51 protein-coding genes, 4 tRNA genes and 1 pseudogene (2 of these 56 running past the window's edge) are annotated in these 54,678 nt (G+C 65.8%); 27 read left to right on the top strand and 29 right to left on the bottom strand.

Annotated features, from left to right (window positions below; translation table 11 throughout):
• The 3 genes from ACE3OV_RS12695 to ACE3OV_RS12685 form a co-directional block, all read right to left on the bottom strand.
• Nucleotides 1–1,888, bottom strand: the 5' portion of a protein-coding gene (locus ACE3OV_RS12695; RefSeq protein ID WP_374327585.1) for an ATP-binding protein. 509 nt of this gene lie to the left of the window's left edge; 1,888 of the gene's 2,397 nt are visible here — the first part of the coding sequence; the start codon lies at nucleotides 1,886–1,888; its stop codon lies off the left edge, out of view.
• A 6-nt stretch (nucleotides 1,889–1,894) separates the two neighbouring features.
• Entirely contained in the window at nucleotides 1,895–2,632 is a 738-nt protein-coding gene (locus ACE3OV_RS12690; RefSeq protein ID WP_374327583.1) for a substrate-binding periplasmic protein, read from the bottom strand.
• A 116-nt stretch (nucleotides 2,633–2,748) separates the two neighbouring features.
• Complete coding sequence (locus ACE3OV_RS12685; protein ID WP_374327582.1) at nucleotides 2,749–3,594, bottom strand: 23S rRNA (adenine(2030)-N(6))-methyltransferase RlmJ; 846 nt, start codon at nucleotides 3,592–3,594, stop codon at nucleotides 2,749–2,751.
• 23 nt (nucleotides 3,595–3,617) lie between these two features.
• On the opposite strand from ACE3OV_RS12685, the gene ACE3OV_RS12680 reads away from it, so the two are divergent.
• From ACE3OV_RS12680 to ACE3OV_RS12630, 11 genes are all read left to right on the top strand, one after another.
• Nucleotides 3,618–3,959, top strand: a complete 342-nt coding sequence (locus tag ACE3OV_RS12680) for a DUF3301 domain-containing protein (protein WP_374327580.1) — start codon at nucleotides 3,618–3,620, stop codon at nucleotides 3,957–3,959.
• Entirely contained in the window at nucleotides 3,943–4,791 is an 849-nt protein-coding gene (locus ACE3OV_RS12675; RefSeq protein ID WP_374327579.1) for a D-hexose-6-phosphate mutarotase, read from the top strand. Before ACE3OV_RS12680 ends, ACE3OV_RS12675 begins: the two co-directional genes overlap by 17 nt.
• 90 nt (nucleotides 4,792–4,881) lie before the next feature.
• Entirely contained in the window at nucleotides 4,882–5,544 is a 663-nt protein-coding gene (locus ACE3OV_RS12670) for a Crp/Fnr family transcriptional regulator (RefSeq protein WP_374327577.1), read from the top strand.
• A 78-nt stretch (nucleotides 5,545–5,622) separates the two neighbouring features.
• The gene (gene cowN / locus ACE3OV_RS12665) at nucleotides 5,623–5,940 is read left to right on the top strand and encodes a N(2)-fixation sustaining protein CowN (protein ID WP_374327575.1); all 318 of its coding nucleotides are present in this window, start codon (nucleotides 5,623–5,625) and stop codon (nucleotides 5,938–5,940) included.
• Between the two features lie 67 nt (nucleotides 5,941–6,007).
• Nucleotides 6,008–6,397 carry a hypothetical protein gene (locus ACE3OV_RS12660; RefSeq protein WP_374327574.1) on the top strand — a complete coding sequence of 130 codons (390 nt, stop codon included), beginning with the start codon at nucleotides 6,008–6,010 and terminating at the stop codon, nucleotides 6,395–6,397.
• Between the two features lie 97 nt (nucleotides 6,398–6,494).
• Nucleotides 6,495–7,712 (top strand): TolC family protein, encoded by a 1,218-nt coding sequence (locus ACE3OV_RS12655; RefSeq protein WP_374327573.1) that lies wholly within the window; start codon nucleotides 6,495–6,497, stop codon nucleotides 7,710–7,712.
• Between the two features lie 5 nt (nucleotides 7,713–7,717).
• A complete protein-coding gene (locus tag ACE3OV_RS12650; protein ID WP_374327572.1) occupies nucleotides 7,718–8,233 on the top strand; it encodes a hypothetical protein in 516 nt (171 codons plus the stop codon).
• Complete coding sequence (locus tag ACE3OV_RS12645; RefSeq protein WP_374327571.1) at nucleotides 8,230–9,339, top strand: efflux RND transporter periplasmic adaptor subunit; 1,110 nt, start codon at nucleotides 8,230–8,232, stop codon at nucleotides 9,337–9,339. The genes ACE3OV_RS12650 and ACE3OV_RS12645 overlap by 4 nt, the downstream gene beginning before the upstream one ends.
• A gap of 13 nt (nucleotides 9,340–9,352) precedes the next feature.
• A complete protein-coding gene (locus ACE3OV_RS12640) occupies nucleotides 9,353–12,457 on the top strand; it encodes an efflux RND transporter permease subunit (RefSeq protein ID WP_374327570.1) in 3,105 nt (1,034 codons plus the stop codon).
• Nucleotides 12,458–12,480: 23 nt separating this feature from the next.
• Nucleotides 12,481–12,852 carry a hypothetical protein gene (locus tag ACE3OV_RS12635; RefSeq protein ID WP_374327568.1) on the top strand — a complete coding sequence of 124 codons (372 nt, stop codon included), beginning with the start codon at nucleotides 12,481–12,483 and terminating at the stop codon, nucleotides 12,850–12,852.
• Nucleotides 12,853–12,862: 10 nt separating this feature from the next.
• Complete coding sequence (locus ACE3OV_RS12630; RefSeq protein WP_374327567.1) at nucleotides 12,863–13,327, top strand: DUF411 domain-containing protein; 465 nt, start codon at nucleotides 12,863–12,865, stop codon at nucleotides 13,325–13,327.
• Here the strand turns inward: ACE3OV_RS12630 and ACE3OV_RS12625 are convergent.
• Nucleotides 13,318–15,654 carry an ATP-binding protein gene (locus ACE3OV_RS12625; protein ID WP_374327566.1) on the bottom strand — a complete coding sequence of 779 codons (2,337 nt, stop codon included), beginning with the start codon at nucleotides 15,652–15,654 and terminating at the stop codon, nucleotides 13,318–13,320. The genes ACE3OV_RS12630 and ACE3OV_RS12625 overlap by 10 nt on opposite strands.
• A 123-nt stretch (nucleotides 15,655–15,777) precedes the next feature.
• Between ACE3OV_RS12625 and ACE3OV_RS12620 the strand changes: the two genes are divergently transcribed.
• Together ACE3OV_RS12620 and moaE are read left to right on the top strand one after the other, a co-directional pair.
• Nucleotides 15,778–17,352, top strand: a complete 1,575-nt coding sequence (locus ACE3OV_RS12620) for a peptide chain release factor 3 (RefSeq protein ID WP_374327564.1) — start codon at nucleotides 15,778–15,780, stop codon at nucleotides 17,350–17,352.
• Between the two features lie 137 nt (nucleotides 17,353–17,489).
• Entirely contained in the window at nucleotides 17,490–17,945 is a 456-nt protein-coding gene (moaE, locus tag ACE3OV_RS12615) for a molybdopterin synthase catalytic subunit MoaE (protein WP_374327563.1), read from the top strand.
• Here moaE and ACE3OV_RS12610 read toward each other — a convergent pair.
• Entirely contained in the window at nucleotides 17,942–19,384 is a 1,443-nt protein-coding gene (locus ACE3OV_RS12610; RefSeq protein WP_374327562.1) for an MFS transporter, read from the bottom strand. The two genes, moaE and ACE3OV_RS12610, sit on opposite strands and share 4 nt — an antisense overlap.
• A gap of 84 nt (nucleotides 19,385–19,468) precedes the next feature.
• Here ACE3OV_RS12610 and ACE3OV_RS12605 point away from each other — a divergent pair, with 84 nt between their 5' ends.
• A complete protein-coding gene (locus tag ACE3OV_RS12605; protein ID WP_374327561.1) occupies nucleotides 19,469–20,422 on the top strand; it encodes a LysR family transcriptional regulator in 954 nt (317 codons plus the stop codon).
• Nucleotides 20,423–20,428: 6 nt separating this feature from the next.
• On the opposite strand, the gene ACE3OV_RS12600 is transcribed toward ACE3OV_RS12605, so the two are convergent.
• Nucleotides 20,429–22,054 carry a methyl-accepting chemotaxis protein gene (locus ACE3OV_RS12600; protein ID WP_374327560.1) on the bottom strand — a complete coding sequence of 542 codons (1,626 nt, stop codon included), beginning with the start codon at nucleotides 22,052–22,054 and terminating at the stop codon, nucleotides 20,429–20,431.
• A gap of 156 nt (nucleotides 22,055–22,210) precedes the next feature.
• On the opposite strand from ACE3OV_RS12600, the gene clpB reads away from it, so the two are divergent.
• Entirely contained in the window at nucleotides 22,211–24,793 is a 2,583-nt protein-coding gene (gene clpB / locus ACE3OV_RS12595) for an ATP-dependent chaperone ClpB (protein WP_374327558.1), read from the top strand.
• 53 nt (nucleotides 24,794–24,846) lie between these two features.
• Here the strand turns inward: clpB and ACE3OV_RS12590 are convergent, their stop codons facing one another.
• A complete protein-coding gene (locus ACE3OV_RS12590) occupies nucleotides 24,847–25,134 on the bottom strand; it encodes a DUF2502 domain-containing protein (RefSeq protein ID WP_374327556.1) in 288 nt (95 codons plus the stop codon).
• Nucleotides 25,135–25,221: 87 nt separating this feature from the next.
• On the opposite strand from ACE3OV_RS12590, the gene ACE3OV_RS12585 reads away from it, so the two are divergent.
• From ACE3OV_RS12585 to ACE3OV_RS12575, 3 genes are all read left to right on the top strand, one after another.
• Nucleotides 25,222–26,004 carry a DUF1684 domain-containing protein gene (locus ACE3OV_RS12585; RefSeq protein WP_374327554.1) on the top strand — a complete coding sequence of 261 codons (783 nt, stop codon included), beginning with the start codon at nucleotides 25,222–25,224 and terminating at the stop codon, nucleotides 26,002–26,004.
• Nucleotides 26,005–26,082: 78 nt separating this feature from the next.
• Nucleotides 26,083–26,502 carry a DUF4395 family protein gene (locus ACE3OV_RS12580; protein WP_374327552.1) on the top strand — a complete coding sequence of 140 codons (420 nt, stop codon included), beginning with the start codon at nucleotides 26,083–26,085 and terminating at the stop codon, nucleotides 26,500–26,502.
• A 174-nt stretch (nucleotides 26,503–26,676) separates the two neighbouring features.
• Nucleotides 26,677–27,798, top strand: coding sequence for a methyl-accepting chemotaxis protein (locus tag ACE3OV_RS12575; protein ID WP_374327549.1), 1,122 nt, complete (start codon nucleotides 26,677–26,679; stop codon nucleotides 27,796–27,798).
• Nucleotides 27,799–27,840: 42 nt separating this feature from the next.
• On the opposite strand, the gene ilvN is transcribed toward ACE3OV_RS12575, so the two are convergent.
• Entirely contained in the window at nucleotides 27,841–28,152 is a 312-nt protein-coding gene (gene ilvN / locus ACE3OV_RS12570) for an acetolactate synthase small subunit (RefSeq protein WP_374327547.1), read from the bottom strand.
• The gene (ilvB, locus tag ACE3OV_RS12565) at nucleotides 28,149–29,825 is read right to left on the bottom strand and encodes an acetolactate synthase large subunit (protein WP_374327545.1); all 1,677 of its coding nucleotides are present in this window, start codon (nucleotides 29,823–29,825) and stop codon (nucleotides 28,149–28,151) included. The genes ilvN and ilvB overlap by 4 nt, the downstream gene beginning before the upstream one ends.
• A gap of 403 nt (nucleotides 29,826–30,228) precedes the next feature.
• Between ilvB and ACE3OV_RS12560 the strand changes: the two genes are divergently transcribed.
• Together ACE3OV_RS12560 and ACE3OV_RS12555 are read left to right on the top strand one after the other, a co-directional pair.
• Nucleotides 30,229–30,555 (top strand): hypothetical protein, encoded by a 327-nt coding sequence (locus ACE3OV_RS12560; protein WP_374327543.1) that lies wholly within the window; start codon nucleotides 30,229–30,231, stop codon nucleotides 30,553–30,555.
• Nucleotides 30,555–31,394 (top strand): HDOD domain-containing protein, encoded by an 840-nt coding sequence (locus ACE3OV_RS12555; RefSeq protein ID WP_374327541.1) that lies wholly within the window; start codon nucleotides 30,555–30,557, stop codon nucleotides 31,392–31,394. The genes ACE3OV_RS12560 and ACE3OV_RS12555 overlap by 1 nt, the downstream gene beginning before the upstream one ends.
• On the opposite strand, the gene ACE3OV_RS12550 is transcribed toward ACE3OV_RS12555, so the two are convergent.
• Nucleotides 31,395–31,733, bottom strand: a complete 339-nt coding sequence (locus ACE3OV_RS12550) for a hypothetical protein (protein ID WP_374327539.1) — start codon at nucleotides 31,731–31,733, stop codon at nucleotides 31,395–31,397. It abuts the gene before it with no gap.
• 32 nt (nucleotides 31,734–31,765) lie between these two features.
• Here ACE3OV_RS12550 and ACE3OV_RS12545 point away from each other — a divergent pair, with 32 nt between their 5' ends.
• Together ACE3OV_RS12545 and ACE3OV_RS12540 are read left to right on the top strand one after the other, a co-directional pair.
• Entirely contained in the window at nucleotides 31,766–32,317 is a 552-nt protein-coding gene (locus ACE3OV_RS12545) for a YaeQ family protein (RefSeq protein WP_374327537.1), read from the top strand.
• Nucleotides 32,318–32,362: 45 nt separating this feature from the next.
• Complete coding sequence (locus ACE3OV_RS12540) at nucleotides 32,363–32,839, top strand: OmpA family protein (RefSeq protein ID WP_374327535.1); 477 nt, start codon at nucleotides 32,363–32,365, stop codon at nucleotides 32,837–32,839.
• A 24-nt stretch (nucleotides 32,840–32,863) separates the two neighbouring features.
• Here ACE3OV_RS12540 and ACE3OV_RS12535 read toward each other — a convergent pair whose 3' ends face one another.
• From ACE3OV_RS12535 to ACE3OV_RS12525, 3 genes and pseudogenes are all read right to left on the bottom strand, one after another.
• Nucleotides 32,864–33,577, bottom strand: a complete 714-nt coding sequence (locus ACE3OV_RS12535; RefSeq protein ID WP_374327534.1) for a zf-TFIIB domain-containing protein — start codon at nucleotides 33,575–33,577, stop codon at nucleotides 32,864–32,866.
• A complete protein-coding gene (locus ACE3OV_RS12530) occupies nucleotides 33,574–35,475 on the bottom strand; it encodes a U32 family peptidase (RefSeq protein ID WP_374327533.1) in 1,902 nt (633 codons plus the stop codon). Before ACE3OV_RS12530 ends, ACE3OV_RS12535 begins: the two co-directional genes overlap by 4 nt.
• A gap of 6 nt (nucleotides 35,476–35,481) precedes the next feature.
• A pseudogene (locus tag ACE3OV_RS12525) lies at nucleotides 35,482–36,304 on the bottom strand (SAM-dependent methyltransferase).
• 108 nt (nucleotides 36,305–36,412) lie between these two features.
• On the opposite strand from ACE3OV_RS12525, the gene ACE3OV_RS12520 reads away from it, so the two are divergent.
• Nucleotides 36,413–36,691: a hypothetical protein gene (locus tag ACE3OV_RS12520; RefSeq protein WP_374327532.1), complete on the top strand. Its 279-nt coding sequence runs from the start codon at nucleotides 36,413–36,415 to the stop codon at nucleotides 36,689–36,691.
• Between the two features lie 86 nt (nucleotides 36,692–36,777).
• On the opposite strand, the gene ettA is transcribed toward ACE3OV_RS12520, so the two are convergent.
• Together ettA and ACE3OV_RS12510 are read right to left on the bottom strand one after the other, a co-directional pair.
• Nucleotides 36,778–38,442, bottom strand: coding sequence for an energy-dependent translational throttle protein EttA (ettA, locus tag ACE3OV_RS12515; protein ID WP_374327530.1), 1,665 nt, complete (start codon nucleotides 38,440–38,442; stop codon nucleotides 36,778–36,780).
• Nucleotides 38,443–38,514: 72 nt separating this feature from the next.
• Nucleotides 38,515–39,084 (bottom strand): polymer-forming cytoskeletal protein, encoded by a 570-nt coding sequence (locus tag ACE3OV_RS12510; protein WP_374327529.1) that lies wholly within the window; start codon nucleotides 39,082–39,084, stop codon nucleotides 38,515–38,517.
• 235 nt (nucleotides 39,085–39,319) lie between these two features.
• Between ACE3OV_RS12510 and ACE3OV_RS12505 the strand changes: the two genes are divergently transcribed.
• The 3 genes from ACE3OV_RS12505 to ACE3OV_RS12495 are packed head-to-tail and all read left to right on the top strand — an operon-like array spanning nucleotide 39,320 to nucleotide 42,625.
• Nucleotides 39,320–40,723, top strand: a complete 1,404-nt coding sequence (locus ACE3OV_RS12505; protein WP_374327528.1) for a sensor histidine kinase — start codon at nucleotides 39,320–39,322, stop codon at nucleotides 40,721–40,723.
• A complete protein-coding gene (locus ACE3OV_RS12500; RefSeq protein WP_374327527.1) occupies nucleotides 40,713–41,240 on the top strand; it encodes a permease in 528 nt (175 codons plus the stop codon). The genes ACE3OV_RS12505 and ACE3OV_RS12500 overlap by 11 nt, the downstream gene beginning before the upstream one ends.
• Nucleotides 41,237–42,625, top strand: a complete 1,389-nt coding sequence (locus ACE3OV_RS12495; protein ID WP_374327526.1) for a sigma 54-interacting transcriptional regulator — start codon at nucleotides 41,237–41,239, stop codon at nucleotides 42,623–42,625. The genes ACE3OV_RS12500 and ACE3OV_RS12495 overlap by 4 nt, the downstream gene beginning before the upstream one ends.
• Before the next feature lie 41 nt (nucleotides 42,626–42,666).
• Here the strand turns inward: ACE3OV_RS12495 and ACE3OV_RS12490 are convergent.
• From ACE3OV_RS12490 to tig, 8 genes are all read right to left on the bottom strand, one after another.
• Nucleotides 42,667–42,743 (bottom strand) — tRNA-Arg (locus ACE3OV_RS12490).
• A gap of 50 nt (nucleotides 42,744–42,793) precedes the next feature.
• Nucleotides 42,794–42,870 (bottom strand) — tRNA-Arg (locus ACE3OV_RS12485).
• A gap of 144 nt (nucleotides 42,871–43,014) precedes the next feature.
• A tRNA-Val gene (locus ACE3OV_RS12480) sits at nucleotides 43,015–43,090 on the bottom strand.
• A gap of 33 nt (nucleotides 43,091–43,123) precedes the next feature.
• Entirely contained in the window at nucleotides 43,124–43,396 is a 273-nt protein-coding gene (locus ACE3OV_RS12475; RefSeq protein WP_374327525.1) for an HU family DNA-binding protein, read from the bottom strand.
• A 161-nt stretch (nucleotides 43,397–43,557) separates the two neighbouring features.
• Nucleotides 43,558–45,972 carry an endopeptidase La gene (lon, locus tag ACE3OV_RS12470; RefSeq protein WP_374327524.1) on the bottom strand — a complete coding sequence of 805 codons (2,415 nt, stop codon included), beginning with the start codon at nucleotides 45,970–45,972 and terminating at the stop codon, nucleotides 43,558–43,560.
• Between the two features lie 70 nt (nucleotides 45,973–46,042).
• Entirely contained in the window at nucleotides 46,043–47,305 is a 1,263-nt protein-coding gene (clpX, locus tag ACE3OV_RS12465; RefSeq protein WP_374327523.1) for an ATP-dependent Clp protease ATP-binding subunit ClpX, read from the bottom strand.
• A gap of 14 nt (nucleotides 47,306–47,319) precedes the next feature.
• Nucleotides 47,320–47,949 carry an ATP-dependent Clp endopeptidase proteolytic subunit ClpP gene (gene clpP / locus ACE3OV_RS12460; protein ID WP_374327521.1) on the bottom strand — a complete coding sequence of 210 codons (630 nt, stop codon included), beginning with the start codon at nucleotides 47,947–47,949 and terminating at the stop codon, nucleotides 47,320–47,322.
• Between the two features lie 56 nt (nucleotides 47,950–48,005).
• On the bottom strand, nucleotides 48,006–49,313 hold the full coding sequence (tig, locus tag ACE3OV_RS12455) for a trigger factor (protein ID WP_374327520.1): 1,308 nt from the start codon (nucleotides 49,311–49,313) through the stop codon (nucleotides 48,006–48,008).
• Between the two features lie 165 nt (nucleotides 49,314–49,478).
• Between tig and ACE3OV_RS12450 the strand changes: the two genes are divergently transcribed.
• Nucleotides 49,479–49,554, top strand: a tRNA-His gene (locus ACE3OV_RS12450).
• A gap of 69 nt (nucleotides 49,555–49,623) precedes the next feature.
• Here the strand turns inward: ACE3OV_RS12450 and ACE3OV_RS12445 are convergent.
• The 6 genes in view from ACE3OV_RS12445 to ACE3OV_RS12420 are tightly spaced (at most 50 nt apart) and all read right to left on the bottom strand, a layout consistent with a single transcriptional unit that may run on beyond the window.
• Nucleotides 49,624–50,331 carry a class I SAM-dependent methyltransferase gene (locus ACE3OV_RS12445; RefSeq protein ID WP_374327519.1) on the bottom strand — a complete coding sequence of 236 codons (708 nt, stop codon included), beginning with the start codon at nucleotides 50,329–50,331 and terminating at the stop codon, nucleotides 49,624–49,626.
• A gap of 50 nt (nucleotides 50,332–50,381) precedes the next feature.
• A complete protein-coding gene (locus tag ACE3OV_RS12440) occupies nucleotides 50,382–51,332 on the bottom strand; it encodes a phosphatidate cytidylyltransferase (RefSeq protein WP_374327517.1) in 951 nt (316 codons plus the stop codon).
• A gap of 5 nt (nucleotides 51,333–51,337) precedes the next feature.
• Nucleotides 51,338–51,958, bottom strand: coding sequence for a lysophospholipid acyltransferase family protein (locus ACE3OV_RS12435; protein ID WP_374327515.1), 621 nt, complete (start codon nucleotides 51,956–51,958; stop codon nucleotides 51,338–51,340).
• Nucleotides 51,959–51,964: 6 nt separating this feature from the next.
• The gene (locus ACE3OV_RS12430) at nucleotides 51,965–52,402 is read right to left on the bottom strand and encodes a hypothetical protein (RefSeq protein ID WP_374327514.1); all 438 of its coding nucleotides are present in this window, start codon (nucleotides 52,400–52,402) and stop codon (nucleotides 51,965–51,967) included.
• Complete coding sequence (locus ACE3OV_RS12425; RefSeq protein WP_374327513.1) at nucleotides 52,399–53,715, bottom strand: phosphatase PAP2/dual specificity phosphatase family protein; 1,317 nt, start codon at nucleotides 53,713–53,715, stop codon at nucleotides 52,399–52,401. The genes ACE3OV_RS12430 and ACE3OV_RS12425 overlap by 4 nt, the downstream gene beginning before the upstream one ends.
• Nucleotides 53,712–54,678, bottom strand: the 3' portion of a protein-coding gene (locus ACE3OV_RS12420) for a bifunctional alpha/beta hydrolase/class I SAM-dependent methyltransferase (protein WP_374327512.1). The gene runs 785 nt beyond the window's last position; 967 of the gene's 1,752 nt are visible here — the last part of the coding sequence; its start codon lies off the right edge, out of view; it ends in the stop codon at nucleotides 53,712–53,714. The genes ACE3OV_RS12425 and ACE3OV_RS12420 overlap by 4 nt, the downstream gene beginning before the upstream one ends.

The raw sequence follows: 54,678 nt of genomic DNA, 5'->3' as shown, positions 1-54,678 counted from the left end.
TGAACCAGAAGGTACTGCCCTGGCCTGGCTGGCTTTCGGCGCCGGCGTCGCCGCCCATCGCCTGGGCGATCTTGCGGGTGATCGCCAGTCCCAGCCCGGTGCCGCCGTACTTGCGCGAGGTCGAATGGTCGGCCTGTTCGAAGGCGCTGAACAGGCGGTCGATCGCTGCCGGCGCAATGCCGATGCCGGTGTCGCTGACTTCGAAACGGACCAGCACCGCCGCCGCCCGGGTGTCGACGACCCGGGCACGCAGCAGGACGCTGCCGCGCTCGGTGAATTTGAGCGCGTTGCCGGCGTAGTTGAGCAGCGCCTGTTGCAGGCGCGTGCTGTCGCCGCGCAGCCAGCGCAGGTCGGCCGGGTATTCGCGGCGCAGTTCGATGCCCTTGGCTTCGGCCTTTTCCTGCAGCATCGAGCAGATGTTCTCGAACAGGCCGGGCAGGGCGAAGGCGCTGCTTTCCAGTTGCAGCTTGCCGGCTTCGATCTTCGACAGGTCGAGCACGTCGTTGATGATTTCGAGGAGGTGGCGGCTGGCCGCCTCCAGCTTGTCGAGGCGCGCCAGTTGTTCGTCGGGCAGGCCGGCGCGGCGGATCAGGTGGGCCATCCCGGAAATGGCGTTGAGCGGGGTGCGGATTTCGTGGCTCATGTTGGCCAGGAAGGCGCTCTTGGCCAAGGTCGCGCTTTCGGCCAGGCGCTTCGCCTGGTCGAGCTCGGCGGTGCGTGCGCTGACCCGCGCTTCGAGTTCGGCGTTCAGTTCGCGGATGCGCGCCTCGGCTGCCTTCTGGGCGGAGATGTCGGTATGCGTGCCGAGCATGCGCAGCGGCGTGCCGTCGGTGTGGCGCGACTGGATGCTGGCTTGCGAGAGCAGCCATTTCCACTCGCCCTTTGCGGTGCGCATCCGGAACTCGACCCGGTACTGGGGAGTTCGCCCGGCCACGTAATCCTCGTAGGCTTGCAGCGTCGGGTTGCGGTCGTCCGGGTGGAGGAGCGCCGCCCAGCGGGTGAAATCGAGATCGGCGAAGGCGCTGGGCGCGTAGCCGAGCATTTCCGCGTATTCGGGGCTGACCCGGACCCGGCCGCTGCGCATGTCGAGGTCGTACAGGCCCTGGTTGGCCCCGGCCAGCGCCAGTCGTTGGCGCTCCTCGCTGTCGCTGAGCGCCTGCTGGGTGTCCTGGAGGGCCCGCAGCGCGGCGAAGACCTCGGCGACTTCCAGGTTACGGGCCGGCGGCAGCGGGTCTGCAGCCAGGCCGTTCGGGCGCATCGCCGCGAGCTGGCCGGAGACCGCCAGCAAGGGGTCGATCAGCTGCAGCTTGAGCAGGCGCAGCAGGGCGATCAGGACGAGCGAGAGCAGGGTGCAGAAGGCCAGCGCCTGCCACAGCATCTGCCGTGCCGACTGGGCGGCGGTGTCGGCCAGGCTGGTGCTGTAGGCGATCATGCTGCCCGAAGTGTCCTCGGCGGCGCGGGTCAACGTTGCCCGGCGACTCTCCCAGACGGTCTCGATCTCTGCTGCGTCGGCCTGGTTTTCGCGCAGGTTGAGCAGGTGTTCGGCGACCTGGAAGCTGTCGGTGACTGCCGGATTGCTGCCGACCAGCGCCTGCAGTGAGGGATGCCGACTGAGCGCCTGGAAAGCGCGGCCGGCGGCCTGCCAGCTTTCCGCCTCCGGGCTGCTGCTCAACTGGTCGCCGAGCAGGATCAGGCGCTCGATGTTGCTGACCAAGCGCACCTTTTCGCTCAATCCGATGGCGGCCTGCCGACGATGCTCCACCGCCAGGTGCTGCAGCTCCAGCATCTGGCGCGCCAGCAGGACGCCGGCGGCGCACAGGATCAGGATCAGCAGCCCCAGGACGACCGCCGAGATGCGGCGCAGGCTGGGGCGCTGGCGTTCGGGCATGCGCGTTTACAGGATGCTGTAGGGGAAATGCCGGCGCGACAGGCGCTCGTGGGTGCCGTCGCTGATCAGCGCGTCGAGCGCGTTGTCTACCTCGGCCTTGAGGCCGTCTTTGCCGGGGCGCAGCACCATATGGACGTCGCCGCCAAGACCGCTGTCGGCGAGCGGCGCGCCGATGTAGGCGAAGGCCTGGCCTTCCTTGCCCTGCAGGAAGGCGAGCGCCTGCTGGGTCGGCATCAGGGCCAGCGTGCACTGCTTGTCGCCGAGCAGCTTGAGCAGTTCCTGGTTGCCGCTGGCCGCCAGCGGCGGTGTCCGGGCGTTCTCGTCGAGCCAGGTGAGCTGGCGGCTGCCGGCGATGGCGCAGGTGCTTTCCTGCTTGAGCAGGGCAGCCAGCGGCGCCCCGCCGAGTTCGCGACGACCGAGCAGACTCGAGGTCGAGCGCCAGATGACCCGGCTGAAACGGACCAGTTTCTCGCGCTCCGGCGTGCGCAGGGTATTGGCGACGCCGAGGTCGTAACGGCCGCTGCTGACGGCGGGGATCACTTCCGGAAAGCGCAGCACTTCGATCTTGCACTGGCGCTGCAGGCGCTGGCACAGCGCGTTCACCAGATCGACGTTGAAACCTTTCAGGGCGCCCTTGTCGTCGCGGTAGGCGAAAGGCGGCGCGGTATCGGTGATCGCCACCTGCAGCACTTCCCCGGCCAGGGCGCCGGCACCGGCAGCCATCGCCAGCAGCGTCGCTGCCATCCGCACAATCCGTCCCGCCACGATTCCACCTCTGCCCGTTGATTGCTCACTTTGCCGACTTTATTACTTAAGTAATAGATGCGCAAGCAAACGATCCCTACGGTTTCGGGCGGTCGCTAGACCGACTGGCTCTCCAGCGTGTGGCGGGCGCCGTCGCCCTGAGCGAGCAGTGAGGCCAGCGTCGGCAGGGTTTCGTGCAGCGTCTTTTCCAGCGTCCACGGCGGGTTGATGATGAACATGCCGCTGCCGTACATGCCGAAGCCATCGCGCGGCGGCGCCTTGACTTCGAGCGTCGCGTTGAGCCAGCTCGGCGCGCCGAGGCGTTTCAGCCGCTCCGGCAACTGGCGCGATTCGGGTTTCAGCAGCAGCGGGTACCACAGCGCGTAGGTGCCGGTCGGGAAACGTTTCAGCGCTTCCTGCAGCGCCTTGATCACGTTGCTGTAATCGGCCTTGGTTTCGTACGACGGGTCGATCAGTACCAGCGCCCGGCGCGGTGGCGGCGGCAGCAGCGCCTTGAGGCCAGCGAAACCGTCGCCGGCGGTGATGTTGACCTGGCGGCCGGCGCCCTTGAAACAGGCCTCGAGCAGCGGTACGTCGCTGCTGTGCATCTCGTACAGGCGCAGGCGGTCGGCGTCGCGCAGCATCTGCCGGGCCAGCCAGGGCGATCCGGGATAGTGCCGCAACTGGCCGTCCGGGTTGAGCATGCGCACGAAATCGAGGTAATCGGCGGCGGCCGGCGGCAGTCCCGGCGCTTCCCAGAGGCGGCCGACGCCGTCGCGCCATTCGGCGAGCTTGCTGGCGTGCGCCGAATCGAGCGCGTAGCGGCCGGCACCGGCGTGGGTGTCGATGATCCAGAACGGCGCCGGCTTCTCGCCCATGTACTGGGCGATCTGCAGCAGGATCAGGTGTTTGAGCACGTCGGCGTGGTTGCCGGCGTGATAGGCGTGGCGGTAACTGAGCATGGCAGGCAGTATACTTCGAGCCCATGCCCATCTACGAAAGCATTTTCATCCTCGCCGCCGGCGCCCTCATCTGGTTCTGGCTCGATTCGCTGAAGGCGCGCGAGATCGGCGTGCGCGCGGCGCAGGCCGCCTGCGCCGAAGAGGGCCTGCAGTTCCTCGACGAAAGCGTCGTTGGCCATCTCGAAGGCTTTGGCCGCGACGATGCCGGCCATCTCCGGCTGCGCCGTTCCTACCTCTTCGAATACAGCGACACCGGCGACAACCGCCGGCGCGGCAGCGTCACCCTGCTTGGCCAGGAGATCGTCCTGCTGCATGTCCGCCCCCAACTCTACGTGGTCCCCAAAACGCATGAAACCTTGCATTGAAGACATCGAATTCCGCGGTATCCCAGCTCTGCGCGTGCACGGGCCGCAGGGCAGCAGCGCCGTCGTCAGCCGCCTGGGCGGTCAGGTCCTGTCGTGGATCACGCCCGACGGACGCGAACGGCTCTATCTTTCCGAGCGGGCGGTGGTCGACGGCAGCGTGGCGATCCGCGGTGGCATCCCGGTCTGCTTCCCACAGTTCGCCGAGCGCGGCGAGCTGCCCAAGCATGGCTTTGTGCGCACCCGGGAATGGGAAGTCAGTGCCCGGCGTAGTGGCGACGACTACGCGCTGGTCACGCTGGAAACCGCCGACGACGAGGCGACGCGGGCGCTCTGGCCGCACCGCTTCCGTCTCGAGCTGACGCTGATGATCGAGGCCGATCGCATCGACCTCGAACTCTGCGTCGCCAACACCGGCGAGCTGCCGTTCGAATTCACCGCCGCGCTGCATACCTACCTGCGCGTCGTGCAGGTCGAGGATGTCGCCATCGAAGGGCTCTACGGTCACGACTACCGGGATGCCGCCGCCGGCAACAAGGTGCTCCGCGACAGCGGCACCGAGTTGCTGATCGAAGGCGAGACCGATCGCGTCTATCGTCACGTCCGCCGGCCGCAGATGCTGCGCGCCGGCAACCTCAGCCTGGGCATTCAGCAGCAGGGTTTTCCGGATACCGTGGTGTGGAACCCGTGGCTGGACAAGTGCGCAGCGCTCGCCGACATGCCCGACGACGACTGGCGGCACATGCTCTGCATCGAAGCCGCCGCCGCCGATGTGGCGCAGGAAGTCGCCGCCGGCGACGAGTGGTACGGTCGTCAGACGCTGGTTGCGATGTAAGGGCTTGTCGCACATCCGACAGCTTTCGGCTGGCTAACTGACTGACGATAAAAGCTTTCTGGCTGGTCCACGTCTTGCTTCCAGTGAGACATGGATAGTCAGGAACTTTCGTCTCACAGTGCGCCGGACGGTGGCCCGCGCATTCCGCCGGGGCTGCTCGACGGTTTCGTCGCCCAGGAAGTGGCGCGCGGCACGCTGTTCGCGACGCCGGGCGACATCCGCGACCAGGTGCTGATCGTCGGTGAGGGCCGGCTGCGGGTCTATCTGGCCGGCGAGAACCGCGAACTGAGCCTGAGCTACCTGGAAGCCGGCGACATCTACACGACGCACACGCCGACCTACCTCGAAGCGGTGACGCCTTGCACCCTGTGGCTGATGGAGACCCGCGCCTTTGCCCGCAAGCTGGCCAGCGACCCGGCGGTGACGCCGGCGATGATGCGTGTCCTCGGCCGGCTGCTCGCCAACGCAGTGCATCTGATCGAGGACCTCGCCTTCCGCGACGTGCCGGCACGGCTGGCGCGCTTCCTCTGCGGTCTTGCCGAACGGCGCGGGCGGCCGCTCGACGGCGGCATCTGGCTGGTGCCGCTCGAGCTTGGCACCGAAGATATCGCCAGCCTGCTCGGTTCGACCCGGCAGACCGTGTCGTCGCTGCTCAACCAGTGGGAGCGCGACGGCATCCTGCACCGCCAGGGGCGGCGCGTCCTGTTCATTCACGCCCTGGACAGCCTGCGCCGGCTCGGTGCAAGCGCCTGAAAAACTGTCGGCCAGCCGACGGACGCGGCGGCGGGGCGGTCGCTACCATGTTGGCGTTCATGACAGGGAGGGCAGGCGATGGCAAGGAATCGGGAGGGCGGGGCGGAGTGTTCCTGCCGCAAGGGCGGCGACCGTTATGTCAGTTTTGACGGCATCGATTGTGACGGCAACGCGCGGCGGCTGATCGAATTCATCCTGCGCAATGTTGCGGCGCAGGGCGGCGAGCAGCCGTTCTGGCACTACTTCCTCGCCAAGCGCACGCCGAAAAGCGGGCCCCCGCCGGACGATCTGTTCCTGATCCACGCCCACATCAACCAGATCCGTGATTTTTTCGCGGCCTGCGGCGACGAGGAAGCGATGGCCCTGCTGGTCCAGGTCGAGGAGGAATGCTGCTGAGGCAGCGGACCGAACTTTTTCCGACGGGAGATATCGGACCTGGCAAGCCTGGTTTATAGTCTCGCCCATGAAATTGCCGCAGCGCCTGCTGGCGCGTCTTCTCCTGCTGATCGTCGCCGCTTCCGCGCTGTTCCCGGGGCAGTTGCTGCTGGCCTGCGCGGCTGAAGCCGTGCCGGCGATGCACCACGCCGCCGCTACCGGTCACGCGATGACCATGGCGCAGGACAGCGCCGCCGACGATTGCGGCGGCTGTCCGGGAGAGCAGGCGCCGCTGCCCTGCGACGATGCGCAACACCTCTGCTGTCCCGGCCATCTGCCCGGCTATCCGCCGGCCGTCGCGGGCGAAACGCCGGCCGTGCCGGTCGGCATTCGGCTGATCGCCGACCGTCGCCTCGACGATTTCTCGTCGCGCGTCCCTGAAGGTCTCGAACGCCCCCCTAGACCCGTCACCGCCTGAGCGCCGGCGGCTGACCCGTTGATTTCCCTGTAGCCCGGCTCCTGCGAGCCGGAAACGGCACGTCGCCGGCTGTGTTCCATCCAGCCGGAGATTCCCCATGCGCTGTACTGCGCGAATCCTTGTCTTGCTGGCGCTGGTCCTGGTCGAACCAGTCCGTGCCGAATCCCTGGCCACCCTGCCGCAGGCCTTTGCCGCGGCCTGGGCCAGGCATCCCCTGATGCAATCGCTGCCGCTCCAGCGCAGCGCCGCCGCTGCCCGTCACGACGTCGCCGCGGCGTGGACGCCGGCGCCGGCGGCGCTCGAAATCGGCGGCCGCAGCGACCGTTTCAACCGTGACCGCGGTGCCGAGGAAGTCGAACTCGGTCTCGCCGTGTCGCTGTGGCTGCCTGGCGAGCGCGGTGCCAGCCGGGCGCTGGCAGCGGCCGACAGCGGCCTGCTCGAAGGCCGGGCAAGCAGCCTGCGCCTGCAACTGGCCGGCGAGCTGCGCGCCGCCTGGTGGGACTGGCAGCTGGCCCGCGACGAGGCGGCGCTCGCCGAGGCCACGGCGGCCAGTGCCGCCCGCCTGCGCGACGACGTCGCCCGCCGTGTCGCTGCCGGCGATCTGGCCCGTGCCGACCTGCACCAGGCGGCCGGCGCCCTGGCCGCAGCCGAGGCCGATCAGGCCGAGGCAGCGGTTCGGGTCGAAGCCGCCGCTGCCCGCCTGCAGTGGCTGACCGGCAGCGCGCCTGGCGCCGTCGAGCTGCGTCCGGAAAGCGAGCCGCCGGCCGGCGCCGACTGGCTGGCCGCCCATCCGGCGCTGGCCGAGCTCAACGCCCGCGCCGAGCAGGCGCGGCAGGCCCAGGAACTGGCGCGCGCGCGCAGCCGGGCCAACCCCGAGCTGACCGTCGCCACCCGGCGCGAACGTGGCGCCAGCGGCGAAGCCGCCGAGCGCAGCTGGTCGCTCGGCCTGCGCATCCCGCTCGCGTCAGGGCCGCGGCACACGGCAGCGATCGCCGAAGCCGGCGCCGACCGGGTCGAGGCCGAGCTTGCTGCCGGGCGCGAGGGCGAGCGCCTGCAGCAGGCCGCGCAACTGGCGCGCAGCCAGTGGCAGGCGGCCGAACGCCGGCGCCAGGCGAGCGACGAGCGGGCGCGCCTGGCGCGCGAGACGCAGGCATTTTTCGACAAGGCCTTCCGCCTCGGCGAGAGCGACCTGCCGACGCGCCTGCGCAGCGCCCAGGAAACCCTCGCCGCCGAACGCGCCGCCAGCCGCGCGCGGATCCAGCAGGCCGCCGCGCTGTCGGCCTATCGCCAGGCCCTCGGCCTGTTACCGGAATAAACATCATGAAGCTGAAAAAACTACTGATTGCGGGTGTCGCCGTTGCCGTGCTGCTGCCGGCCCAGGCTGCCGAAACCGTCGTCCCGCTGCCGGTCGTCGTCGCCGAGAGCGAGGCCTTCGAGATCGTCGGCCGGCTCGACGAAAATTCGCTGCTGCTTCATGTCGACCGGGCGCCGACCAACGCGCCGCTGCTCGGTGCGACGCTGGCGGTCGAGGCTGGCGGTAAGGAAATCGCCGCCGCCTTCGATGTCGCCGCCGGCGCCTACCGGATCGCCGACGTTGCCTGGCTGCAGCCGCTGCGTGCGGCAGGCAAGCACGGCCTGGCATTCACGCTGGTGGTCGGCGACGAAGCCGATCTGCTGGCCGGCGACTTGGTCGTCGAGGCCGCCGCGCCGACGGCCGGCCAGACACTCTGGCGGCTACCGCCACTGGCCGGCGCCGCCTTGCTCGGCGGCCTCGGCCTGCTCGCCGCCGGTTTCGGCTGGCGCCGCTGGAAGCAGCGCCGGGGAGCTGCGGCATGAAGCGCGAACTCCTGATCGGCTGCCTGACGGCAGCGTTGGCGCTGCCGCTGGCGGCGCACGAGGGCCACGACCACGGCGACGAAAAGGCCGCCCTGCCCAATCTCGGCAACACGCCGCAGCGCCTGGCCGATGGTGTCGTCTTCCTGCCCAAGGCGGCACAGCGCCAGCTCGGTGTGCGCACCGCACCGGTGGCTGCCGCCGACGTGGCGCGGGCGATCGAACTGCCCGGCCAGGTGGTGATCGACCCGCAGCGCGGCGGCCGCGTCCAGGCGATGCTCGCCGGGCGCATCGAGGCCGGCCCGCAGGGGCTGCCGGCGGTCGGCAGCCGGGTGCGCAAGGGCGAGGTGCTGGCCTGGGTGGTGCCCGCCGCCGGCCAGCTCGAGCGCGCCGACCTTGCCGCGCAACTGGCCGAAACGCAGGCGGCGCGGCAACTGGCGGAAAAGCGTCTGGCCCGCCTGCGCGAACTGGCCGATACCGTACCCGGCAAGGAGATCGAGGCCGCCGAGAGCGAACTGGCCGGCCTCAAGGAGCGGGTCGCCGCGCTCGGCCACGGGGTCAGCGGCCGTGATGCGCTGGTCGCCCCGGTCGCCGGCGTTGTCGCCGCGGCCAACGCGGTAGTCGGGCAGGTCGTCGATGCGCGCGAGGTGGTGTTCGAGATCGTCGATCCCGATGGCCTGCAGGTCGAGGCGCTGGCCTACGAGGCGCTGGCGCCCGGCGAGGTGCTGGCGGCGGCGCTGGCCGTCGGCGAGCGTAGCGTCGAGCTCGCTTTCCTCGGCGCCGCCCGCCGCCTGCGCGAGCAGGCGCTGCCGCTGCGCTTCGGCCAGCGCGGCGACGGCCTCGGCCTGCTGCTGCCGCTCGGCCAGCCGGTGAAAATCCAGGTCCAGCTGAAGTCGACCGCCAAGGGCTGGCCGGTGCCGCAGCGCGCGCTGGTGCGCAGCGCCGCCAACGTTGCCATGGTCTGGGTCAAGACCTCGCCCGAACGGTTCACGCCGAAACCGGTGCGCAGCCAGCCGCTCGACGGCGGCCGCGTGCTCGTCACCGACGGCCTGGCCGACGGCGACCGCGTCGTCGTCGACGGCGCGACCTTGATCAACCAGATCCGTTGAGCGAGGCCACATCATGTTTCAGTGGTTATTGAACAACAGCCTGGCCAGCCGCCTGCCGGTCCTGGTCGTCGCCGTGCTGCTGATGGCCTACGGTGCCTTTGAGGCGCAGCGGCTGCCGGTCGACGTCTTTCCCGACCTCAACAAGCCGACCGTGACGCTGATGACCGAAGCCGGCGGCATGGCCGCCGAAGAAGTCGAGCAACTGGTCAGCTTCCCGCTCGAGACGGCGCTCAACGGTCTGCCCGGCGTCGCCGGCGTGCGTTCGGTGTCGAGCCCCGGGCTGTCCATCGTCTATCTCGCCTTCGACTGGGAAGTCGATCTCTACCGCGCCCGGCAGATGGTCGCCGAGCGCCTGACCGCGCTGCAGGGCACGCTGCCGCCCGGCGTCGTGCCGCATCTGGGGCCGGTGTCGTCGATCATGGGCGAGGTGATGATGCTGGCGATCCCATTGGCTGCCGAGGGCGGCGACGCCATGGCGGCGCGCGAATACGCCGACTGGGTGCTGCGCCCGCGCCTGATGGCGGTTGCCGGCGTCGCCCAGGTCATTCCTATCGGTGGCGAAGTGCGTCAGTTCCAGGTGCAGCCGGATACGCAGCGCATGGCCGGGCTGGGGATCACGCTGGAGATGCTGGAAAGCGCGCTGCGCGGCTATTCGGCGAACACCTCGGGCGGTTTCCTGGAAGTGAACGGGCGCGAGTACCTGATCCGCCACATCGGCCGCAGTGCCAGCCTGGAAGACTTGCGCAACCTGGCCCTGAGCGCGCGCAACGGGCAGGCGATACTGCTCCGCCAGGTTGCCGCGGTCAATTTCGCCGCCGCCACCAAGCGCGGCGACGCCGGTTTCAACGGCGAGCCGGCGGTGATCCTGAGCATTCAGAAGCAGCCGACCGCCGACACCGTCGACCTGACCCGCCGCCTGGAAAGCGCGCTGGTCGACATGCAGAAAAGCCTGCCGGCCGGCGTGCTGGCACCGCAGGTGATCTTCCGCCAGGCCGATTTCATCCAGGCCTCGATTGACAACCTGCAGGCCAAGCTGCTGCTCGCCGCCTGCCTGGTTGCCGCGGTGCTTTTTTTCTTCCTCGGCAACCTGCGCACGATGCTGATCTCGCTGACGGCGATCCCGCTGTCGATCCTGATCGCGGTGCTGGTCTTCAAGTGGCTCGGCCTGTCGATCAACACGATGACGCTGGGCGGGCTGGCGATCGCCATCGGTGAGTTGGTCGATGACGCGGTGGTCGACGTCGAGAACATCCTGCGCCGCCTGCGCGGTGCGGCGGCGCGCGGCACGCCGTACCAGCTCACCGAACTGGTCGTCGCCGCCTCGCTCGAAGTGCGCTCGGCGATCGTTTACGCGACGCTGATCATCGCCCTGGTTTTCGTGCCGTTGTTCGCACTACCGGGGATCGAGGGACGGCTGTTCGTGCCGCTCGGCATCGCCTACATCGTCGCCATCCTGGCCTCCTTGCTCGTCGCGGTGACGGTGACGCCGGTGCTGTCGTGGTACCTGCTGCCCAAACTGGCGGCCACCCGGCACGGCGATACGCGGCTGGTCGAATGGCTCAAGCGCCACTACCGGCGGGCGCTTGAAGTCGTCCTGCGGGCGCCGCAGCGACCGGTCGCCCTGGCCGCTGCTGCCGTGCTGCTCGCCGCCGCCGCCGTGCCCTTCTTCCCGACCACCTTCCTGCCGCCGTTCAACGAAGGGTCGATGACGGTGACACTGCGCCTCAACCCGGGCATCACGCTGGCCGAATCGGTGCGCGTCGCCAGCCAGGCCGAACGCCTGCTGCTGTCGGTGCCCGAGGTCGAGCACATCGGCCGCCGTTCCGGCCGTGCCGAACTTGACGAGCACGCCGAGGGCGTCCATGTCTCGGAGCTGGAAATCCGCCTCAAACCCGGCGGGCGCAACAAGGAAGCGCTTTACGCCGACCTCCGCCAACGCCTGAAGGACCTGCCGGGCAGCCTCAACCTCGGTCAGCCGATCTCGCACCGCATCGACCATATGTTGTCCGGCGTGCGCGCCCAGGTGGCGATCAAGGTTTTCGGCGACGACCTCGACACCTTGCGCGCCCAGGCCGCGCTGCTGCAGCAGCGCCTGCAGCGGATTACCGGCGTCGCCGACCTGGAGATCGAGAAGCAGGTGCTGGCGCCGCAGATCAAGGTGCAGGTCGATTTCGACGCGGCGGCACGCTACGGGCTGTCGTCCGGCGAACTGTTGCGCAAGCTGCAGATCCTGGTCGATGGCGAGAAAGTCACCCAGATTGTCGACGGCAACCGCCGTTTCGACCTGCTCCTCCGCCTGCCGGAAAGCGCGCGCGGCATCGACGGCTTGCGCGGCCTGCTCGTCGAGACGCCGGCCGGGCCGGTGCCGCTGGCCCAGCTGGCGCGCATCGAGGACGGCGACGGACCGAACCAGATTGTCCGCGACGACGGCCGGCGGCGCATCGTCATCTCGCTCAACGCGCAGGGCCGGGCCTTGTCGGATGTCGTCGCCGACATCCGCGCGGCGATCGCCGAGCAGCCGCTGCCGGAAGGCTACTTCATCACCCTCGGCGGCCAGTTCCAGGCGCAGGAAGAGGCGGCACGGCTGATCGCGGTGCTCGCCGTCGGCTCGGCGATCCTGATCTTCATGGTCCTCTACGGCCGCTACCGTTCGGCGCTGCTCGCCGCGCTGATCATGGCCAACGTGCCGCTGGCCCTGGTCGGCGCCGTCTTCGGGCTGTGGCTGTCCGGGCAGCCGCTGTCGATCGCGGCGCTGATCGGTTTCATCACGCTGGCCGGCATCTCGACCCGCAACGGCATCCTCAAGGTCAGCCACTGGCTGAACCTGATGCGTTTCGAGGGCGAGCGGTTCGACACCGCGATGATCGTCCGCGGTTCGCTCGAACGCCTGACGCCGGTGCTGATGACCGCGCTGGTTGCCGCCTTCGCGCTGGCGCCGCTGCTCTTCGAGGCCGAACAACCGGGCACCGAGATCCTGCATCCGGTCGCCGTGGTGATCTTTTCCGGCCTGGTCGGCGCGACGCTGCTCGACACCTTCATCACCCCCGCGCTGTTCTGGCTGTTCGGGCGGCAAGCCGCCGAACGCCTGCAACGCGAGAATTTCAACGAAGCCCTTTGATTGTTCATTACCAGGAGAAAACTATGAACCAACTGCTGTCGATTTTTTGCCTTGCCGCGTTGCTGGCCGCCGGGCCGGTCGCCGCCCATGAGATGCACGGTCAGCCGATGCATGGCGGCGTCGTCGCCGAGGCCGGTCACGCACAGTTCGAGATCGTCGCCCGCGATGGGGTGCTGACCGTCCATGTCAGCAATCACGGCGCGCCGGTGACCACTACCGGCGCCAGCGGCAAGCTGACGGTGCTGTCCGGTGCCGCCAAGCGCGAGATCGAGCTGAAGCCGGCCGGCAACGATCTGCTGCAGGGGCAGGGGACGCTCGCCGCCGGCGACAAGCTGCTGCTCAACGTCGCCTGGCCGGGCCAGAATCCGCTGACTGCGCGCGCCATCGTCAAGTAAGGAGAAGATCATGCTGAACATCGAACGCCGCCGTCTGCTGCTCGCCTCGCTTGCCCTCGGCCTGCCCGGGTTGGCGCTGGCGGCGCCGGCCAAGGTCCTGGTCGAGGTCTGGAAGAGCCCGTATTGCGGCTGTTGCAAGGACTGGATTGCCCATCTCGAAGGCGCCGGCTTCGCCGTCCGCGCCCACGAGGTTGGCGACCTCGATGGCGTCCGGCGCCAGCTGGGCATGCCCGAGCGCTACGCTTCCTGCCATACCGCGAAAGTCGCCGGTTACCTGCTCGAAGGCCATGTGCCGGCCGCCGACATCCGTCGCTTGCTGGCCGAGAAGCCGAGCGCCATCGGCCTCGCCGTGCCCGGCATGCCGGTCGGTTCGCCGGGGATGGACGGTCCGGCCTATAACGGCCGGCGCGATCCCTACGATGTTCTGCTAGTGCGTCGCGACGCCGGGGCGAGTGTGTTTGCCAGCTACCGCTGAGGGCCGTCCAGCCACTTCAGCAACATGGCGAACAGGTGCTCGGGGACGAAGGGCTTGGCGATGAAGTCGTTCATGCCCGCCGCCTCGCAGCGGTGGCGATCCTCGGCGAAGGCGTTGGCGGTCATCGCCAGGATCGGTGTCCGGGCATGCGCGGGCAGCATGCGAATCCGGCGCGTGGCTTCGAGGCCATCCAGGCGCGGCATCTGCATGTCCATCAGGATCAGCCGGTAGTCGCCGCCGCCGGCGAGGTCGAGCGCCTCGTTGCCGTCGCCGGCAAGGTCGACGCAGAGGCCGACATCTTCGAGCATGGCGAGGGTGATTTCCTGGTTGATCGGTTCATCCTCGACCAGCAATACCCGCGTACCGGTGTGGCGGGATTTCAGGGAAACCTCGATGCTCGCCCCGGCTGCTGGGGCGGCTCGCTGCAGTTGCGGGTTGCCCTTGCTCAGGCGGGCGGTGAACCAGAAGGTGCTGCCGACGCCCGGCGTGCTGCTGACGCCGGCTTCGCCACCCATCAGCTCGGCGATGCGGCGGGTGATCGCCAGCCCCAGCCCGGTGCCGCCGTAACGCCGGGTCATCGAGTTGTCGGCCTGTTCGAACGGCGTGAACAGGCGGGGCAGGACCGCTTCGTCGATGCCGATGCCGCTGTCCTCGACTGCGAAGCGCAGCAGGGCGCTGCTGGCGTTTTCCTCGATCTGGCTGACGCGCAGCGTGATGCCGCCGTGCTCGGTAAACTTGATCGCGTTCGCTGCCAGGTTGAGCAGCGCCTGCTGCAGGCGGGTCGGGTCGCCGAGCAGGTGGCGGCAGAGCGGGCCGATGTCGCACTGGATGGCCAAGCCCTTGCCACGCGCCCGTTCGTGCAGCAACGAGGCGACATGGGCGAGCAGGCTTTCCGGTTGTACCGGGATACGCTCGAGTTCGAAGCGCCCGGCTTCGATCTTCGACAGGTCGAGTACGGCGTTGAGGATTTCCAGCAGGTGCTGGCTGGCCGCTTCGAGTTTGCCGAGGCGGTCCATCTGGCGAGGCTCGAGACCGTTCTGGCGGATCAGGTGGGCGAGGCCGGTGATGGCGTTGAGCGGTGTCCGGATCTCGTGCGACATGTTGGCGAGGAAGGCGCTCTTGGCGATGCTGGCGGCTTCCGCCGCTTCCTTGGCCTGGGTCAGCTCGGCGGTGCGGGCGGCGACCAGCGATTCGAGTTCCTGCGAATAACGCTGCAGCGCTTCCGCCTGTTTCAGTTCCTCGGTGATGTCGAGGCTGAGGCCGACCAGGGCGATCGGCTCGCCCCGACCATTTCGCTTGACCGCCTTGATCACCTGCAGTTCGTGCACCTGGCCGTCGGCGAACAACTGCTGCTCGTGCGATACGACGATGCCTTCGCTGCGCAGCGCCGCGGCGTCGGAAACGAGGCATTGCTGGCAGTAGGGTTCGGGCAACAGCTCGCGGTAATGTGCGGCGGCCAGGAAGCGTTCCTCGCTGATCCCGGTCGAATCGCAGAAGCATTTATTGACGAAGACCAGGTGCCCCTTCTCATCCTGCAGCCAGATGCCGATCGGCGCGTTGTCTAGGATCAGCTGCAGGGTTTCGCGTTCGCGGCGCAGCGCGCGCTCGGCTTCGATCTTGTCGCTGATGTCGCGGGCGATGCCGAAGAGACCGATGATCTCGCCGGCCGCGTCATGAATCGGATACTTGCGGTTGTCCACCCAGCCGATGCCGCCGTCCGGGCGGCGGAATTCCTGGATTTCGCTGGCGATCGCCTCGCCGGCGAAGACCTGCTTTTCCAGCCGGTAGTAGTGGTCGGCGTAGCTCTCGGGAAAAACGTCGTAATCGGTGAGGCCGAGCAGTTCGGTCCAGTGCCGGCTGGGATCGGTAATCTTGGTCAGTGTCTGGCTGGCGCCGGTGAAGACGTGGTGGCGATCCTTGAAATAGATGAAGTCGTCGGTGTTGTCCATCATCGCCCGGAAATTCACCATCATGCTGGCGACGTCGATCGGCGCGGCGAGCGCCTTGGCGTCGTTGAGGCGGATTTCGCGCAGGCTTGGATCGCCTGCTTCGGGGGCGATGCACTCACCGTGGCAGCAGCGGATGCGGCCGTCGGCATGGCGCAGGCGAATGTTGAAACGGTAGGGCAGGGGCGTGTCGCTGGCAAAGAGGCGGCTGACGATGTCGGCATCGTCGAAATGGACGATGCCGCCGGTCGCCAAACCGTCAGCCAGCAAAGCAGGCTCGGCAAGACCAAGCAGGCTTTCGCAAGCCTCCGCCGCGAGCAGTTGCGGCGGCGTGCCGGCGCGCAGACGGATGCGGCAGGTGGCGGGCTGTGGTTGGGACATGGCCGTTCCTCCTCGGTGCCGATCTTATACCCGCCATTGTTGCGCGTCACCGGTGTTTTTGCGCGCCGGGTGGCGCCGGGGACAAGGGGTATAATCCGCCGTTTTTCGCCTTTCCGAAACGCCGTGAGCCAGCTCGAACAAGAAATCTCCCGCCGTCGCACCTTTGCGATCATTTCCCACCCAGACGCGGGTAAAACCACGCTGACCGAAAAACTGCTGTGGTTCGGCGGCGCCATTCAGGTCGCCGGTGAAGTCCGCGCCCGCAAGGCCAGCCGCCACGCGACCTCGGACTGGATGGAGCTGGAAAAGCAGCGCGGCATTTCGGTGACCTCGTCGGTCATGCAGTTCCCCTACCGCGAATGCATGATCAACCTGCTCGACACGCCGGGCCACGAAGACTTTTCGGAAGACACCTACCGCACGCTGACCGCCGTCGACTCGGCGGTCATGGTGATCGACTCGGTGAACGGCGTCGAAGCGCAGACGATCAAGCTCTTGAACGTCTGCCGCATGCGCGACACGCCGATCCTGACCTTCATCAACAAGCTCGACCGTGAAGGCAAGGAGCCGATCGACCTGCTCGACGAAATCGAGTCGGTGCTCGGCATCCAGTGCGCGCCGATGACCTGGCCAATCGGCATGGGCAAGCGTTTCCGCGGCGTTTATCACCTCTACGACGACGCCATCGCCTTCTTCGACCCGCAGGCCGAGAAGGGCACGGCCGAGATGATCCAGGGTCTCGACAATCCGCGTCTCGATGAGCTGATCGGTACGCAGGCCGACGAACTGCGCAGCGACATCGAGCTGGTGCGCGGCGCTTCGCACCCCTTCGACGCCGAGGCCTACCTGTCGGGCAAGCAGTGTCCGGTGTTTTTCGGTTCGGCGGTCAACAACTTCGGCGTGCAGAGCCTGCTCGACGCCGTCGTCGACCTGTCGCCGGCGCCCAAGGCGCGGCCGGCGGTGAGCCGTACGGTCGATGCCTTCGAGCCGAAGTTTTCCGGCTTCGTGTTCAAGATCCAGGCCAACATGGACCCCAAGCACCGCGACCGCATCGCCTTTCTGCGCGTCTGTTCAGGCCGCTTCGACCGCGGCATGAAGGTCAAGCAGGTGGCGAGCGGCAAGACCCTGTCGATCAACAACGCGATCACCTTCATGGCGCGCGACCGGTCGACCGCCGACGAAGCCTGGTCGGGCGATATCATCGGCATTCCCAACCACGGCACGATCCGCCTCGGCGAAACCTTCACCGAAGGCGAGGACCTGCGCTTCACCGGCATCCCGTCGTTTGCGCCGGAACATTTCCGTTTGGCGCGCATCGCCAACCCGCTGAAGATCAAGCAGTTGCAGAAGGGCCTGCAGCAACTGGCGGAAGAAGGGGCGACCCAGCTGTTCCGCCCGCTGTCCGGCACCGACCTGATTCTCGGCGCGGTCGGCACGCTGCAGTTCGACGTCGTCGCCAGCCGCCTGGAAAACGAATACGGCGTCCAGGTCATCTTCGAAAGCTACAACTGTTCGACGGCCCGCTGGATCCACGGCGACCCCGGCGAACTCAAGCAGTTGTCCGAGCGCTACAGTGCCAACGTCGCCCTCGACGGCGCCGACGATCCGGTCTACCTGGCGCCGAACAACGTCTATCTGAACATGGTCAAGGAAAAGTATCCCAAGCTGCGCTTCGACGAAGCGCGCGAGGTGGCCTGAGTTAGATACGCTTCACCGCAGAGGCGCGGAGGGCGCAGAGGGACGCAGAGAAATGCGAAGGGATGTCCAGGTTTTGGGTTTCCCTCTGCGCATCTCGGCGTTCTCTGCGCCTCTGCGGTGAAAAATCGGAGGTCGTTATGACAGTACATGTCCAGGAAGCAGATTTCGACGTCGGCGCCGAGTTGGCGGCGCTGCGTGCGGGCGACGCCCGGGTCGGCGCGCTGGCTTCCTTCCTCGGCCTGGTGCGCGACATCAACGACGGCGCCAGCGTTGCCGGGATGACACTGGAGCACTATCCCGGCATGACCGAGAAGGCGCTTGAACAGATCGTCGCCGAGGCGAAAGCGCGCTGGGACATCTACGACGCGCTGGTCATCCACCGCGTCGGCCCGCTCGCCCCCTGCGACCAGATCGTGCTCGTTGCGGTGACCAGCGCGCATCGCGGCGAAGCCTTCGCCGCCTGCGAGTTCATCATGGACTACCTGAAGACGAAAGCGCCGTTCTGGAAGAAGGAAGCGACGGCCGACGGCGGACGCTGGGTCGATGCGCGGGAGACCGACGACAGCGCAGCGGCGCGCTGGCAGCAGCCTTAACGAAAGGTTCGCTGCAGCCGGACCAGCGCGGCCACCGGCAGGACGGCGATGGCCAGCCAGAAGAAAAGTTCGGCCGCCGCCAGCGTCAGCGGCGCCTGCAGGCCGCCCGCCTGTCCACTCAAGCCGTGCAGCGCCAAGGCCCAGTCGGCCTGGGCGCCCTGCGGCTGGGCGGCGTAGAAATGCTGCAGGCCGACGGTGGACAGCGCAATGCTGCTGGAAATGCCGAGCTGGCGGACGATGTTCTTGACCTGGTAGGCGTGCGAAAAGACGCGCGCCGGCAGTTCGCTGAAGGTGCCGAAGGCGACCGGGCCGATGTAGAAGGGCACGGCGATGCCGCAGATGAGTGCCGGCAGTAGCAGGAGCGACCAGTCGGCGAGGCGTCCGGCCTGGCTGAAGGCGAGGCAGGCGAGGGCGTAAAGACCGAGGCCGCCGAGCATGAAATGGCGCTGGCGCGCCACCCGGCGGGCCGCCCAGGCATGGACGACGGCGGCGGCGACGCTGGCGGCGGCGCTCAGGCCGAGGATCACGGCGGTGCTGGCAAGCGACAGGCCGAGGCCGTTGTGGAAGAAGATCGGTAGCAGGAAGCCAAAGGCGCCGAGCATGAAATAGCCCGAGAAATACAGGGCAATCCCCAGCAGGTAGCGCCATTGCAGCAGGCCACGATAATCGATCAGCGGCTTTTCCTTGCGCCACTGCCGCCAGGCGAAGACGGTCAGCGCGGCGATCGAGGCGAGGCCGACGACGAAAACCAGGCGATGCGCTTCGGCGCCGGCCGCCGGGATTTCCTGGATCGCATACTGCAGGCCGAAAATGCCGATCACCAGCCAGAGTAGCCAGCCCCAGTGTTCCTCGCTGCGCTGTTCGGGGGCGACGGTGCTTCGGTCGAGGTACGGCCCGGCGATGCGGGCGATCAACAGGCAGAGCGGCAGCGCTGCCCAGAACAGTGCGCGCCAGTCGAAAGCGGCGAGCAGCACGGCGGCGGCCACCGGCGCCACGGCGGAAGCGCCGAGCAGGCTGGCGATGAAGGCGAGCAGGCCGGGGAAGCGTGCCTCTGCGGGCAGGCGGTTGATCGCCAGGCGCCCGGCGGTGAAGAAGGTGGCGCCGCTGGCGCCCTGCAGTAGCCGGCCGCAGGCAAACTGGCCGAAGCCGCCGGCGGTCGCGGCGAGGATGCCGCCAAGTGCGAAAACGGCCAGCGAAGCGAGCACGAAACGGCGATAGCCGAGGCGTTCGACCATCCATTGGTGCTTGTAGAGCATGTAGATCGAGCTGACGCCGTACAGCGTGTAGGCCAGCGCGAATTGTTCGGGGCTCAGGCCAAGGCCGGCCATGATGTGGGTGGCGCCGAACATGACCAGCCCGGTTTCGAAGAACTCGATGCAGGTGATCGCGGCAATGCTGCGCAGCAGGCCGCTAACCTGCGGTGTGGGGGTGGTGGACATCGTTATCGGGCGGAGGAAAAGCCGGGCAGTTTAAAAGCACGGGTTGAATGCACGAAATCGATTGATATGATCTAGACTATCGACGTGGACGATATTGATTACCCGGCTTTCCGCCGTCTCGACCTCAACCTGCTGGTTGCCTTCGACGCCCTGCTGCGCGAGGGCGGCGTCAGCCGGGCCGCTGCCCGCCTGTGCGTCGGCCAGCCGGCGATGAGTCACGCCCTGGCCCGTCTGCGCGAACTGTTCCAGGACGATATCCTCTACCGCGAAGGCGCCGGCATGCAGCCGACCGCCCGCGCCCTGGCCCTGGCGCCACGTATCCGGCGCCTGCTTGCGGAAGCGCAGGCGGTCACCAGCAGCGTCAACGATTTCGATCCGGCGCGGGTAGCCGGCGACTTCCGGCTGGCCCTCACCGATCCGCTCGAAGCCCTGTTGCTGCCCGGTCTGGTCGCCCGCATCCGGGCCCGGGCGCCGGGCCTGGGCCTGTCGGTGCGGCCGATTCCCGCCTCACGCCAGCTTGAATATCTCGATGCCGGGAAGGTCAATCTCGCGGTCGGTCATTTTCCCGACGTGCGCGAGGTGCATGAGGCGCAGTTGCTGTTTGGCGCCGGCTTCTGCTGCATCTTCAATCCGGCCCTGCTCGACATGCCGTCGCCGATCGGCCTCGCCGATCTGGTCCGTCATCCGCACATCCATACCAGCTATACCGGGGATGCGCCGGGGCTGACTGATCGCCTGCTGGCCGATGCCGGCCTGCAGCGCCATGTCGTGGCGCAGGCGGCGTCGCCGCTGGCGATCCCCTTCGTGGTCAAGCAGAGTCCGCTGCTGGCGGTGGTTCCCGACCTGGTGGCGCGCCTGTTCGTGGCCCATGCCGATCTGGCGATCGAGCCACTGGCGGTGGCGGGAATGGAATTGCCGATTTCGTGCGTCACCCACCGGCGCGACCGGGGCGATCCGCTGGCCGGCTTCGTTGCCGATCAGGTGGCGCAGGCCGCTGCCGCCCTGTTTGGCGAGGCGGCAGCCGGCAATCCGCGGTAAACCGCCTCAGGTCTTGAACTGGGCGACGGCCTGGTGCAGTTCGCCCGATAGCTGGTGCAGGCGGCGCGCGGCGTCGGCCGTCTGGCGCACGGCGATGGCGCTTTCCTCGGACATCTGGGCGATGGTTTCGAGTTTCTGCGCGATGTCGTTGCTGGCCTGGCTCTGCTCCGAAATCGAGTCGGAAATGCCGTTGACCACGAAGGTCACGCGTTGCGCGCCGTCACGGATGCGCTCGATCGAATCGCCCGCCTGATTGGCCAGCTGGACGCCGTTGCCGACCTTGACGACGCCTTCCTGCATGCTGCTGACCGCGCTGCGCGTGCCGTTCTGAATCTTGGTCACCATTTCGGCGATTTCTTTTGTCGACAGGCTGGTCCGTTCGGCCAGCTTGCGCACCTCGTCGGCGACCACGGCGAAACCGCGTCCCTGTTCGCCGGCGCGGGCCGCCTCGATGGCGGCGTTCAAGGCGAGCAGGTTGGTCTGGTCGGCGATCTCGCGGATGGTGTTGACGATGGAGGTGATCTGGTCCGAGCGCTGGCCGAGGTCTTCGACGATCTGCGACGAGGCTTGCACTGCCTCGGAAATCTTGCGCATCTCGCTGGCCGCGTTGTGGATCACCGCGGCGCCTTCTTCCGAGATGCTGCCGGCCTCGCGCGAGATGCCGTGCGCCTCGCTGGCGTTCTCCCTGACCTGGTCGATGCTGACGGCCATCTGCTCGACCGAGGCGGCCATCGACGACGCGGCATCGCTCTGCTGGCGGGCGCGCTCGGCGACTTCGTCGGACGAACCGAGCAGCTGGTCGGCGGCGCTGGCCAGGTGCTGGGCGTTGCTGACGATGGTCGAGATCATCGCCCGCAGTGTGTCCTGCATGGCGCGGATGTCGGCCAGCAGGCTGTCGCCGGGCGGGCAGTCGACTGGCGACGAGAGATCGCCGGCGGCGATGCGCCGGGTGACGGCGGAGGCCACTGAGGGGTCGCCGCCGAGCGTCCTGATGATGTTGCGCGAAACCAGCGTCAGCGAGATGGCAATGAAGCCGCCAATGGCCAGCCCCCACAGCAGCAGCTTGACGGCGTCTTCGCGGAAGCGGGCATCGACGTCGTCGATGTAAATGCCGGAACCGATCACCCAGCCCCAGGGCTTGAAGCCCATGACGTAGGAAATCTTCGGCACGCCGTCCTCGTGGCCGGGCTTGGGCCACAGGTAATCGACGAAGCCGGCGCCCTGGTTGCGGACCACGCTGTTGAATTCGACGAACAGCAGCTTGCCGTTCTTGTCCTTCAACTGGTCGAGCTTCTTGCCGTCCAGTTCGGGCTTGATCGGGTGCATCACCATCAGGTCGTCGAGATCGTTGATCCAGAAGTACTCGACCTCATCGTAACGCATCGCGCGTACCGCGTCGGCGGCGGCCTTTCTGGCCTCGGCATCGCTCAGGCGGCCGGCCAGCGATTCGGCGTGGAAGTGGGCGACCAGTGCCTGGGTCGCCTCGACCAGGTTGCGTACCTTGGCCTCCCGGTCCTCAAGCATGCGCTGCTTGCCGCTGACCAGCAGGACGGCGAACAGGATGATCAGGGCGCCGATGGTGGCCAGCGTCATCGCGGTCAGCTTGCCGCGCAGTGTCATTGATTTTGCCATTTTTTCCTCTTATGGGAATTGCTCTGCACCGGGGAAGCTAACATCCGCTAGTCCATGACGCAATAGGGGTTATTGTTTAAACCGCCAGCAGGGGCTTGAAAATTCACGGCTCGGACGCATCTGTGGGCTATCGAAAAATTACCGCGGGAGTACGCCATGCGATTTGATAAATTCACCACCATGTTCCAGCAGGCGCTGACGGAAGCCCAGAGTCTGGCCAACGGCAACGACCAGCAGTTCATCGAGCCACAGCACCTGCTGCTGGCGCTGCTTGGCCAGGACGACGGCGGCACCTCGTCGCTGCTGGCCCGGGCCGGGGTCAATGTGGCCGGCCTCAAGCGCGACCTGACGCTGGCCTTGAGCCGGCTACCCAAGGTCGAGGGGCACGGCGGCGACGTCCAGGTTGGCCGCGATCTGGCCAATCTGCTGAACCTGACCGACAAGGAAGCGCAGAAGCGCGGCGACCAGTTCATCGCCAGCGAGATGTTCCTGCTCGCCTTGTGCGACGACAAGGGTGAGACCGGCCGCCTGGCCAAGCAGCACGGCCTGCAGAAGAAGGCGCTGGAAGCGGCGATCATGGCCGTGCGCGGCGGCCAGAACGTTGATACGCAGGAGGCCGAAGGGCAGCGCGAATCGCTGAAGAAATACTGCATCGACCTCACCGAGCGCGCCGCCCAGGGCAAGCTCGACCCGGTGATCGGCCGCGACGACGAAATCCGCCGCGCCATCCAGATCCTGCAGCGCCGCACCAAGAACAACCCGGTGCTGATCGGCGAGCCGGGCGTCGGCAAGACCGCGATCGTCGAGGGCCTGGCGCAGCGCATCGTCAACGAGGAAGTGCCGGAAACCCTCAAGGGCAAGAAGGTGCTGGTCCTCGACATGGCCGGCCTGCTCGCCGGCGCCAAGTACCGCGGCGAGTTCGAGGAGCGCCTGAAGGCGGTGCTCAAGGAAGTGGCGCAGGACGAAGGCCGCATCATCCTGTTCATCGACGAAATCCACACCATGGTCGGCGCCGGCAAGGCCGAAGGCGCCATCGACGCCGGCAACATGCTCAAGCCGGCGCTGGCGCGTGGCGAGCTGCACTGCATCGGCGCGACGACGCTGGACGAATACCGCAAGTACATCGAGAAGGACGCCGCGTTGGAGCGCCGCTTCCAGAAGGTGCTGGTCGACGAGCCGAGCGTGGAAAGCACCATCGCCATCCTGCGCGGTCTGCAGGAGAAGTACGAGCTGCACCACGGCGTGGACATCACCGACCCGGCCATTGTCGCCGCGGCGGAACTCTCGCACCGTTACATCACCGACCGCTTCCTGCCGGACAAGGCCATCGACCTGATCGACGAGGCAGCTGCCCGGATCAAGATGGAAATCGATTCCAAGCCGGAATCGATGGACAAGCTCGACCGTCGCATCATCCAGCTGAAGATCGAGCGCGAAGCGGTGCGCAAGGAAAAGGACGAGGCGTCGCAGAAGCGTTTCGCGCTGATCGAGGACGAAATCGCCAAGCTGACCAAGGAATATTCCGACCTCGAAGAAATCTGGAAGGCGGAAAAATCTGCCGTGCTCGGCAGCGCCCAGATCAAGGAGGAAATCGACCACCTGCGCGCCGACATCGCCCGCCTGCAGCGCGAAGGCAAGCTGGAGCAGGTGGCCGAACTGCAGTATGGCAAGCTGCCGCAGCTCGAAGCCCAGTTGAAGGCGGCGGAAAAGGCAGGCGAGGGCGAGCCGAAGCAGAACAAGCTGCTGCGCACCCAGGTCGGCGCTGAGGAAATCGCCGAAGTGGTCAGCCGCGCCACCGGCATTCCGGTGAGCAAGATGATGCAGGGCGAGCGCGACAAGCTGCTGCAGATGGAGGATAAGTTGCATCACCGCGTCGTCGGCCAGGACGAAGCGGTGCGTCTGGTCGCCGACGCGATCCGTCGCTCGCGCGCTGGACTCGCAGACCCGAACCGGCCCTACGGCTCCTTCCTCTTCCTTGGCCCGACTGGCGTCGGCAAGACCGAGCTGTGCAAGGCGCTGGCCGAGTTCATGTTCGATTCCGAGGAACACCTGATCCGCATCGACATGAGCGAGTTCATGGAGAAGCACTCGGTCGCCCGCCTGATCGGCGCGCCGCCGGGCTACGTCGGCTACGAGGAAGGCGGCTACCTGACCGAGGCGGTGCGCCGCAAGCCGTACAGCGTGATCCTCCTCGACGAGGTCGAGAAGGCGCACCCGGACGTCTTTAACGTGCTCCTGCAGGTGCTCGACGACGGGCGCATGACCGACGGTCAGGGGCGTACCGTGGACTTCAAGAACACGGTGATCGTCATGACCTCGAACCTTGGCAGCCAGATGATCCAGCAGATGCAGGGCGACGATTACCAGTTGATCAAGCTGGCGGTGATGGGCGAGGTGAAAACCTATTTCCGGCCCGAATTCATCAACCGCATCGACGAGGTGGTGGTCTTCCACGCGCTGGACGAGAAACACATCGCCGGCATTGCCAGGATCCAGCTCGGCTATCTGGAGAAGCGCCTGGCGCAGCTGGAGATGGGCATCGTCGTCGAGGAGTCGGCGCTGCTCGAACTGGCGAAGGCCGGCTTCGACCCGGTGTTCGGCGCCCGGCCGCTGAAGCGGGCGATCCAGCAGCAGCTGGAAAATCCGCTGGCCAAGGCGATCCTGGAAGGGCGGTTTGCCGCCAAGGATACGATCCGGGTCGCTTGCGAGAATGGCGTGATGCGTTTCAGCCGGGCGTAAACGCCAACGGGCGGGCCCTCAGGTCCGCCCGTTCTGCCGAAGCGAATGGCGTGTCAGCAGCGGCCTTTCCTGGCCTGGCCCGGCGGGCAGAAATCGGGGCCGCGATGGTGCCGATGGCCAGTGTAGTATCTTTCGCCGCGCGGGCCATGGTGGCGTTTCCAGTAGCGAGGCTCGCGCCATTCATAGCCATCCCAGTAGTACCCGCGATCGTTGCGCGAGCCGAAAGTGACGGTGACGCCACCGGCCTGGACGCGGACGTTGCCGATATCGACCCGGATGTCGCTGGCGTTGCCGAACAGTGGGGTGGCGGCGAGCAGGGCCAGGAGCAGGGTTTTCTTCATCAATTTTCTCTCCGGAAATGCAGGAAGTGCATTGGTGGAGACTATAACGCCCGAGGCGTTAAAAAGTTAACGCGAGGGAGCGCACTCATGTCACAAGACAGCTTTGAAGACTGGCGCCAGCGGCGTCATGCCGAACTGGCCGGTCCCGACAGTTGGTTTGGACTGGTCGGCCTGTTCTGGTTGGAAGATGAAGTTTCCCGGGTTGGCAGCGCCGCCGATTGCGTCGTCCGCCTGCCTGCCGGGCCCGCCCATCTGGGCGATCTGCTGATGCGCGATGGCAGCGTCGTCTGGCGTCCGGTGAACGGGGCCGGGCGTCATCTGGCGACTGACCGCGACGGCAAACCCGATGTGGTCAATCATGAACTGCTGTCTTTCTTCATTGTCGAGCGCGACGGCAAACTGGCGGCCCGGGTCCGTGACCGGGGCTGGGCGCAGCAACGGCTTTTCCACGGGCTCGAGCATTTTTCCGAAGATCCGGCCTGGATCGTCGAGGCCGACTGGCTGCCGCTCGATCCGCCGCTGATCCTGGAAGTCCCCAACGTCAGTGGCGACTTGAAGCCGGTGACGGTGGGCTTCCAGGCGCGTTTCGAGATTGCCGGCCAAACGCTGCAACTGCTGCCGATGTCGGTCGGCGACAGCGAGGTCTTCTTCGTTTTCCGCGACCGGACCAGCGCTCGCGAGACCTACGGCGGCGGCCGTTTCCTGAAGGTGAAACCCGCGGCGGACGGCAGGATCCGTCTCGATTTCAACCGTGCCTTCAATCCACCTTGTGCGTTCACACCGTTTGCCACCTGTCCGCTGCCGCCGCCGGAAAACTGGCTGCCCCTGGCGGTGACGGCGGGCGAAAAGCGCTGGAATGGAGCACACTGAAACAAGCGATCGAGCATTGCTCTGCTGCGTTGCAACATGCTAATATAAGTGTCCAATTATAATCTGATGGAGTCTGCCATGTTGCGTTTCGATATTGCGCCGGTCTGCTCGAATGCCTACCGCCTGCAGGCGACGATGAGTTTCGCCATCGCCGCGCTCTACCTGTTTACGCCCTATCAGTGGGTTTCGCTTCTGCTGGCGCTGGGCGGTTTTCTGCGCGGTTTTGTTTCACCGCACAAATGCTTTTCCTATCTGGCTTTTGCCGGTGTCACCGGCAAGCTGGGGATCGCCAAGCTGCAGAATGCCGGGTCCAAGATGTTTGCCGACAAGATCGCCGGTATCGCCGGTACGGCGATGTTCGTCACCTGGTTGCTCGGTTCCGGCGTCGGCGTGGTGCCGGCCTATGCCATCCTGATCTTCGCCTTCATCGACCTGGCGACCGGCTTTTGCGCTGCCTGCTGGGCCTATGGCGCCTGGTACAAATTCCGCGCAGCCTGACACATTGTCAGCGCAATGAAAAAGCGTGGGCGACCACGCTTTTTCGTTTTGTGGGGGTCAATTCCCCATAGTAAAATCCGAATCCATAAAACCGACTATACGGTTACGACAGCAAAAACTACATAGAAGGCACTTTCCAACCGGGAGCGTGCCGTTGCGGATGAGGGTTGTACGATGTTCTGGAGCAACAATCGCCGAGTCGGCGAGCTTGAAAGCTCGCTGGCCGAAGGGTCGCGCCGTGAAGCGGCGTTGACCGAGGAAATCGCTGCGCTCCGGCGCGACCTGGCGGCACAGGCCGTGGCGCAGCGCGAGAAGGAAGTCGAGTGCGACACCCTGCGCGAGATCGTCCGCAACCTGGCCCTGTTCGGCGATTCGCTGGGCAGTTCGCAAGCCAGCCTGGGCGACATGGCCAACCTGCTGAAGGAGGAGAAGCAGCAGGCCGTCCAGGCGGCTGAAGTCTCCCGGGCGAGCGGCCAGACGACCACCGAGATCGCGGCCAACCTGCACCGCCTGGCCGAGGATTCCGCCCAGGCCGCCCGCGAGGTCGATGTGCTGGCCCACCAGGCGGGCGAGATCGGCGCCATCGTCCAGCTGATTCATGAAATTGCCGACCAGACCAATCTGCTGGCGCTCAACGCGGCGATCGAGGCGGCCCGGGCCGGCGAGGCCGGGCGCGGCTTCGCGGTGGTGGCGGACGAGGTGCGCAAGCTGGCCGAGCGGACCGCCAAGGCAACCAAGGATATCGACGGCCTGGTGACGGGCATCCGCCGCGATTCGAATTCCGCCAAGACGGCGATGGAAACTCTGGCCCACACCGCCGACGACTACAGCGAACGCGGTAACCGGGCGACCGACGACATGAACCGCCTGATTGGCCTGTCGCAGAAGATGGAACAGGTGATTGCCGGCAGCGCGCTGAAAAGCTTCGTTGAAGTGGCCAAGGTCGATCACCTGGTGTTCAAGTTCCGCATCTACCTCGGCCTGTTCGGTATCGAGCAGCTTGATCCGGCGAAGGTCGCCTCGCATACCACCTGCCGGCTCGGCAAGTGGTACTACGAAGGCGAAGGGCGCGACTGCTTCAGTCGCCTCGGGGGCTACCGCGAGATCGAAGCGCCGCACATCGACGTTCATCGCTACGGTATCGAGGCACTGAAATCGCGGCTGGCTGGCGACCATCAGGGCATGCTGCGCCATGTCCAGGCGATGGAAAGGGCGAGCATGCAGGTTCTCGACAGCCTGCAGCGGATGGCCGACGGCGCCGCCGACAGTCCGGACCTGCTCTGCCTGTCGCACTGATCCGGCGTCTGACAACGACAACCCGGCCGAGGCCGGGTTGTTTCATGGCCGGAAATATTCCTCCAGTTCGGCGAAGACCGCATGCTCGGCGTGGTGCCGCTGGACGCTGGCAACGTCCTCGAGTTTTTCCAGTTGCCGGATCATCTGCGGCAACCGCTGGTCTTCATTGACCAGCAGCCAGATCCGGCTCTGCCGGCCGTCGCCGACCGGCAGGCAGAGGATGCCTTCGACGTTGTAGGCGCGACGCGAGAAGAGGCCGACGACGTGCGACATCACCCCGGGGTGGTTGGCGACGTCGATCTGCAGCACGGCACGCGCCACGGCGCGGGTTTCGTTGCGGGTCAGGGCGTTCATGCTTGGGTTCCGATCATGTCACGGTTGGCGGCGCCGGGCGGCACCATGGGATAGACCTTCTGCAGCGCGTCGATGCGGGCGTGGATCAGGCACGGGCCGGGACGGGCGAAGGCGTCGGCGAGCGCCGCCAGCGGGTTGGCGGCGGCGTCGAGATCGACCGCGGCAATGCCGAAAGCGCGGGCGGCGGCGGTGAAATCGGGCAGCACCTGGAAGGTCGAGGCCACCGGACCCTGGCCGTAAAACAGCGTCTGCTGCTGATGCACCAGGCCGAGTACGGCGTTGTCCATGAGCACGATCTTGAGATTGGCCTGCACCTCGGCGGCGGTGACCAGTTCCTGGATGTTCATCAGGATCGAGCCGTCGCCAGTGAAGCAGATCACCGTCCGCTCGGGGGCGGCGAGCGCGGCACCGATCGCCGTCGGCACGCCGAAGCCCATCGTCCCCAGCCCGCCGGAAGTCAGCCACTGGCGCGGCCGGCGCAGCGGGTAGGCCTGCGCCACCCACATCTGGTGCTGGCCGACGTCGGTGACGATGATCGCCGCGTCGTCCACGCAGGCGGCGACGCAGCGGATCAGCCCGAAGTGCGAGCGCGGATCGGCCAGCCCGGGCAAGGGCTGCGGGTGTTCGGTCTTCAGCGTGGCGACGCGCTCGTTCCAGGCACGCCGGGGATTCTCCGGCACCAGCGGCAGCAGGCGGGCGAGCGCTTCGCCGAGGTCGGCGACGATGCCGACGTGGGCGGCCTTGATCTTGTCCAGTTCGGCGGCGTCGATGTCGATGTGGACGATCTTCGCCTGCGGGCAAAAGGCGGCGACCTTGCCGGTGGCGCGGTCGTCGAAGCGGGCGCCGACGGCGATCAGCAGGTCGCATTCCTCGAGCGCCAGATTGGCACAGGGCGCGCCGTGCATGCCCAGCATGCCGAGCGACAGCCGGTGATCGACCGGCATCGCGCCGAGCGCCATCAGCGTCATCACGGTCGGCAGATTGGCTTTTTCGGCCAGCTCGGTCGCCAGCCGCGAGGCGCCAGCGTGGATGACGCCGCCGCCGAGATAGAGGATCGGCTGGCGCGCCGCGCCGATCAGCGCTGCCGCTTCGGTCAGCGCCATGCCGTCGGCCGGCGCCACCGGGCGGCGGCAGCCGGGAGCGGGCCAATCGGCGACCTCGATGGCGCGGCTCTGTATGTCCTTGGGAATGTCGATCAGCACCGGCCCGGGCCGCCCGGAAGCGGCGATGGCGAAGGCGCGGGGAATCACCTCGAGCAGTTCCTCGGTCGAGGAAACCAGGAAGCTGTGCTTGGTGATCGGCAGCGACAGTCCGTAAACATCGACTTCCTGGAAGGCGTCGGTGCCGATCATCGCCCGCGGCACCTGGCCGGTAATCGCCACCAGCGGAATCGAATCGAGCTTGGCGTCGGCGATCGCCGTCAGCAGGTTGGTCGCGCTCGGCCCCGAAGAGGCGAGGCAGACGGCGACTTCTCCGGAGACCCGGGCCATGCCCTGGGCAATGAAGCCGGCGCCCTGTTCGTGGCGGGGCAGGACGTGGCGGATCGTCGTCGATTCGCCGAGGGCGTCGTAGATTGGCAGGATGGCGCCGCCCGGGTAACCGGTCAGCACGCGCACGCCCTGGCGTTCGAGGAGACGCACGGTGATCTGCGCGCCGGTGAGGGTTTCGGTCATTGAGAACTCCTTGTGGTTTCTGGCGATTCCGGGAGGCTCAATGAAAAACCCCGCCGGTGGCGCCGGCGGGGTTTGCGGGAAACTGTCTGCTGCTTACCCGATCCGCGACGGCGCGTGCGCGACGACACCTACGACGATGACGCGTACGAGGACCGGCGATACTACGCGGGCAGCAAGCGGCGGGTGGGTCGGGGTGGCGGTCATGGACGTTGCGGGATGAGGAAAGCAGCGGAGTGGAGACTATCGCCGATTTTTCGGCGAAAAACAACAATGGGATGAGCAGGGTTATTGCCCGGTCGATTGGCGGGCTTGTCGACAGTACGCCAGCTTCCGGCGATCATGCCTTGACCTGTCTGGTAAAAAGTGACAGATTCAACTCAAATAACAAATATTGGAGAACGCAATGCGGCAGCGTCTGCATTACATCCCGATTTCCGACGCAGTCGAAGGCATGGTGCTGGGGGCGCCACTGGCCATCGCCGACCACGGCGTGACCAATTTCACCTTGCCGGCCGGCAATCCGTTGACCGAAGGCAACCTGCACCAGATCGCCATGCGCCACGGTGAATTCGTCTGCATCCGCGAAGACGATTCGCGCAGCGATGCCGAGCGCGATGCCGATCTGGCGCGGGAAACGGCCCGTCTGGACCGTATCTTCGCCCAGGCCGACCGCTCGCAGCCGGCGCTTGCCGCGCTTTATGCCGCGGTGCTGGCTTACCGGAGTCTGTGATGCCGCTACGCCTGAGTGAAAGCGATATCGTCCGTCGGTCGGCGCTGTTGCCGGCCTTTCCGACCGTGGTCAACGACCTGTTGCAGACGCTGGACGACGACAGCGCGACGATCGGTGCGCTGATCCAGCTGGTCGGGCGCGATCCGGTGATTACCGCGCGCGTGCTGTCGATCGCCAATGCGGCAGCGATGGGCGGGCGCAACCAGCGCGATCTGCGTGACATGCAGGTTGCCGTCTCGCTGATCGGTCTCGCCAAGCTCAGGGAGATCGTGCTGACCGTGGCACTGGCCGAGTTTTCCCGGGAAAGCCGGATGGGCAGCCATTTCTGGGCGCACAGCGTGGCGGTCGGCGTGGCCGCCCAGGAACTGGCGCGGATCGGCCACCTGTCGCAGGATTTCTCGCTGGTCTGCGGCTTGCTGCACGACATCGGTCAGCTCTGGATGGCACGTTGCCATCCACTGGAGTTCCAGTTGCTGCGCATGAGCCTGGAACAAGACGACGGGCTCGACATCATCGACGCCGAGCGCCAGGTGTTCGGCGTCGATCATTGCGCTATCGGCCGCCTGTTGGCGACGGCCTGGCATCTGCCGGCATCGGTGGTGGCGGCGATCGAACATCACCATGACATCCAGCCGCCGGCCGACAAGTTGGTCGCGGTGACCCACGTGGCGGAAGTCGTGGTCAACGCCCTCGACCTTGGCGGGCAGCAGAACTCGCGCGTCAGCAATCTCGCCGCGAGCGCCTGCGAGCTGATCGGTCTGAACTGGAACGACGACCTGGGTTATCTGTTTGGTCGCATCGAGGCGCGCAGCCACTATCTGTCCCGCATCTTTTTCTGATCAGCCGGGCGTCGTGCCGCCATCGAGCAGCAGCGGCCAGATCCGCCAGTGTCCGCAGGCCGAGCGGGCGCGGCGTTCGCTGCCGTGCCAGCCGCCGCCGTCGCACAGACCGACGTCGGTGTCGGCGGCGATGGCAACGTTTCCCGGGGGGCTGCCGATGGCGCGCGGGCCGCTCCAGCACTGGCAACTGGCGCAGCGCTTGCGGGCGACGGGCTGCAACAGCGGCGTGGCGTTCATCCGGCTGAGGCTGGTGCTGGCAGCACGGCGACGAGTTCTTGCGACATGGGGTTCTCCGGCGGGTTCGTGGCTGCGGCGGCGCGTCGTTCTGCCTGCCGCCATGGGATAATCGCCCACTTTTCCCGGGGGCTGCAATGGCGCTCAAATCCACCGTCTTCAAGGCCGAGCTGCAAGTGGCCGATCTCGACCGCGGCCACTTCGCCGATTACCCGCTGACCGTCGCCCGTCATCCTTCGGAAAACGACGAGCGGATGATGGTCCGTATCCTCGCCTTCGCCCTTTACGCCGGACCGGACCTGGCCTTCGGCAAGGGGCTGTCGAGCGACGACGAATGCGCGCTGCAGGAAGTCGATCCTTCCGGCGTACTGCAGACCTGGATCGAGGTCGGCCAGCCCGACGAAACGCGCATCCGCAAGGGCTGTCATCGCGCCCGACGGGCGATGGTGCTGACCTACGGCGGACGCTCGGTCGATGTCTGGTGGCAGCAGATCGCGCCGCAACTCGCCCGTTTCGACAACCTGACGGTGTTGCGCCTGACGGCCGAGGAAACGCAGGCGCTGGGGGGGCTGGCGTCGCGTTCGATGCAGCTTTCCTGCACCGTTCAGGAAGGCACGGTGTGGCTGGCGGCCGGCGAGCGTTCGCTGCAACTGCACCCCGACACACTGTTGTGTCCGAATGCTGGGTAGAATGCCGCGGTAATTTTCCTTCTTCCTGAAATGAGGTTGCCCAGCATGTCCAGTCAAGACGAAAACGAAACTCAGGGTGTGGTGTTCGGCGTTCTCGCCGGTGTCATCTTCGGCGTCATCGCGCTGGTCGCCGGTCTCGGCGTCTGGAAGGCGAACCAGACGGCGCCGGCAGCGATGGTGGCGGCGGAAAGCGATATCGCGCCGGTCGGCGAGGCGCTGGCCAAGGTCTATTTCGCGGTCGGTTCGGCGGCGCTCGGCGAAGGCGACCTGATGGTCGTCGCGCAGACGGTCGATGCCCTGGCCGCGAAGAGCGACGGCATTGTCCTGCTTTCCGGTTTCCATGACGCTTCCGGTGATCCGCAACAGAACGCCGAACTGGCCCGACAGCGGGCGCAGGCGGTTCGCGATGCGCTGGTCGCCGGCGGCGTGGCGGCTGAAAAGGTCAGGATGCGGCGCCCGGAATCGACGCTGGGTAGCGGCAGCGCCGAGGAAGGGCGGCGGGTCGAGATTCGCGTCCAGTAGTCCGGGCCCGGCCCGGGCTGTTTTTTAGCGGCGCAGGACGCGCCACAACAGATCGACGCCGGCGACGACCAGGTCGCCGATGTCGAGGTTGTTGAAGCGTTCGCGCTGCTCGCGTTCGAAACGCGATTTTTCCCGTTCGCGCATGACGATGGCGTCGCCGAGCATTTCGACGTCGCGCCGGCTGCGCTGGACCTCCGCCTGATCGAGCCGGTTCAGGGTCTTTTCGACGGCGCTCGGGTCGAGGATGGCGATTGGCGCCCGGCAGTGGCGGCAGGCGTGGTCCTGGCGGATGTCGATCGGCGCGCCGCAACCGGTGCAGCGGACGATGCTGACCTTGCTCGCCAGTTCGTCGATTTCGGCCGGCGACAACTGGCGGACGAAGCCCTTTTCGATCATCAACTGGGCGAAGGTCGTGAACCGTCCATGCTTCTGCAGGCAGCGGTGGTAATTGAACTGGCCGCCGTGTTTGGAGACGTCGAGTCCGTGCAGCAGGCGCTCGCTGCAGCGCGGGCATTGCAGCGCGTCGCGTAGCGGCAGGCGGGGCGCTTCGCGGTATTCGTGGATCAGGCGGAAGAGTTCGATGACGCCGCCCGGCGTGATCTGCACGCTTTCGAATTCGTCGAACCAGACACCGTGGCAGTGGAAGCAGAGGTCGAGAACGACCTCGCCGTGCAGGTTGCGTTCAAAGCGCCGCTTTTCCATCGGCTGACCGCAGGAGGGACAGGGCGTCGGTTTCATCCGCAGGCGGCGGTCGGCCGGATGCTACCGAGGTTGAGGGTGACGCCCTTCTTCATCTTGCCGACGACGTGCATTTCGCAAGCCTTGCAGTCGAACTTGAGGATCAGCTTTTCGTTGCCGTTGATCAGCGTCATCGGGTCCGGCTTCAAGTGTTTCACCTCTTTCGGACAGAGGTTGAAACTATAGCGCAGGCAGTGGCGGGTGATCATCAGCGAGACCATGCCTTTTTCATGGCCGGCCTCGTAGGCTTCCTCGATCAGCCGCACGCCATGTTTCTCGTAGAAGGCGCGGGCCTTGGCGTTGAAGACGTTGCCGAGGTAGCTCAGTTCGTCCTGCGGGTAGGGTGCAGGATCGTCGGCCGGCGCCGCGCGCGGCGGCCGTGGATGGCTGGCGAGGCGGGCGGCTTCGAGTTTTTCCGCCGCTTCACGGCGCAGCGCGTTGATCGCGCCGACCGGCAGGAACCAGGGCTGCGTCAGTTGCAGCTCGATGCTTGCGGCGACGAACATCGTGTTGCCGAACTTGCCGAGGTTTTCCTTCAGCTTGGCCTGTGCGGCTTCCGGGTTCTGCGCCAGTTCGCGGCCGATCCGCTCGTCGCGCGGCAGGGTGACGGCGACGCTGACCTGGTCTTCGTCGCTCAGGGTGAGCACGAAAGCGTCGGCCTGTTCGGCGAAAACCGCCTTGACGGCGACGCGGCGCTCAGCCGAATCCTTTTCCAATGCGCGTTCGAATTCCTGGTCGCGGTTGCGGAACAGGGTGGTGCCTTCGCTCAGCTCGGCCGGGATTTCCATCGGGAAAAGCTTTTTGCCTTCGACCCGGTTGATGCGCATCCCCTGGACGTCACCGTGCGCGTCGTGAAAGCAGACGCCGTCGCCGTTGTGGAAGGTTTCGGCGGTGTTGACGGTGAGCCAGCCGTCGCCAATCTCTTCCACCTCGCCAATCGGCTGGCCAACAAAAGCCGGCGAATCGAAGGCGCCGATGTCGTCCTGGCGGCCGCCGGCGAAATAGTCGGTGTAGCCGCGGTTGAAGGTCTTTTCCGGCTGCGGCGTGAAGGTGAAGCTCGAACGGCCGCTGGAAGCGCGGACGTAGCGCGGGTCGGCGGCGATGATCTCGTCGAGCAGCGCGCGGTAGTGGGCGGTGATGTTCTTGACGTAGGACAGGTCCTTCAAGCGGCCCTCGATCTTGAACGAGGAGACGCCGGCCTCGATCAGCGCACGCAGGTTGTCCGACTGATTGTTGTCCTTCATCGACAGCAAGTGCTGGTTCTCGGTGATGGTCTTGCCCTTGTCGTCGACCAGCGTGTAGGGCAGCCGGCAGGCCTGCGAACATTCACCGCGGTTGGCGCTGCGCCCGGTGTGGGCGTGGCTGATGTAGCACTGTCCGGAATAAGCGACACAGAGCGCACCATGCACGAAGTACTCGAGCGACAGCGTCGTCGCGGCGGCGACCTGGCCGATTTCGGCGATGCTCATCTCGCGCGCCAGAACGATCTGCGAGAAGCCGGCGTCTTCCAGGAACTTCGCCTTGGCCGGGTTGCGGATGTCGGTCTGGGTGCTCGCATGTAGCTGAATCGGCGGCAGATCGAGTTCGAGCAGGCCCATGTCCTGGATGATCAGCGCATCGGCGCCGGCCTCATATAACTGCCAGGCGAGCTGACGGCTGTCTTCGAGTTCGCTGTCGTGCAGGATGGTGTTCAGCGCGACGAAGACCTTGGCCCGGAAACGGTGGGCAAAATCGCACAGGCGTCGGATTTCGCCGACATCGTTGCCGGCGCCGTAACGGGCTCCGAAAGCCGGGCCACCGATGTAGACGGCGTCGGCGCCGTGCTTGATGGCTTCGATGCCGAAATCGGCATTTTTGGCCGGGGCGAGGAGTTCGAGAGGGTGCAGGATTCGCGTCATGGCGCCTTAGTAGGTGAAACGGGGGGCAAGTTCCTCGATATTGAACTCGCGCAGGATGGCTTCGGCCCGTTCGCGGGCGTTCTTGCGCGGCTTGCCGCGCTGGCTGGCGATGATCAGTTCGTTCTTCATCGAGTGCTCCCAGCCGACCAGTTCGGTGACGGTGACGTCATAACCGTGCGACTCCAGCAACAGGCAACGCAGCACGTTGGTCAGGTGGCTGCCCAGTTCGCGGGTATGGATCGGGTGCCGCCACAGTTCCGACAGCGGCGTCTGCGCCAGCGATTCGGCCTTGCGCGCCCGCATCGTCGCGGCGACTTCTGCCTGGCAGCAGGGTACCAGGACGACATGGCGGGCTTGTCGTGACAAAGCGAAACGGATCGCGTCGTCGGTCGCCGTATTGCAGGCGTGGAGGGCGGTAACGACGTCAACGGACGCCGGCAAGTCGGTCGAGGCGAGGGCTTCCTCGACCGTGCTGGCGATGAAGCGCATCCGCGGAAAGCCCAGCCGCTGCGCCAGTTCGCAGGATTTTTCGACGAGTTCGCGGCGGCTTTCGATGCCGATGACCTCGCCGCTGGCACGACTCTTGATATAGAGATCGTAGAGGATGAAGCCGAGGTAGGAACTTGCCGGCGCCGTGATCGACCAGGGTTTCCATGCCGTCGAGCAGGGGCTCGATGAACTGGGCGAGATGGTAGACCTGCTTGAGCTTGCGGCGGCTGTCCTGGTTGAGTTTGCCGTCGCGCGTCAGGATGTGCAGTTCCTTGAGCAGTTCGATCGACTGCCCGGGACGGATTTCCGGGATGGCGGCGGTGACGTTCTGTTTTTTCATGGTGGCGATTATCTCATTCAAACTTTGCCAACTTGCGTGTCAACCGGAACACGATCGCCTCGTTAATGGAAGCATGGTGCAATCGCACCGTATCTCACGGAGAAATGAATGGGCAGTCTGAGCAACGAATCCTTCGAGCAGTTTCTGGATTCCCTGAAGAAGGCAGGTATCTCGATTTCCAACGAAGCCCAGTTGCGCGAGCGGCTGGCCGAGGCACAGCGCTGGCGCTACGCTTTCCAGACACTGGCCGCCAACGGCAAGAGCATCGGCATCTGTTTCGAGGACCATTCCGACGGCAGCAACCAGGCCGAGATCGAACGCGCCTTCGTCGAATTCCAGTTTTCCGAAAAGAGCAAGGCGGTATTCTCCGCCAGCCTCAAGCACTGATTAACGAATTAATCACCACATGACAACAGACGGGCGCCACCAGGGCGCCCGTCTTGTTTTGCAGCGGCCAACGGCGGCCGCTTGCCTCAGCGGCTGATCGGCTTGTAGCGGATGCGCTTGGGCTTGGCGCCTTCTTCGCCCAGACGGCGGCGCTTGTCCTCTTCGTATTCCTGGTAGTTGCCCGGGAAGAAGGTCCATTGCGATTCGCCTTCGGCAGCCAGGATGTGCGTGCAGATGCGGTCGAGGAACCAGCGGTCGTGGGAGATGACCATGGCGCAGCCGGGGAATTCGAGCAGGGCGTCTTCCAGGGCGCGCAGGGTTTCGACGTCGAGATCGTTCGACGGTTCGTCGAGCAGCAGGACGTTGCCGCCGGACATCAGCGTCTTCGCCAGGTGCAGGCGACCGCGCTCGCCGCCGGACAGGTTGCCGACCAGCTTGCCCTGGTCGCCGCCCTTGAAGTTGAAGCGGCCGATGTAGGCGCGGCTGGGCATCTCGAATTTGCCGATCTGCAGGATGTCGCTACCTTGCGCCAGTTCGTCGAACACCGTCTTCGAACCATCGAGGCAGTCGCGCGACTGGTCGACGTAGGCAAGCTTGACCGTCTGGCCGATTTTCACCTCACCCGAATCCGGCTGTTGCTGGCCGGTGATCATCTTGAACAGCGTCGATTTACCGGCGCCGTTCGGGCCGATGATGCCGACGATGGCGCCGGGCGGGATGGTGAAGCTGACGTTGTCCATCAGCAATTTGTCGCCGAAGCACTTGCTGACGTTGTTGAACTCGATGACCTGGTCGCCCAGGCGCTCGCCGACCGGAATGAAGATTTCCTGGGTCTCGTTGCGCTTCTGGTATTCGTGGCTGGACATTTCCTCGAAGCGGGCCAGGCGGGCCTTGGACTTGGCCTGGCGCGCCTTCGGATTGCTGCGCACCCATTCCAGCTCCTGCTTCATCGCCTTCATGTGGGCGTCGACCTGCTTGTTTTCGGTCTCCAGGCGGGCTTCCTTCTGCTCCAGCCAGGACGAGTAGTTGCCCTTCCAGGGGATGCCGTGGCCGCGGTCGAGTTCGAGAATCCACTCGGCGGCGTTGTCGAGGAAGTAGCGGTCGTGGGTGACGGCGACGACGGTGCCGGGGAAGCGGACGAGGAACTGTTCCAGCCATTCGACCGATTCGGCGTCGAGGTGGTTGGTCGGCTCATCGAGCAGCAGCATGTCGGGTTTGGAGAGCAGCAGCTTGGCCAGCGCGACGCGGCGCTTCTCGCCACCGGACAGGACGCCGATCTTTGCGTCCCAGGGCGGCAGGCGCAGCGCGTCGGCGGCGATTTCCATCTGATGTTCGGTGTCGGCGCCGCCGGTGGCGATGATCGCTTCCAGGCGGGCCTGTTCTTCGGCCAGCTTGTCGAAATCGGCTTCCGGATCGGCGTAGGCGGCGTAGACCTCGTCGAGCTTGGCCTGCGCCTGCATGACTTCGCCGAGCGCCGATTCGACTTCCTCGCGCACGGTCTTGTCAGGGTCGAGCTGCGGTTCCTGCGGCAAGTAGCCGATCGAGACACCGGCCAGGTGTTGGACCTCGCCGTCGTATTCCTTGTCGACGCCGGCCATGATCTTCAGCACGGTGGACTTGCCGGCACCGTTGAGGCCGAGCAGACCGATCTTGGCGCCGGGGAAGAAGGAAAGGGAAATGTCCTTGATGATCTGCCGCTTGGGCGGAACAATCTTGCTCACGCGGAGCATACTCATCACATACTGAGCCATGAATCTGCCTGTCAAAAAAAGGGGGAAGTCCCGCAGTCTACGAGGCTTCCCCTTAAATGACCAGTTTTGTGTTCAGGCTGAGAGTGCGTTCAATATCGGTGGGCTGCTCCTTTCTGCCGACAGGGCGTTGATGTCACCACACAATTCGCCGCCTTCGGCGATCACCAGCTTGCCGTAGCGGATTTTTCCGCTGACCCGGCCGGTGGCGTGGATGACCAGTTGTGAACGGGCGGTCAGTTCGCCATCGAAGCTGCCGTGGATTTCGGCCACGTCGATGCTGACCTTGCCGGAGAATGCACCCTTGTCGGCGATGCGGATGACCCGGCTGTCCATTGTCGCCTCCACCCGTCCTTCAACAACCAGCATGTCGCAGTCCAGGATTTCAGCGCCCTTGAGCTTGACGTCCGGACCGACAATGAGGCGGGCTCCCTTTTCCTTTTCGATGGATTGATCTTGTTGTGGTGTTGCCACTGCGAGGTTCGCGGTGGTGTTGGCGCTACTCGGTGCGACGGAAGCTTCCGGTTTGATGGCGGCTTCCGGGCGATTGACGCTAAGTGCGCCTGGGGTTGGCGTGCCGTTGCTGTCCCTGCGGTTGAGGCTGTTATTCTGAATTCCTGGTGCTGAACTGGATTTGATGAACATGTAGTCTCCTGGTAGGGGTCGGGGTTGTGCTTATTCCGTTGCGATAAGCGTGCCAGCTTTTTAAAACTCATTGGATTCATCAGGTTACGGGTATTTGTCAGCAATTCGCTTACACCGCTGTCGGTATTTGGCGACAGTTTTTTTGTGTGCTTCGCGGAAGTCCTTCAGGACAAGGGGATAGAATGTCGCTTCTTTCCGACACTGGTTTATGTTCATGATTCGACTGGGTTTTTAGATGAGGTGGCTGTCCTTTCGGCAGGGCTTGTTGGCCGGCTTCATGATCGTTGTGCTGCTGCTGGGTGGCGTCGGGATTCACGGCTGGTTGTTGCTTGAAGGCATGGTGGCGCAGAGCCGTGAGAGCAATGCCCAGGCCTTGCAACTGAGTACTGCGGTGCAGGCACTGGGCGAGCGCAGCGTCGATATCGAGCGGAGCGCCCGGCAATATCTGGTGCTCGGTGATGCCTTGCTGCGCGAACGTTTCGATGCCCATCTCGCCGGTGCGCTGGAGCAACTGCTGCGGATCGAGGCGATGCCGGCGGAAACCCTGGTTGTTTTGTCCGGACGCTGGCGGGAACAGGCCGGTCTGCTGCGCGACGGCATCGAGCAGACCCCGCCCCGCAACAATCTTGCCGAACAGCTCGATCGTCTGGCGGCACTCAACGACGAAATCCAGGTAGCGGCCAAACGCTGGATCGATGGTGGCAATGTTCGCCTGCTCGATCAACTGGAACGGCGTCGCGTCGAACTCGGTAGCCGTCTGGCGCTGGCGCTGCTGGGGGCCGTCCTGGTCGCCTTGGCGATGGGTTGGTGGCTGGTGCGTGCCGTGCGGCAACTGGAAAAGGCGATCGGCCGCCTGGGCGAGGGGCGTTTTGATGCTTCCATCGAAGTTAGTGGCCCGGCTGACTTGCGGCGGCTCGGCCGCCACCTCGACGGCTTGCGCAATCATCTGGCGGGTCTCGAGGCGGATCGCGAGCGGACCCTGCGCCATGTGTCGCATGAACTGAAAACCCCCCTGACGGCCCTGAAGGAAGGCATCGCCTTGCTCGCCGAGGAGGTGCCCGGCCCCTTGAGCGACGGTCAGCGCGAGGTGACGCGCATTCTCGGACACAAGGTGGATAGCTTGCAGTGCCAGATCGAGAGCCTGTTGCGACTGAATGCCGCGGTATTCGAAGCGCGCCGCCTGAATCTGCTCCAGGTCGATTTGCGCCAGGCCTTGTCGGAAGCTGCGCAGCGTCACGAATTGCGTGGCCAGGCACGCCAGGTCAGGATCGAGGTCGAAGCCGGGGAAGGGCGGGCCAGACTGGATCCGGGCAAGCTGGCGGTGATCCTCGATAACCTGTTGGCCAATGCCATCGATTTCAGTCCGCAGGGGGGGCTTGTCCGCCTGACGGCGCAGCGATTCAAGGGGGGCTGGCGCATCGTCTGCCGCGATCAGGGGCCGGGGGTCGCCCCCGAGGATGCGCAGCGCATTTTCGAGCCCTTCGTTCAGGGGCGCCGCGCTGCGCCAGTGGCCCGCGCCGGGAGCGGGGTCGGACTTTCCATTGTCCGGGAACTCGCGCAAGCGATGCGGGCCCGGATCAAGCTTGCCGACAGCGATGTCGGCGCCGTTTTCCAACTGGATTTGCCGGATGAAAAATAGACTTTCCTGTCTGATGCTTTTGCTGGCCTCCTTGGCCGGTTGTGCCAGTGCGCCGCCGACCACGGTTTATCTTTCACCCGAAGAGCGGGCCTCGGCGCTCGACGCCACCCTCGAGTATCGTCAGGCGCTGGTCGGCATGAGCGGCAACGAACTGTCCCGCGAGCGCGCCGAACTGGCGGCCCGCAATGCCGACCCGGAGGCGCAGATGCGCCTGGCCCTGTTGCATCTGCTGCCGCGCCAGGGCAATGTCGAACTGGCCCGGCCGCTTGCCTTGCTCGAATCGGTTCTGAAGTCGTCCCGTCCCGGGGCGCTGGCCTTGCAGCCGCTGGCGCGCCTGCTGGTCGAGCAGTTGAATGAAAGACAGCGCCAGGAAGGCGCGCTGGACCGACAGGCGCAGCAACTGAAGGAAAGCCAGAAAAAGGTCCAGGAGCTGCAGGAGAAGATCGATCGGCTCGCCGAGATCGAGCGCAGCCTGCCGCAGCGACCCGCGCTGCCGGCAGCGGGGAGTGCGCGATGAGCCGCGCCGGCGCCGTCGGCGCGCATGTCCTGATCATCGATGACGATGAAGATATCCGCCGGCTGCTGACCATGCGCCTGCATGCCCGGGGATTCCGGGTCACCCCGGCAACGTCGGCCGAAGAGGGGCTGGCCAGCATCGCCGTCGATCCGCCGCGACTGGTGGTCAGCGATATTCGCCTGCCCGGCCGCGATGGCTTGTCGCTGTTCGAAGAGTTGCGGACGACCCGGCCCAGTCTGCCGGTGATCCTGCTGACCGCGCACGGTACCATTCCCGATGCGGTCGAGGCGACCTCGCGCGGGGTTTTCGGTTACCTGACCAAGCCCTTCGACAGCCAGACGCTGCTCGCCAAGATCGATCAGGCGCTGCTCGTTTCCGCCGCCCCCGAGGCACAGCCGCAGCCAACGGACGATGGGCGCTGGCTGGAGGACATCGTCTATCGCAGCACCAGCATGGCCGAGTTGCTGGCCGATGCCCGGATGGTGGCTGCTTCCGACGCCAGCGTCCTGATCCGCGGCGAAAGCGGGACCGGCAAGGAAGTCCTGGCGCGCGCCATTCACCGCGCCAGTGCGCGCGCCCAGGGGCCTTTCGTCGCCATCAACTGCGGGGCGATTCCCGAGCCGCTGCTCGAATCGGAGTTGTTCGGTCATGTCCGCGGTGCCTTCACCGGCGCTGCCAGTGCCCGCGGCGGGCTGGTTCAGGCCGCTCACGGTGGTACCCTGTTCCTCGACGAGATCGGCGACATGCCGCTGGCGCTGCAGGTCAAGCTGCTGCGCGTCCTGCAGGAGCGGGTGGTGCGTCCGGTGGGCAGCACCAGCGCCGAACCGGTGGACATCCGCCTGCTCTCGGCAACCCATCGCAATCTGGAGACGGCGATGGCGCAGGGGCAGTTCCGTGAGGATCTCTACTACCGGCTCGACGTCGTCTCGCTGACCCTGCCGCGCCTCGAGGAGCGACGCGAGGACATTCCGCTGCTGGCGGCGCACTTCCTGCGCAAGCTGGCCGAGAAATACGGCAAGCCGATCAGCGGCTTCGCGCCTGACGCGCTGGAGGCGCTGGCGACCGCTGGCTGGCCGGGAAACGTGCGGCAGTTGCTGAATGTCGTCGAGCAGTGCTGTGCCTTGTGCTCGACGCCCTTGATCCCGGCATCCCTGGTCCAGCGTTCCTTGCGGGTGCCGGCCATGGAGGCCCTGAGCTACGCCGAGGCCAAGCGGCGCTTCGAACGGGATTACCTGGTCCGCCTGCTCAAGCTGACCGATGGCAGCGTCGCCGACGCGGCGCGCATCGCCGATCGCAACCGTACCGAGTTCTACCGCCTGCTGCAGAAGTACGATCTGACGCCGGCGATGTTCCGCGGCGTGGAAACCGGCAATGCGCCGGATTGAGGCGAAAAAAAAGCACCGCGATTGCGGTGCCTGCTTCGTTTTGGCGCGCCCGGAGCGATTCGAACGCCCGACCCCTTGGTTCGTAGCCAAGTACTCTATCCAACTGAGCTACGGGCGCGCTGTCTTACGAAGCTGGATTTTCCCTAAGGTCAATCCACAGTTTCTGAATGGCGCGCCCGGAGCGATTCGAACGCCCGACCCCTTGGTTCGTAGCCAAGTACTCTATCCAACTGAGCTACGGGCGCGCTGTCAGAGCCGCGCATTATACGGGCGTGGAGCCAGATTGCAAGGGGTTTTCGCAGAAAGGGCGGAGTTTATCGTCCGCTGGGCGGGGCGCGGTTGATGCCGCCGCTGAAATGAAAAACCCCGCCTTGGGCGGGGTTTTGAATTGGTGGGTGCTGACGGGGTCGAACCGCCGACATTCGCCTTGTAAGGGCGACGCTCTACCAACTGAGCTAAGCACCCGTCTGCGCCTGGCGCAGAAGGAGCGGCAGTATATCAGTTAACCGCGTCCTTGAGACCCTTGCCGGCGCGGAATTTCGGGGACTTGGCAGCCTTGATTTCCAGGCTCTTGCCGGTACGCGGGTTGCGGCCGGTACGGGCGGCGCGCTCACCGACGTAGAAGGTACCGAAACCGATCAGGTTGACGCTGTCGCCTTCCTTCAGGGCGCCCTTGATGGCGTCAACGGCGGCGTCCAGCGCACGGCCTGCGGCGGCCTTGGAAATATCGGCGGCGGCAGCGATCTGATCGATCAGTTCAGTCTTGTTCATGTAGATCCCCTAGTGGAAGTTTGGAGTGGTGAAAATTCCGTGAGGGGCGATTTATATCCCCCCCGAAATCCTTGTGTCAAGCGGATTCTGAGCCGATCGACCGAGGTTTCGAGGGGGCTGCCGATGGCGGTTTTTTGCCATCGGCATCCGGTCTTTTAAAATCAATGGGTAAGGACCGTCTTGCTGACCGGGTCGTCGCTGCCGGTCGCCAGTCCGGGCGCCGCTTCGCCAGTGTCGGGCAAGGCTTGCGGCAGGCTTTCCAGGGCACGTTCGAGCACCTGATCGATCCATTTCACCGGCACGATCTCGATACGGTTCTTGAGATTTTCCGGCATCTCGGTCAGGTCCTTGGCGTTCTCTTCCGGGATCAGCGCCGTCTTCAGGCCGCCGCGCACGGCCGCCAGCAGTTTCTCCTTGAGGCCGCCGATGGCCAGCACTTCGCCGCGCAGCGTGATCTCGCCGGTCATGCAGACGTCGCAACGCACCGGGATGCCCGTGTAGGACGAAACCAGCGCCGTGGTCATGGCGATGCCTGCCGACGGGCCGTCCTTGGGCGTGGCGCCTTCCGGAACGTGGATGTGGATGTCGGTCTTCTCGAAGATCTCGTCCTTGATGCCGAGGCGACGGGCGCGGGCGCGCACGACCGAGCGGGCGGCTTCGACCGATTCCTTCATGACGTCGCCGAGCGAGCCGGTGCGGATGATGTTGCCCTTGCCCGGCATGTTGGCGCACTCGATGGTGAGTAGTTCGCCGCCAACCTCGGTCCAGGCCAGACCGGTGACCTGGCCAACCTGGTTTTCCTTTTCGGCCATGCCGAAGGTGTAGCGATGCACGCCGAGGTACTTGTCGAGATTGCGCGCGTTGACCGTGATCTTGCTGTCGCGGGCCTTGAGCACCAGGGTCTTGACGACCTTGCGGCAGATCTTGGAGATTTCACGTTCCAGCGCCCGCACGCCGGCTTCCCGGGTGTAGTAGCGGACGATGTCGCGGATCGCGCTTTCGGCGACGATCAGTTCGGTCTTCTTGACGCCGTTATTCTTCATCTGCTTGGGCAGCAGATAGCGCATCGCGATGTTGACCTTCTCGTCCTCGGTGTAGCCGGAGAGTCGGATCACCTCCATGCGGTCGAGCAGCGGCGCCGGGATGTTCAGCGTGTTGGCGGTGGCGACGAACATCACGTCGGAGAGGTCGAAATCGACTTCGACGTAGTGATCCTGGAAGGTGTTGTTCTGTTCCGGGTCGAGCACTTCGAGCAGCGCTGAAGACGGGTCGCCGCGGAAATCCTGGCCGAGCTTGTCGACTTCGTCGAGCAGGAACAGCGGGTTACGCACGCCGACCTTGGTCAGACTGTTGAGAATCTTGCCCGGCATCGAGCCGATGTAGGTACGGCGGTGACCACGGATTTCGGCTTCGTCACGGACGCCGCCGAGCGCCATGCGCACGAACTTGCGGTTGGTCGCCTTGGCGATCGACTGGCCGAGCGAGGTCTTGCCGACGCCCGGGGGGCCGACCAGGCAGAGGATCGGCGCCTTGACCTTGTCCACGCGCTGCTGCACGGCGAGGTACTCGACGATGCGTTCCTTGACCTTTTCGAGGCCGAAGTGGTCGGCGTCGAGGATCTTCTCGGCAGCGCGCAGGTCCTTGCTGATGCGCGTCTTCTTGCGCCAGGGCAGGCCGATCAGCGTTTCGATGAAATTGCGCACGACGGTGGCCTCGGCCGACATCGGCGACATCAGGCGCAGCTTTTTCAGCTCGCCCTGGGCCTTGGTCAACGCTTCCTTGCTCATGCCGGCGGCGGCGATCTTCTTGTCGAGTTCTTCCAGGTCGGCGCCATCCTCGCCTTCGCCAAGTTCCTTCTGGATCGCCTTGACCTGTTCGTTCAGGTAGTACTCGCGCTGGCTCTTTTCCATCTGCCGCTTGACGCGGCCACGGATGCGCTTCTCGACCTGCAGGATGTCGATTTCGGCTTCAAGTTGGGAGAGCAGGCGGTCGATGCGTTCGCGGACGTTGTCCATTTCCAGCACTTCCTGCTTCTGCTCGATCTTGAGCGGCAGGTGAGCGGCGATGGTGTCGGCCAGGCGGCCGGCGTCCTCGATGCCGGTGATCGACGAGAGGACTTCCGGCGGGATCTTCTTGTTCAGCTTGACGAACTGGTCGAACTGGGCGACGACGGCGCGGCGCATCGCCTCGATCTCGTGGTCTTCGGTGCCCGATTGCTTGAGCAGCAGCGCGGTGGCCATGAACACCGAGGACTGGACATCGATCGCTTCGATGCGGGCGCGCTGGGTGCCTTCGACCAGCACCTTGACGGTGCCGTCGGGCAGTTTGAGCATCTGCAGGATGTTGGCCAGGCAACCGATGCTGTAGAGGTCTTCGGCTTCGGGTTCATCCTTGGCGGCCGACTTCTGCGCCACCAGCATGATCTGCTTGCCGGACTCCATGGCCATTTCGAGGGCCTTGATCGACTTCGGGCGGCCGACGAAAAGCGGGATCACCATGTGCGGAAAGACCACGACGTCGCGCAGCGGCAGCAGCGGCAGTTCGAGGGTTTCCGGGAGTGTGTTGGGGTTCGACATCAGTGTGCCTTTGAAATGGGGTTGAGCCCCCTAGATGGGGGCGGGAAACCGGATTTCAAGAACCCCCGGCTCAGTTCGAGCCGGAGACCTTGGGCTGGTCGGCGTAGATCAGCAACGGCGGGGTGTCACCGTTGATCATGTTTTCGTCGATGACGACCTTTTCGACATTTTCCATGCCGGGGAGTTCGTACATTACGTCGAGCAGGGCGTGTTCCATGATCGAGCGCAGGCCGCGGGCGCCGGTCTTGCGCTCGAGCGCCTTCTTGGCGATGGCGGTAAGGGCGGCCGGGCGGATTTCCAGGTCGACCTCTTCCATGTTGAACAGCTTCTGGTATTGCTTGACCAGCGCGTTCTTCGGCTCGGTCAGAATCTGGACGAGGGCGCTTTCCTCGAGTTCCTGCAGCGTTGCGACCACCGGCAGGCGGCCGATCAGTTCCGGGATCAGGCCGAACTTGATCAGGTCTTCCGGTTCGACGTCGAGCAGGATCTTGCCGACTTCCTTGCCGTCGTCCTTGCTCTTCACTTCGGCGCCGAAGCCGATGCCGCCACGTTCGGAGCGGTTGCGGATGACCTTTTCCAGGCCGGCGAAGGCGCCGCCGCAGATGAACAGGATGTTGGTGGTGTCGACCTGGACGAAGTCCTGGTTCGGGTGCTTGCGCCCACCCTGCGGCGGGATCGAGGCGGTCGTGCCTTCGATTAGCTTCAACAGCGCCTGCTGCACGCCTTCACCCGAAACGTCGCGGGTGATCGACGGGTTGTCCGACTTGCGCGAAATCTTGTCGATTTCGTCGATGTAGACGATGCCCTGCTGCGCCTTCTCGACATCGTAGTCGCACTTCTGCAGCAGCTTCTGGATGATGTTCTCGACGTCTTCACCGACGTAGCCGGCTTCGGTCAGCGTGGTGGCATCGGCCATCACGAAGGGGACGTTGAGCATGCGCGCCAGGGTCTGGGCGAGCAGCGTCTTGCCGGAGCCGGTCGGGCCGATCAGCAGGATGTTGCTCTTCGACAGTTCGACGTCGCCGGTGTTCTTCGTGGTGTGGCGCAGGCGCTTGTAGTGGTTGTATACGGCGACCGCCAGGATGCGCTTGGCGACTTCCTGGCCAATCACGTACTGGTCGAGGATGGCGCTGATCTCGCGTGGCGTCGGCAGGTCGGAGCGACCGGCCTTGGCCGATTCCTCCGGCAGTTCGTCGCGGACGATGTCATTGCACAGGGCGATGCATTCGTCGCAGATGAACACCGACGGGCCGGCAATCAGTTTCTTGACTTCATGCTGGCTCTTGCCGCAAAACGAGCAATAAAGCAGTTTTTCCTGGCCGTCCTTCGACATCCGATTCTCCTCGATCAAGCCGCTTCGCGGCGCGTCAGCACCTTGTCAATCAAACCATATTCCATGGCCTCGGTCGAGGACATGAAGTTGTCGCGATCGGTATCCTTTTCCAGGCGTTCCAGCGGCTGGCCGGTGTGCTCGGCCATGATGCGGTTCAGTTTGTCCTTGATCGACAGGATTTCCCGGGCGTGGATCGCGATGTCCGACGCCTGGCCCTGGAAGCCGCCTAGCGGCTGGTGAATCATCACGCGTGAGTTGGGTAGCGCGAAACGCTTGCCCTTGGTGCCGGCGCAGAGCAGGAAGGCACCCATCGAGGCGGCCTGGCCGATGCACAGCGTCGACACGTCAGGCTTGATGAACTGCATCGTGTCGTAGATCGACATGCCGGCAGTGACCGAGCCGCCGGGCGAGTTGATGTAGAAGTAAATGTCCTTGTCCGGATTCTCGGCTTCCAGGAACAGGAGTTGGGCGACCACCAGATTGGCGCTGGCGTCGTTGACCGGGCCAACAAGAAAGATCACCCGCTCCTTCAACAGGCGCGAATAGATGTCGTACGCGCGTTCGCCGCGTCCGCTCTGTTCCACCACCATCGGGACCAGGCCGAGTGCCTGCGGATCCCAGTTGCTTGCGTTGTCGATCATCATGTTGGCCCTTGTCTGTCGCGTTTGATACGTCTGTCGGTTTTCTGACGAAGAACGGCTTACTGCTGTTGCTGGCTCATCAGTTCATCGAAAGCCACGGCCTTGTCGGTGACCTTGGCCTTGCCGAGGACCCATTCGACCACGTTGTTCTCGATGGCGACGCCCTCGACATCGCTCAGGCGCTGCGGTTGAGCATAGTACCAACGGATCACTTCTTCCGGCTGTTCGTAGCTGGCGGCCATGTCTTCGACCATGGCGCGGACCTGCTCCGGCTTCGCCTGGAGGTTCTCCGTCTTCACCACTTCAGCAAGGATCAGGCCAAGCGTGACGCGACGCTTGGCGTTCTCGGCGAACCACTCCGGCTGCAGCGGCATGTCCTTCGCCTTCATGCCGCGCTGTTCCATGTCCTGGCGGGCGGCCTGCATCAGGCGCTGGATTTCCATGTCAACCAGTGCGTTCGGGATGGCGATCGGGTTGGCCTTGAGCAGGGCGTCCATCACCTGGTCCTTGAGGCGGGCCTCGATGCGGCGCTTCACTTCGCGCTTCAGGTTGGCTTCGACTTCGGCGCGCATCTTCTCGACATCGCCGTCGGCAACGCCCATCTGCTTGGCGAAATCAGCATCGACTTCCGGCAGGCGCGGCGCCTGGACCTGCTTGACGGTGATTTCGAACTGCACGGTCTGGCCGGCCAGATCCTTGGCGTGGTAGTCCTCGGGGAAGGTCAGGTCGAAAGTCTTGCTCTCGCCGGCCTTGCTGCCTTCGACGGCGTTTTCGAAATCGGGCAGCATCATGCCCTGGCCGAGGACGAAGGGGTAATCGGTGGCGGAACCGCCAGCGAAGGCGACGCCGTCCTTCTTGCCGGTGAAGTCGATGACGACGCGGTCTTCCTTCGCGGCGCCACGCTCGGCATTGTCGTAACGGACGCGCTGCTTGCGCAGGATGTCGAGGGTCTTGTCGATTTCGGCGGCGCCGACTTCCAGCGTCGGGCGCTCGATTTCGGCGGTCGACAGGTCGCCCGGCACGAATTCGGGATAGACCTCGAAGACGGCGGTGAATTCGATGTGTGTGGTGCTTTCGGTAGCCTTCGGTTCGAGGCGCGGATAGCCGGCGACCAGCAGCTTCTGCTCGCTCACCGCGGTGCCGAAGGCGCGGTCCAGTTGCTCGGACAGCACTTCATGGCGGGCCTGGTCGCCGTATTGCTGCTTGACCATGGCGAACGGCACCTTGCCCGGACGGAAGCCCGGCACCTTCATGTTGCGGCCCATGCGCTTCAGACGCGGCTCCATTTCCTTCTCGACATCGGCGATGGCGATGGAGAGGTCGATGCGACGTTCGAGTTCGTTGGCTTGTGCGGTAGTAGCTTCCATGAATTTTCCTTGTGCTTGAGGCGCCAAAAAATAAAGCTGGTAATCATATCACGGCGAACCGCACGCGCATTGCGCCAAGTGTGCTGAAACGCCGCTGCGAGAGATTTGCAAAAGCCTGTAGACAGCCACGGCGACAGGCCTTACAATGCGCGCCTTCCTGCAGCGGCGGCTGTAGCTCAGTTGGTAGAGTCCCGGATTGTGATTCCGGTTGTCGTGGGTTCGAGCCCCATCAGTCGCCCCAGAATTCGAAAGCCCGTACATCGTCAGATGCACGGGCTTTTTCCTTTGCAGCGAGCGGATTCAGCCGGATTCAGCGCTTGACCAGCAGGTCGACACGTTGTGGCGGGTGGAAGGTGGCGCCTTCCGTGGTCATGAAGGATTCGAACTTCGCCTTGACCGCGGCGTAGAGCTCCGGCGACAGCGCGTGGTCGGTGTGGGTGACGCGGATCATCCGGCGGTCGAACTGCTCGAAATTCTCGAAATAGCTGCGGGTCTTGAAGAAGAGCTGGCGTTCGAGCGCCAGCGGGCCTTGGTCGACGGCGCGGCAGAGCGCGGCGAAGGCGGCTTCGCGGACCGTCTTCTCGTCGTGGAAGAGGCGGAACACCTCGTTCATTTCGCCGGCGTAGACCGGTTCGGAGATCCAGGCCAGGCCGCCCGGCTTGAGGACGCGCGCGACTTCGGCCAGCGCCTGGTCCATCAGCGCAAGCGGCACATGGTGCAGCGACTTCAGCATCAGCACGATGTCGAAGCTGGCGTCGGCGGCCGGGATCGCTTCGGCGCCGCCATGGATGAAACTGACCTGGGGCAGGTCGGTGATGGCGAGGTTCTTTTCGTGCTGGATGGTGTCGACTTCGAGGGCGACGATTTCGCCGATCCTGCCGGTTTCGGCCAGGGTGCGGGTTTTTTCGGCCCGGCCGCAGCCCAGTTCGAGAACACGGGCGCCGTCGAGCGGCAGGTTGTCGAGCATCAGCCTGACTTCGTTGACCAGGGTGTCTTGCGAGGGATCGGCGATACGCATGCTTGGTGGCGAGGGATGGTTGGCGAACTGCTGGATTTTAACCGAAGGCTTCAGGGCACCCACCAGTAGCGGACGATGTGGAAGAAGATCGGTGCCGAGAAGCTGATCGAGTCGACGCGATCGAGCATGCCGCCGTGCCCTTCGATCATCGACCCCCAGTCCTTGAGGCCGCGGTCGCGCTTGATCGCCGACAGCACGAGGCCGCCGAAGAAGCCGAAGAGGTTGACGCAAAGCGCGACCAGCGCCGCCTGCCAGGGCGCGAACGGGGTGATCCACCAGAGCGCGGCGCCGAGCGCGGTCGAGGTGAGGACGCCGCCGAGCAGCCCCTCGACCGTCTTCGACGGCGAGATGCCAGGGGCCAACGGATGGCGGCCGAGCAGCTTGCCCCAGATGTACTGGAAGACATCGCTCGATTGCACGGTGAGGACCAGGAAGGCGATCAACTGCAGGTTGCGTCCGGCGAACTCCGGAATCTCCAGCGTCAGCAGCGCCGGCACGTGCGACACGCAATAGACGCAGATCATCAGGCCCCACTGCACCTTGGCCGCGCGCTCGAAGAAGCGTTTGGTGTCGGCGCCGAGGGTCGCCGAAATCGGCAGCAGCAGGAAGGCATAGACCGGGATCAGGATCGAGAACAGGCCGTACCAATCGACGGCGATCAGCGCGTACTGCAGCGGCAGGAAGAAAAAGAAGCTCCAGACCAGGGCGCCGTGATCGCCGCTGCGCGTGTAGGTGACCGAGATGAACTCGCGCAGCGCCTGGAAGGAAATGAAGGCGAATAGCAGGATGACGCCGCCGCGGCCGATCCAGAAGGCGATGGCGAGGACGCCCACCATGACCCACCAGGCGTTGATGCGGGCGTTCAGGTTGGCGATCAGCGCGCTGCCGGCCAGTGGGCCGCGCCAGGCGAGGGCGCCGCCGATGCTGCTGGCGAGCAGGAGGAAGGCGGCGACGCCAGCGAAGATCAGGCGCAGCGTCGAGGTCGGATCGAGGTCGGTCATGCTCATCACTCGCTGGCCGGCGCCAGCGCCAGCAAGGCGTCGCGGCAACGCGACAGGAAGGCGCTGCGGGGCTCGCCGGCCTGCAGCCGGAGCGGCGGACCGAAGCTCAGCGAGCACAGCAGCGGGACCGGGATCAGCGATCCCTTGGGCATGGCGCGGCCGAGGTTCTCGATCCACACCGGGACGAATTCGACCTCCGGCCTGGCCAGCGCCAGATGGTGGATGCCGCTCTTGAACGGCAACAGGCCGTCGCCCAGGTTGCGCGTGCCTTCCGGAAAGAGGATCAGCGATTCGCCGGCCGCCAGCGGCGCCAGCATGGTCGCCAGGGGATCGTCGCGTGGCCCCGGTCGGCGGTCGATCAGGACGCCGCGAAAAACCCGCTCGATCAGGTAACGGCGCAGGCGGCCGCGCAGCCAGTAATCGGCGCCGGCGACCGGGCGGGTCAGCGCGCGCAGCGCCCCCGGCAGGCTGGCCCAGATCAGCAGGAAATCGCCATGGCTGCGATGGTTGGCGAAATAGACGCGGGCCGCGGGCGAGGGCGCGTTGTCGAGCCAGACGGCGCGCACGCCGGTGACGGTCTTGGCGAACTGGCACAGGGCGGCGGCGAGGAAGCGTTCGAGAGACATGCTCGTTCAGTGAAGTGACAGGAGAAGCACGGCGCTGCTGGCAGCGAGCCATTGTGCCGCAAATGCCTGGCCTTGGCGGAGGAGCAGGGCTCGGGCGCCGGCAACGCGTGCAGCGAGCGGTCGCCCGGGATCGCCGACCGGCCAGCCGAGACGATTCAGCGCGGTGTCGAAGGCGGCGAGCGCGCTTGTCGTATCTTCGTCGGCAGCGTCGGCCCAGTGGGCGAAGAGCGGGCGGTCGAAAGCGAGGCGCAGCGCACAATAGCCCTCGAGCAGGCCGAGCAGGACGCTGGCGGCGAGTGCCGCGGCGCTCGCCGCCGTCACCTGGGGCAGCAGCAGGGCGGCCAGCGCGAGCAAGGCCAGCGGCCGGCTCCAGGCGTCAATGCGGCCGGCGGCGGCGCAGATGGCGCCGCCGATCGCGGTGAGCTGGCGGTCTTCCGGGCTCATGCGGGTTCGCTCCCGGCGGCGTCCAATTGCGCCAGGCTCGTTCGCCAGCCGTCGCCGAGCACGATCTGCGGGCGCTGCTCGCGGATCAGGCGGATCGCCGCCTCGGTGTCGGCGGCCAGGCCGCTCAGCTTCAGCCAGGCAGCGACCGCCGCCGCGCTACGTGAATAGCCGAGGGCGCAGGCGACCAGGACCGGGCCGTCGGCGACCCGTCGGGCAATTGCGTGGGCCGCCGCGCCCAGGACTTCCGGCGTCGCCGGCACCAGGTCGAGGCAGGGATGGACGTGGTGTGGCGTGGCGAGGCGCGGCGCCGGCAGCTCCGCGCTGAGGTCGACCAGGGCGCGGAAGCCGCCGTTGGCGTAGCTGGTGTGGTCGGGCATGCGGCCGAGCCAGACGGCGCCGGCGATATGCACCGGCGCGGGGTGGCGCCGTGTCCACCAGCGCGAATTGAGCCAGGCGGCGAACTGGTAGGGCGCCAACAGCCAGCGCGCGGCCAGGCTGTGGCCGCCGGCCTGCTTCTGGAAACCGGCGCTGCCCGCCCATGCGTAGTTCCAGGCGACCAGCAGCAGCGACAGCGCCGGCCAGGCAAGGAGCAGCGCCAGGTCGCCGAAGCCGATGGCGGCCGCCAGCAAAGCCACCGCAGCAGCGGCGTAAAGTGCCGCCAGCCGGAAGTGGCCGGCATCGGCGGCGCGCCGCAGCGGCGAGCGCAGGCCGGCTTCCGGCAGCAGCCAGAGACAGAAGAGGCCGAGCGCGGCGCCGGTCGGGACGTCGATGAAATGGTGCTGCCAGGTGGTCAGCACGGAAATCCCGATGAGCAGCGCCCAGCCGTGCACCAGCAGGCGCCCGGGGCGGGCCAGCGGCAATTTGGCGAACTGGAACCAGATCAGGACGAGCAGGGCGATGTGCAGCGACGGCGCCTGGTTGTAAGGCTGGTCGAAGGCACTCAGGGCGGTGAACATGGCGCCCGCCAGGCCGTCGGTGGCTGGGCGGGCGAAGGCGAAGCGCAGCGGGAAGGCGAGAAAGCAGGCGACGGCGATCACTTGCGCGGCAAGCAGGCGCTGGCCGTGCCGGTCGACGGCGCGGGCGTCGCGGCAGCAGAGGAAGGACAGCCCGTAGAGGAGATCGATCGACCAGTAGGGAACGATGGTCCAGGGCAGGAAGGGCAATTGCCTTTCCCAGGCGAAATACAGGCTGGCGACCGCCTCGCGGCTGGCCGCCAGCTGGTTCGCCTGGCCGTAGCTGAGAAAGAAGAAGGGGCCGAGGAAGAGCAGCCAGAGCAGGCTGCGCTTCCAGGGCAGCGGCGGCTTGCCGTTCATGCCGGCCGGCGGCGGGCGAGCGAGACGGTAAAGATGCCCCAGGCGTCGATGCGCTGCTCGATCTTCTCGAAGCCGGCGTCGCTGACCAGCTGGTCCATTTCCGCCTGGGTGCGGCGGCGCATCACCCAGGCCTCGCCGTCGCGGTGGCTAGTCAGGGCGCGGGCGATCAGTTCGAGCTGCGGATGCCAGGGCTGGCCGGTATAGATCAGGTAGCCGCCCGGCGCGATGGCGTCGGCCATGCCGGCCAGCGAGGCGGCGACCCGGTCGTTGTCGGGGAACAGCTCGTAGAGCCCGGAGACGATGCCGAGCGTCGGCGCCGGCGTCACCGCCGCCACCGAGGCGCGGTCGAAGGCGTCGCCGCGCTCGAAGCGGGCGATGTCGGTCAGGCCCTTGGCGGCGATCAGGGCGCTGCCCTGGTCTACGTTGAGCGGGCTGAAATCGCGCAGCAGGACGGATTCCGGGCGCGGTGCGTCGGCCAGCGCTTCCAGCACGTAGCGGCCGTGGCCAGCGGCGATGTCGAGGATGCGCAGCGGCTGGCCCTCCGCCTGCAGGCGGCTGAGCGCCACGCGCAGCAGTTCCTCGATGTTGAGCTTGCGCTGGCGGATGCCGCGCCAGCCGATGGCGTCGAGGTAGTTGCGGTCGATCAGCCGGCCAAGCGGGCCGCGGCCGGTCGGCGTGTTGCGGTAGACGTAGTCGAGGGTGCTGCCGGAATCGAAGCCGGTGCGATGGCCGAGCGCGACGCCGGCGGAGAGCAGGCCGCCCAGCTTCATGCCGAGGCGGTAGAAGGCCCAGTACAGGCCGCGCGGGCTGAACAGGGAGAGCGGGCGGGCAAGCGCCTGCGCCTCGTCGAAGGTCGGCCCCTGGCGGTGCGCCTGGCGCAGGTCGGGGCGCGACCAGGGCTGCGAGAACTGGCGCAGGATAAAGCTGCGCGCCAGCGAGGTCGCGACGTGGCGATCCTTCTCG

The sequence above is a fragment of the Azonexus sp. genome (assembly GCF_041909095.1).
GTDB lineage: Bacteria > Pseudomonadota > Gammaproteobacteria > Burkholderiales > Rhodocyclaceae > Azonexus.
Note: the sequence above shows the minus strand (reverse complement) of the source record. Positions and strands in the feature narration are given on the sequence as shown.

Bases quoted from the DNA above. Each gene is read 5' to 3' on its own strand.
- ACE3OV_RS12550 (WP_374327539.1), bottom strand. From the start codon at position 31,733: ATGGCGGCAGGCAGAACGACGCGCCGCCGCAGCCACGAACCCGCCGGA.
- ACE3OV_RS12530 (WP_374327533.1), bottom strand. From the start codon at position 35,475: ATGACGCGAATCCTGCACCCTCTCGAACTCCTCGCCCCGGCCAAAAAT.
- ACE3OV_RS12645 (WP_374327571.1), top strand. From the start codon at position 8,230: ATGAAGCGCGAACTCCTGATCGGCTGCCTGACGGCAGCGTTGGCGCTG.
- ACE3OV_RS12535 (WP_374327534.1), bottom strand. From the start codon at position 33,577: ATGAAACCGACGCCCTGTCCCTCCTGCGGTCAGCCGATGGAAAAGCGG.
- ACE3OV_RS12575 (WP_374327549.1), top strand. From the start codon at position 26,677: ATGTTCTGGAGCAACAATCGCCGAGTCGGCGAGCTTGAAAGCTCGCTG.
- clpP (WP_374327521.1), bottom strand. From the start codon at position 47,949: ATGATGATCGACAACGCAAGCAACTGGGATCCGCAGGCACTCGGCCTG.
- ettA (WP_374327530.1), bottom strand. From the start codon at position 38,442: ATGGCTCAGTATGTGATGAGTATGCTCCGCGTGAGCAAGATTGTTCCG.
- ACE3OV_RS12425 (WP_374327513.1), bottom strand. From the start codon at position 53,715: ATGAACGGCAAGCCGCCGCTGCCCTGGAAGCGCAGCCTGCTCTGGCTG.
- ACE3OV_RS12540 (WP_374327535.1), top strand. From the start codon at position 32,363: ATGTCCAGTCAAGACGAAAACGAAACTCAGGGTGTGGTGTTCGGCGTT.
- tig (WP_374327520.1), bottom strand. From the start codon at position 49,313: ATGGAAGCTACTACCGCACAAGCCAACGAACTCGAACGTCGCATCGAC.
- ACE3OV_RS12625 (WP_374327566.1), bottom strand. From the start codon at position 15,654: ATGTCCCAACCACAGCCCGCCACCTGCCGCATCCGTCTGCGCGCCGGC.
- ACE3OV_RS12640 (WP_374327570.1), top strand. From the start codon at position 9,353: ATGTTTCAGTGGTTATTGAACAACAGCCTGGCCAGCCGCCTGCCGGTC.
- ACE3OV_RS12690 (WP_374327583.1), bottom strand. From the start codon at position 2,632: ATGGCAGCGACGCTGCTGGCGATGGCTGCCGGTGCCGGCGCCCTGGCC.
- clpX (WP_374327523.1), bottom strand. From the start codon at position 47,305: ATGTCGAAGGACGGCCAGGAAAAACTGCTTTATTGCTCGTTTTGCGGC.
- ACE3OV_RS12685 (WP_374327582.1), bottom strand. From the start codon at position 3,594: ATGCTCAGTTACCGCCACGCCTATCACGCCGGCAACCACGCCGACGTG.
- ACE3OV_RS12590 (WP_374327556.1), bottom strand. From the start codon at position 25,134: ATGAAGAAAACCCTGCTCCTGGCCCTGCTCGCCGCCACCCCACTGTTC.
- ACE3OV_RS12635 (WP_374327568.1), top strand. From the start codon at position 12,481: ATGAACCAACTGCTGTCGATTTTTTGCCTTGCCGCGTTGCTGGCCGCC.
- moaE (WP_374327563.1), top strand. From the start codon at position 17,490: ATGACAGTACATGTCCAGGAAGCAGATTTCGACGTCGGCGCCGAGTTG.
- ACE3OV_RS12610 (WP_374327562.1), bottom strand. From the start codon at position 19,384: ATGTCCACCACCCCCACACCGCAGGTTAGCGGCCTGCTGCGCAGCATT.
- ACE3OV_RS12505 (WP_374327528.1), top strand. From the start codon at position 39,320: ATGAGGTGGCTGTCCTTTCGGCAGGGCTTGTTGGCCGGCTTCATGATC.
- ilvN (WP_374327547.1), bottom strand. From the start codon at position 28,152: ATGAACGCCCTGACCCGCAACGAAACCCGCGCCGTGGCGCGTGCCGTG.
- ACE3OV_RS12560 (WP_374327543.1), top strand. From the start codon at position 30,229: ATGCGGCAGCGTCTGCATTACATCCCGATTTCCGACGCAGTCGAAGGC.
- ACE3OV_RS12435 (WP_374327515.1), bottom strand. From the start codon at position 51,958: ATGTCTCTCGAACGCTTCCTCGCCGCCGCCCTGTGCCAGTTCGCCAAG.
- ilvB (WP_374327545.1), bottom strand. From the start codon at position 29,825: ATGACCGAAACCCTCACCGGCGCGCAGATCACCGTGCGTCTCCTCGAA.
- ACE3OV_RS12445 (WP_374327519.1), bottom strand. From the start codon at position 50,331: ATGCGTATCGCCGATCCCTCGCAAGACACCCTGGTCAACGAAGTCAGG.
- ACE3OV_RS12650 (WP_374327572.1), top strand. From the start codon at position 7,718: ATGAAGCTGAAAAAACTACTGATTGCGGGTGTCGCCGTTGCCGTGCTG.
- ACE3OV_RS12475 (WP_374327525.1), bottom strand. From the start codon at position 43,396: ATGAACAAGACTGAACTGATCGATCAGATCGCTGCCGCCGCCGATATT.
- ACE3OV_RS12655 (WP_374327573.1), top strand. From the start codon at position 6,495: ATGCGCTGTACTGCGCGAATCCTTGTCTTGCTGGCGCTGGTCCTGGTC.
- ACE3OV_RS12660 (WP_374327574.1), top strand. From the start codon at position 6,008: ATGAAATTGCCGCAGCGCCTGCTGGCGCGTCTTCTCCTGCTGATCGTC.
- ACE3OV_RS12585 (WP_374327554.1), top strand. From the start codon at position 25,222: ATGTCACAAGACAGCTTTGAAGACTGGCGCCAGCGGCGTCATGCCGAA.
- ACE3OV_RS12555 (WP_374327541.1), top strand. From the start codon at position 30,555: ATGCCGCTACGCCTGAGTGAAAGCGATATCGTCCGTCGGTCGGCGCTG.
- ACE3OV_RS12520 (WP_374327532.1), top strand. From the start codon at position 36,413: ATGGGCAGTCTGAGCAACGAATCCTTCGAGCAGTTTCTGGATTCCCTG.
- ACE3OV_RS12500 (WP_374327527.1), top strand. From the start codon at position 40,713: ATGAAAAATAGACTTTCCTGTCTGATGCTTTTGCTGGCCTCCTTGGCC.
- ACE3OV_RS12680 (WP_374327580.1), top strand. From the start codon at position 3,618: ATGCCCATCTACGAAAGCATTTTCATCCTCGCCGCCGGCGCCCTCATC.
- ACE3OV_RS12670 (WP_374327577.1), top strand. From the start codon at position 4,882: ATGGATAGTCAGGAACTTTCGTCTCACAGTGCGCCGGACGGTGGCCCG.
- ACE3OV_RS12545 (WP_374327537.1), top strand. From the start codon at position 31,766: ATGGCGCTCAAATCCACCGTCTTCAAGGCCGAGCTGCAAGTGGCCGAT.
- ACE3OV_RS12675 (WP_374327579.1), top strand. From the start codon at position 3,943: ATGAAACCTTGCATTGAAGACATCGAATTCCGCGGTATCCCAGCTCTG.
- clpB (WP_374327558.1), top strand. From the start codon at position 22,211: ATGCGATTTGATAAATTCACCACCATGTTCCAGCAGGCGCTGACGGAA.
- cowN (WP_374327575.1), top strand. From the start codon at position 5,623: ATGGCAAGGAATCGGGAGGGCGGGGCGGAGTGTTCCTGCCGCAAGGGC.
- ACE3OV_RS12440 (WP_374327517.1), bottom strand. From the start codon at position 51,332: ATGACCGACCTCGATCCGACCTCGACGCTGCGCCTGATCTTCGCTGGC.
- ACE3OV_RS12430 (WP_374327514.1), bottom strand. From the start codon at position 52,402: ATGAGCCCGGAAGACCGCCAGCTCACCGCGATCGGCGGCGCCATCTGC.
- ACE3OV_RS12600 (WP_374327560.1), bottom strand. From the start codon at position 22,054: ATGGCAAAATCAATGACACTGCGCGGCAAGCTGACCGCGATGACGCTG.
- lon (WP_374327524.1), bottom strand. From the start codon at position 45,972: ATGTCGAACCCCAACACACTCCCGGAAACCCTCGAACTGCCGCTGCTG.
- ACE3OV_RS12630 (WP_374327567.1), top strand. From the start codon at position 12,863: ATGCTGAACATCGAACGCCGCCGTCTGCTGCTCGCCTCGCTTGCCCTC.
- ACE3OV_RS12510 (WP_374327529.1), bottom strand. From the start codon at position 39,084: ATGTTCATCAAATCCAGTTCAGCACCAGGAATTCAGAATAACAGCCTC.
- ACE3OV_RS12495 (WP_374327526.1), top strand. From the start codon at position 41,237: ATGAGCCGCGCCGGCGCCGTCGGCGCGCATGTCCTGATCATCGATGAC.
- ACE3OV_RS12580 (WP_374327552.1), top strand. From the start codon at position 26,083: ATGTTGCGTTTCGATATTGCGCCGGTCTGCTCGAATGCCTACCGCCTG.